The organism is Agrococcus carbonis (assembly GCF_900104705.1).
Lineage (GTDB): Bacteria > Actinomycetota > Actinomycetes > Actinomycetales > Microbacteriaceae > Agrococcus > Agrococcus carbonis.
Genome location: NZ_LT629734.1, coordinates 725,847 through 781,150, shown reverse-complemented (window position 1 = coordinate 781,150; position 55,304 = coordinate 725,847). Strand labels below are relative to the sequence as shown.

General features: G+C 73.5%; 53 protein-coding genes and 2 tRNA genes (2 of these 55 cut by a window edge). 28 read left to right on the top strand and 27 right to left on the bottom strand.

All coding sequences use genetic code 11. The features are described 5' to 3' along the window. A protein-coding gene (locus BLT67_RS03815; protein ID WP_197674431.1) for an alpha/beta hydrolase crosses the window boundary here: on the top strand, window positions 1-811 show its 3' portion. The gene continues 107 nt to the left of window position 1, outside the view; only the last 811 of its 918 coding nucleotides appear in the window; the start codon falls outside the window, past its left edge; the stop codon is at window positions 809-811. Between the two features lie 10 nt (window positions 812-821). Further along, entirely contained in the window at window positions 822-1,529 is a 708-nt protein-coding gene (locus BLT67_RS03810) for an alpha/beta fold hydrolase (RefSeq protein ID WP_092665791.1), read from the top strand. Window positions 1,530-1,562: 33 nt separating this feature from the next. Here the strand turns inward: BLT67_RS03810 and BLT67_RS03805 are convergent, their stop codons facing one another. Both BLT67_RS03805 and BLT67_RS03800 read right to left on the bottom strand, forming a co-directional pair. After that, complete coding sequence (locus BLT67_RS03805) at window positions 1,563-3,482, bottom strand: amidase (RefSeq protein WP_092665790.1); 1,920 nt, start codon at window positions 3,480-3,482, stop codon at window positions 1,563-1,565. After that, window positions 3,479-4,504 (bottom strand): agmatine deiminase family protein, encoded by a 1,026-nt coding sequence (locus BLT67_RS03800; protein WP_092665789.1) that lies wholly within the window; start codon window positions 4,502-4,504, stop codon window positions 3,479-3,481. Before BLT67_RS03800 ends, BLT67_RS03805 begins: the two co-directional genes overlap by 4 nt. 86 nt (window positions 4,505-4,590) lie before the next feature. Between BLT67_RS03800 and BLT67_RS03795 the strand changes: the two genes are divergently transcribed. From BLT67_RS03795 to BLT67_RS03785, 3 genes are all read left to right on the top strand, one after another. After that, complete coding sequence (locus BLT67_RS03795; RefSeq protein WP_092665788.1) at window positions 4,591-5,214, top strand: TetR/AcrR family transcriptional regulator; 624 nt, start codon at window positions 4,591-4,593, stop codon at window positions 5,212-5,214. Between the two features lie 73 nt (window positions 5,215-5,287). Beyond that, window positions 5,288-6,646: a flavin monoamine oxidase family protein gene (locus BLT67_RS03790; protein WP_092665787.1), complete on the top strand. Its 1,359-nt coding sequence runs from the start codon at window positions 5,288-5,290 to the stop codon at window positions 6,644-6,646. Between the two features lie 31 nt (window positions 6,647-6,677). Beyond that, window positions 6,678-8,219 (top strand): APC family permease, encoded by a 1,542-nt coding sequence (locus BLT67_RS03785; protein WP_092665786.1) that lies wholly within the window; start codon window positions 6,678-6,680, stop codon window positions 8,217-8,219. A 15-nt stretch (window positions 8,220-8,234) separates the two neighbouring features. Here the strand turns inward: BLT67_RS03785 and BLT67_RS03780 are convergent, their stop codons facing one another. Continuing rightward, on the bottom strand, window positions 8,235-9,407 hold the full coding sequence (locus BLT67_RS03780) for a sensor histidine kinase (RefSeq protein WP_092665785.1): 1,173 nt from the start codon (window positions 9,405-9,407) through the stop codon (window positions 8,235-8,237). A gap of 76 nt (window positions 9,408-9,483) precedes the next feature. Beyond that, window positions 9,484-9,753 (bottom strand): DUF6458 family protein, encoded by a 270-nt coding sequence (locus BLT67_RS03775; RefSeq protein WP_231945575.1) that lies wholly within the window; start codon window positions 9,751-9,753, stop codon window positions 9,484-9,486. A 181-nt stretch (window positions 9,754-9,934) separates the two neighbouring features. On the opposite strand from BLT67_RS03775, the gene BLT67_RS03770 reads away from it, so the two are divergent. The 5 genes from BLT67_RS03770 to BLT67_RS03750 all read left to right on the top strand — a co-directional run bounded on the left by BLT67_RS03770 (window position 9,935) and on the right by BLT67_RS03750 (window position 14,081). Continuing rightward, a complete protein-coding gene (locus BLT67_RS03770; RefSeq protein ID WP_092665784.1) occupies window positions 9,935-10,978 on the top strand; it encodes a 3-isopropylmalate dehydrogenase in 1,044 nt (347 codons plus the stop codon). Between the two features lie 9 nt (window positions 10,979-10,987). After that, the gene (locus BLT67_RS03765) at window positions 10,988-12,076 is read left to right on the top strand and encodes a branched-chain amino acid aminotransferase (protein WP_092665783.1); all 1,089 of its coding nucleotides are present in this window, start codon (window positions 10,988-10,990) and stop codon (window positions 12,074-12,076) included. Next, the gene (locus tag BLT67_RS03760; protein WP_092665782.1) at window positions 12,076-12,849 is read left to right on the top strand and encodes a fumarylacetoacetate hydrolase family protein; all 774 of its coding nucleotides are present in this window, start codon (window positions 12,076-12,078) and stop codon (window positions 12,847-12,849) included. Before BLT67_RS03765 ends, BLT67_RS03760 begins: the two co-directional genes overlap by 1 nt. Before the next feature lie 133 nt (window positions 12,850-12,982). Next, a complete protein-coding gene (locus tag BLT67_RS03755) occupies window positions 12,983-13,696 on the top strand; it encodes a DUF937 domain-containing protein (RefSeq protein ID WP_092665781.1) in 714 nt (237 codons plus the stop codon). Window positions 13,697-13,754: 58 nt separating this feature from the next. Beyond that, a complete protein-coding gene (locus BLT67_RS03750) occupies window positions 13,755-14,081 on the top strand; it encodes a helix-turn-helix transcriptional regulator (RefSeq protein ID WP_092665780.1) in 327 nt (108 codons plus the stop codon). Here BLT67_RS03750 and BLT67_RS03745 read toward each other — a convergent pair. Then, window positions 14,050-14,739: a permease prefix domain 1-containing protein gene (locus BLT67_RS03745; protein WP_092665779.1), complete on the bottom strand. Its 690-nt coding sequence runs from the start codon at window positions 14,737-14,739 to the stop codon at window positions 14,050-14,052. The two genes, BLT67_RS03750 and BLT67_RS03745, sit on opposite strands and share 32 nt — an antisense overlap. Window positions 14,740-14,774: 35 nt before the next feature. Here BLT67_RS03745 and gltX point away from each other — a divergent pair, with 35 nt between their 5' ends. The 4 genes from gltX (at window position 14,775) to BLT67_RS03725 (ending at window position 18,538) form a co-directional block, all read left to right on the top strand. Further along, window positions 14,775-16,265: a glutamate--tRNA ligase gene (gene gltX, locus BLT67_RS03740; protein WP_231945574.1), complete on the top strand. Its 1,491-nt coding sequence runs from the start codon at window positions 14,775-14,777 to the stop codon at window positions 16,263-16,265. Further along, a complete protein-coding gene (locus BLT67_RS03735) occupies window positions 16,265-17,179 on the top strand; it encodes an NAD(P)/FAD-dependent oxidoreductase (protein WP_092665777.1) in 915 nt (304 codons plus the stop codon). Before gltX ends, BLT67_RS03735 begins: the two co-directional genes overlap by 1 nt. A 420-nt stretch (window positions 17,180-17,599) precedes the next feature. Next, complete coding sequence (locus tag BLT67_RS03730) at window positions 17,600-18,373, top strand: ABC transporter permease (protein WP_092665776.1); 774 nt, start codon at window positions 17,600-17,602, stop codon at window positions 18,371-18,373. Window positions 18,374-18,466: 93 nt separating this feature from the next. Then, window positions 18,467-18,538 (top strand) — tRNA-Gln (locus BLT67_RS03725). Window positions 18,539-18,743: 205 nt separating this feature from the next. On the opposite strand, the gene BLT67_RS03720 is transcribed toward BLT67_RS03725, so the two are convergent. Then, window positions 18,744-20,501 carry an FAD-binding protein gene (locus BLT67_RS03720; RefSeq protein WP_092665775.1) on the bottom strand — a complete coding sequence of 586 codons (1,758 nt, stop codon included), beginning with the start codon at window positions 20,499-20,501 and terminating at the stop codon, window positions 18,744-18,746. Between the two features lie 78 nt (window positions 20,502-20,579). Between BLT67_RS03720 and BLT67_RS03715 the strand changes: the two genes are divergently transcribed. Continuing rightward, on the top strand, window positions 20,580-21,527 hold the full coding sequence (locus BLT67_RS03715) for a LysR family transcriptional regulator (RefSeq protein WP_092665774.1): 948 nt from the start codon (window positions 20,580-20,582) through the stop codon (window positions 21,525-21,527). A gap of 18 nt (window positions 21,528-21,545) precedes the next feature. On the opposite strand, the gene BLT67_RS03710 is transcribed toward BLT67_RS03715, so the two are convergent. The 3 genes from BLT67_RS03710 to trxA form a co-directional block, all read right to left on the bottom strand. Then, complete coding sequence (locus tag BLT67_RS03710) at window positions 21,546-22,493, bottom strand: PLP-dependent cysteine synthase family protein (protein WP_092665773.1); 948 nt, start codon at window positions 22,491-22,493, stop codon at window positions 21,546-21,548. A 121-nt stretch (window positions 22,494-22,614) separates the two neighbouring features. After that, window positions 22,615-22,884: a metal-sensitive transcriptional regulator gene (locus tag BLT67_RS03705; RefSeq protein ID WP_092665772.1), complete on the bottom strand. Its 270-nt coding sequence runs from the start codon at window positions 22,882-22,884 to the stop codon at window positions 22,615-22,617. 10 nt (window positions 22,885-22,894) lie between these two features. Further along, on the bottom strand, window positions 22,895-23,281 hold the full coding sequence (trxA, locus tag BLT67_RS03700) for a thioredoxin (protein WP_092665771.1): 387 nt from the start codon (window positions 23,279-23,281) through the stop codon (window positions 22,895-22,897). A 60-nt stretch (window positions 23,282-23,341) separates the two neighbouring features. Here trxA and BLT67_RS03695 point away from each other — a divergent pair, with 60 nt between their 5' ends. Continuing rightward, window positions 23,342-23,728 (top strand): DUF1304 domain-containing protein, encoded by a 387-nt coding sequence (locus BLT67_RS03695; protein WP_092665770.1) that lies wholly within the window; start codon window positions 23,342-23,344, stop codon window positions 23,726-23,728. Window positions 23,729-23,740: 12 nt separating this feature from the next. On the opposite strand, the gene BLT67_RS03690 is transcribed toward BLT67_RS03695, so the two are convergent. From BLT67_RS03690 to BLT67_RS03655, 8 genes are all read right to left on the bottom strand, one after another. Next, entirely contained in the window at window positions 23,741-24,319 is a 579-nt protein-coding gene (locus BLT67_RS03690) for a TetR/AcrR family transcriptional regulator (RefSeq protein WP_092665769.1), read from the bottom strand. Beyond that, entirely contained in the window at window positions 24,312-25,145 is an 834-nt protein-coding gene (locus BLT67_RS03685; protein WP_092665768.1) for an alpha/beta fold hydrolase, read from the bottom strand. The genes BLT67_RS03690 and BLT67_RS03685 overlap by 8 nt, the downstream gene beginning before the upstream one ends. 225 nt (window positions 25,146-25,370) lie before the next feature. Then, window positions 25,371-26,168, bottom strand: coding sequence for an HpcH/HpaI aldolase family protein (locus BLT67_RS03680; protein ID WP_092665767.1), 798 nt, complete (start codon window positions 26,166-26,168; stop codon window positions 25,371-25,373). After that, window positions 26,165-27,001: a 2-keto-4-pentenoate hydratase gene (locus BLT67_RS03675; RefSeq protein ID WP_172801975.1), complete on the bottom strand. Its 837-nt coding sequence runs from the start codon at window positions 26,999-27,001 to the stop codon at window positions 26,165-26,167. Before BLT67_RS03675 ends, BLT67_RS03680 begins: the two co-directional genes overlap by 4 nt. Continuing rightward, window positions 26,998-28,107: a 3,4-dihydroxyphenylacetate 2,3-dioxygenase gene (gene hpaD, locus BLT67_RS03670; protein WP_092665766.1), complete on the bottom strand. Its 1,110-nt coding sequence runs from the start codon at window positions 28,105-28,107 to the stop codon at window positions 26,998-27,000. Before hpaD ends, BLT67_RS03675 begins: the two co-directional genes overlap by 4 nt. A gap of 28 nt (window positions 28,108-28,135) precedes the next feature. After that, the gene (gene hpaE / locus BLT67_RS03665; protein ID WP_092665765.1) at window positions 28,136-29,629 is read right to left on the bottom strand and encodes a 5-carboxymethyl-2-hydroxymuconate semialdehyde dehydrogenase; all 1,494 of its coding nucleotides are present in this window, start codon (window positions 29,627-29,629) and stop codon (window positions 28,136-28,138) included. 73 nt (window positions 29,630-29,702) lie between these two features. Further along, window positions 29,703-30,401 carry a GntR family transcriptional regulator gene (locus tag BLT67_RS03660; RefSeq protein WP_092665764.1) on the bottom strand — a complete coding sequence of 233 codons (699 nt, stop codon included), beginning with the start codon at window positions 30,399-30,401 and terminating at the stop codon, window positions 29,703-29,705. Continuing rightward, window positions 30,401-31,930: a fumarylacetoacetate hydrolase family protein gene (locus BLT67_RS03655; protein WP_092665763.1), complete on the bottom strand. Its 1,530-nt coding sequence runs from the start codon at window positions 31,928-31,930 to the stop codon at window positions 30,401-30,403. Before BLT67_RS03655 ends, BLT67_RS03660 begins: the two co-directional genes overlap by 1 nt. A gap of 163 nt (window positions 31,931-32,093) precedes the next feature. Here BLT67_RS03655 and BLT67_RS03650 point away from each other — a divergent pair, with 163 nt between their 5' ends. After that, window positions 32,094-33,503 (top strand): MFS transporter, encoded by a 1,410-nt coding sequence (locus BLT67_RS03650; RefSeq protein WP_231945573.1) that lies wholly within the window; start codon window positions 32,094-32,096, stop codon window positions 33,501-33,503. Window positions 33,504-33,565: 62 nt separating this feature from the next. Here BLT67_RS03650 and BLT67_RS03645 read toward each other — a convergent pair whose 3' ends face one another. Then, window positions 33,566-33,994: an HtaA domain-containing protein gene (locus BLT67_RS03645; protein ID WP_092665761.1), complete on the bottom strand. Its 429-nt coding sequence runs from the start codon at window positions 33,992-33,994 to the stop codon at window positions 33,566-33,568. Next, a complete protein-coding gene (locus tag BLT67_RS03640; RefSeq protein WP_092665760.1) occupies window positions 33,991-34,917 on the bottom strand; it encodes a LysR family transcriptional regulator in 927 nt (308 codons plus the stop codon). The genes BLT67_RS03645 and BLT67_RS03640 overlap by 4 nt, the downstream gene beginning before the upstream one ends. 102 nt (window positions 34,918-35,019) lie before the next feature. On the opposite strand from BLT67_RS03640, the gene BLT67_RS03635 reads away from it, so the two are divergent. Further along, window positions 35,020-38,097 (top strand): cytochrome P450, encoded by a 3,078-nt coding sequence (locus BLT67_RS03635; protein ID WP_092665759.1) that lies wholly within the window; start codon window positions 35,020-35,022, stop codon window positions 38,095-38,097. 40 nt (window positions 38,098-38,137) lie between these two features. On the opposite strand, the gene BLT67_RS03630 is transcribed toward BLT67_RS03635, so the two are convergent. Next, entirely contained in the window at window positions 38,138-39,337 is a 1,200-nt protein-coding gene (locus tag BLT67_RS03630) for a RimK family alpha-L-glutamate ligase (RefSeq protein WP_092665758.1), read from the bottom strand. Window positions 39,338-39,372: 35 nt separating this feature from the next. On the opposite strand from BLT67_RS03630, the gene BLT67_RS03625 reads away from it, so the two are divergent. Together BLT67_RS03625 and BLT67_RS03620 are read left to right on the top strand one after the other, a co-directional pair. Continuing rightward, window positions 39,373-39,870 carry an ATP-dependent zinc protease family protein gene (locus BLT67_RS03625; protein ID WP_092665757.1) on the top strand — a complete coding sequence of 166 codons (498 nt, stop codon included), beginning with the start codon at window positions 39,373-39,375 and terminating at the stop codon, window positions 39,868-39,870. Next, entirely contained in the window at window positions 39,870-40,895 is a 1,026-nt protein-coding gene (locus BLT67_RS03620) for a succinylglutamate desuccinylase/aspartoacylase family protein (RefSeq protein ID WP_092665756.1), read from the top strand. The genes BLT67_RS03625 and BLT67_RS03620 overlap by 1 nt, the downstream gene beginning before the upstream one ends. Here BLT67_RS03620 and BLT67_RS03615 read toward each other — a convergent pair. The 4 genes from BLT67_RS03615 to BLT67_RS03600 form a co-directional block, all read right to left on the bottom strand. Then, window positions 40,888-41,640: a sulfite exporter TauE/SafE family protein gene (locus BLT67_RS03615; protein WP_092665755.1), complete on the bottom strand. Its 753-nt coding sequence runs from the start codon at window positions 41,638-41,640 to the stop codon at window positions 40,888-40,890. The genes BLT67_RS03620 and BLT67_RS03615 overlap by 8 nt on opposite strands. 3 nt (window positions 41,641-41,643) lie before the next feature. After that, window positions 41,644-42,378 (bottom strand): IclR family transcriptional regulator, encoded by a 735-nt coding sequence (locus tag BLT67_RS03610; RefSeq protein ID WP_092667511.1) that lies wholly within the window; start codon window positions 42,376-42,378, stop codon window positions 41,644-41,646. Window positions 42,379-42,469: 91 nt separating this feature from the next. Then, window positions 42,470-43,210 (bottom strand): sulfite exporter TauE/SafE family protein, encoded by a 741-nt coding sequence (locus BLT67_RS03605; RefSeq protein WP_269456979.1) that lies wholly within the window; start codon window positions 43,208-43,210, stop codon window positions 42,470-42,472. Window positions 43,211-43,227: 17 nt separating this feature from the next. After that, the gene (locus tag BLT67_RS03600; protein WP_092665754.1) at window positions 43,228-43,860 is read right to left on the bottom strand and encodes an MBL fold metallo-hydrolase; all 633 of its coding nucleotides are present in this window, start codon (window positions 43,858-43,860) and stop codon (window positions 43,228-43,230) included. Between the two features lie 63 nt (window positions 43,861-43,923). Here BLT67_RS03600 and BLT67_RS03595 point away from each other — a divergent pair, with 63 nt between their 5' ends. Both BLT67_RS03595 and BLT67_RS03590 read left to right on the top strand, forming a co-directional pair. Then, complete coding sequence (locus BLT67_RS03595; RefSeq protein ID WP_092665753.1) at window positions 43,924-44,814, top strand: diacylglycerol/lipid kinase family protein; 891 nt, start codon at window positions 43,924-43,926, stop codon at window positions 44,812-44,814. A gap of 83 nt (window positions 44,815-44,897) precedes the next feature. Beyond that, window positions 44,898-44,970, top strand: a tRNA-Glu gene (locus BLT67_RS03590). A 173-nt stretch (window positions 44,971-45,143) separates the two neighbouring features. Here BLT67_RS03590 and BLT67_RS03585 read toward each other — a convergent pair. The 3 genes from BLT67_RS03585 to BLT67_RS03575 form a co-directional block, all read right to left on the bottom strand. Beyond that, window positions 45,144-47,036: an FAD-binding monooxygenase gene (locus BLT67_RS03585; protein WP_092665752.1), complete on the bottom strand. Its 1,893-nt coding sequence runs from the start codon at window positions 47,034-47,036 to the stop codon at window positions 45,144-45,146. 343 nt (window positions 47,037-47,379) lie between these two features. Continuing rightward, window positions 47,380-48,366: a malate dehydrogenase gene (locus BLT67_RS03580; RefSeq protein WP_092665751.1), complete on the bottom strand. Its 987-nt coding sequence runs from the start codon at window positions 48,364-48,366 to the stop codon at window positions 47,380-47,382. Between the two features lie 33 nt (window positions 48,367-48,399). Further along, complete coding sequence (locus BLT67_RS03575) at window positions 48,400-49,401, bottom strand: magnesium and cobalt transport protein CorA (protein ID WP_092665750.1); 1,002 nt, start codon at window positions 49,399-49,401, stop codon at window positions 48,400-48,402. Between the two features lie 112 nt (window positions 49,402-49,513). On the opposite strand from BLT67_RS03575, the gene leuC reads away from it, so the two are divergent. The 6 genes in view from leuC to BLT67_RS03545 are tightly spaced (at most 41 nt apart) and all read left to right on the top strand, a layout consistent with a single transcriptional unit that may run on beyond the window. Continuing rightward, on the top strand, window positions 49,514-50,995 hold the full coding sequence (leuC, locus tag BLT67_RS03570) for a 3-isopropylmalate dehydratase large subunit (RefSeq protein ID WP_092665749.1): 1,482 nt from the start codon (window positions 49,514-49,516) through the stop codon (window positions 50,993-50,995). Between the two features lies 1 nt (window position 50,996). Beyond that, window positions 50,997-51,605 (top strand): 3-isopropylmalate dehydratase small subunit, encoded by a 609-nt coding sequence (gene leuD, locus BLT67_RS03565; protein ID WP_092665748.1) that lies wholly within the window; start codon window positions 50,997-50,999, stop codon window positions 51,603-51,605. A gap of 41 nt (window positions 51,606-51,646) precedes the next feature. Next, complete coding sequence (murA, locus tag BLT67_RS03560; RefSeq protein ID WP_092667509.1) at window positions 51,647-52,963, top strand: UDP-N-acetylglucosamine 1-carboxyvinyltransferase; 1,317 nt, start codon at window positions 51,647-51,649, stop codon at window positions 52,961-52,963. Continuing rightward, the gene (locus BLT67_RS03555; protein WP_092665747.1) at window positions 52,963-53,844 is read left to right on the top strand and encodes a lysophospholipid acyltransferase family protein; all 882 of its coding nucleotides are present in this window, start codon (window positions 52,963-52,965) and stop codon (window positions 53,842-53,844) included. The genes murA and BLT67_RS03555 overlap by 1 nt, the downstream gene beginning before the upstream one ends. Further along, window positions 53,837-54,835 (top strand): NAD(P)H-dependent glycerol-3-phosphate dehydrogenase, encoded by a 999-nt coding sequence (locus tag BLT67_RS03550; protein WP_092667507.1) that lies wholly within the window; start codon window positions 53,837-53,839, stop codon window positions 54,833-54,835. The genes BLT67_RS03555 and BLT67_RS03550 overlap by 8 nt, the downstream gene beginning before the upstream one ends. Before the next feature lie 2 nt (window positions 54,836-54,837). Beyond that, on the top strand, window positions 54,838-55,304 hold the start of the coding sequence (locus tag BLT67_RS03545) for a D-alanine--D-alanine ligase family protein (RefSeq protein WP_231945572.1). 652 nt of this gene lie beyond the right edge of the window; the window shows 467 of its 1,119 coding nt (coding positions 1-467); the start codon lies at window positions 54,838-54,840; the stop codon falls past the right edge of the window.

The window sequence follows — 55,304 nt, the reverse complement described above, 5'->3', positions numbered from 1 at the left end:
CATCGCCGAGGCGCTCGCGCCCGCCTCGCCCGCGCGGCTGCTCGTCGTGCACGGCGCCGGAGCGCACAGCGGCGCGCTCTGGCCGATCGCCTCGCTGCTGCACGGCCGCGGCCTCGAGGTGCTGGCGGTCGACCTGCCGCTCTACGGCGGCACGCGCACCCACGACCCCGCGGGCGTGCGGTACGACGACTGGGTCGCGCTGCTCGTCGACCTCGTCGCCGCCGAGCGCGAGCGGGATCCCCGGCCGCTCGTGCTGCTCGGCGCGAGCATCGGCGGCATGCTCGTGCTCGAGGTCGCGGGCCGCACCTCAGGTGTCGACGCGGTGCTCGCGACGTGCCTGCTCGATCCGCGGGATGCCCGCGCTCGGGCGCGGATGACCCGCTTCGGCCCGCTCGCCGCGCTCGCGCCGCTGCTGCTGCCGGCCGTCCGGGGGCGGCTCGCGCGGCTGCGCATCCCGATGTCGGCGGTCGCCGACCTGCGGCGGATGAGCCGCAGCGCCGCGCTCTCGCGCCAGTGCGCGGCCGACCCGCGCGGCGGCGGTGCGCGGGTGCCGCTGGGGTTCCTCGCCTCCTACCTCGCCTACCGCCACACCGGGCCGCGCACCGCGACGGTGCCCGTCTCGCTCGTGCACCCCGACCACGACAGCTGGACGCCCATGGAGCTCAGCGCGCGAGTGCTGCGCCGCCTGCGCGCGCCGAGCCGGCTCGTGCCGCTGCGCGGCTGCGGGCACTTCCCGGTCGAGGAGCCGGGCCTCGGCGACCTGCTCGACGAGGTCGGGTCGGTGATGGCGGATGTCGGCGGCCGCCGCTAGCGTCGCCCGCATGACGACCGACACCGCACGCATCATCCTCGTCCCCGGCTTCTGGCTCGGCGCGTGGGCCTGGGACGATGTGGCCGCGCGGCTGCGCGAGGTCGGCCACGACGTCGAGGCGCTCACCCTGCCGGGACTCGAGCCCGGCGACGACCCCGCGGCGGTGACGCTCGAGCAGCAGGTCGGCGCCGTCGAGGCCGCGATGGGCGGCGAGGGGCAGGTCGTGCTCGTCGCGCACTCCGGCGGAGCGATCCCGGCGACCGCCGCCCTCGATCGCCACGTCGACCGCGTCGCGCGCACGGTGTGGGTCGACACCGCGCCCGTCGTCGACGGCTTCGCGATGGACGCGTCCTTCCAGGGCGACGCGCTGCCGCTCGAGGCCAACTGGGACGACGAGCTCGAGGCCGGCTCGATGCGCGACCTCACCGATGCGCAGCTCGCCGAGTTCCGTCGCCGCGCGGTGCCGCAGCCGGGCGCCACCGTCCGGGACGCCGTGGCGCTCACCGACGATCGCCGGCGCGACGTGCCGGCGACCATCCTCTGCACCGCCTACTCGGCGGACGAGTACCGCGCCTACGCCGAGCAGGGCGCGGCGTTCCTCGCCGGCGTGCTCGAGCACCGCGCGCTCACCATGGTCGACCTGCCCACGGGCCACTGGCCGATGTGGTCGAAGCCGGCCGAGCTCGCCGCCGCGATCGACGCGGCCGCCCACAGCTGATCCCTGCAGCTGGCCGATGCGCCGGGCGAGCGCTCAGGCGAGCGCGAACGCCCCCGCGTCGCCGCGAGCGGCGCGCACGAGCGCGACCGCGAGCGTGCCCCGCCCGCGCGCGGTGAACGCATCCGCCTCGACCTCGACGTCGACCTGCTCGCCGTCGATCCACACCGCGATCGCGTCGCCCGTCGCCCGCCCGCGCACGACGACCTCGTCGCCGACCCGCTCGGCGGCGAGCGACACGCGCGCCTCGGGCGCGCCGGCGAGCGGCGTCCACGCGGTCGCGGGGAGCGCGGGCGTGCGCGGCGGCTCGGTGCGCCGCGGCCGCAGCGCCTCGATCGCGAGCCCGAGCCGCAGCATCCGCTCGTCCTCGTAGGGTCGCCCGGCGATCGTGAGGCCGACCGGCATGCCGATGTCGGCCATCGTGCCCATCGGCACGGTCACGGTGGGGATGCCGAAGTGCCGCCAGACGAGGTTGCCGTTCGCGACCCACGTGCCGTTGCGCCACGCGAGCGCGGCTGCCGCCGGCTCGACGTCGGCGTCGGCCGGGCCTACGTCGGCGAGCGTCGGCATGACGACCGCGTCGATGCCGTGCGCGTCGAGCCACTGATCCCAGTCGAGCTCCCGCGTGCGCTCGAGCCCCGCGAGCCCCTCGGCCATCGCCGGGATCTCCTCGAGCGGCAGCACGGGCTCGTCCGGCAGCGCGGCGAGGTCGACCTCGGCGGCGAGCTCGAGCGCCGGCGGCCGCGCGTCGTAGCGGTCGGTGAGGGCCCCCGGCGGGTGCGGGAAGATGCGCTCGCCGTCGACGTCGGCGAGCCGCGCGAGCGCGGCGTCGCCGTTGCGGCGCAGGAAGCCGTCCCAGCCCCACACCGTCAGCTCGACGAGCTCGCTGCGCAGGAACCTCGGCGGCACGATGCCCCGGCTGACGATCTCGGGCGCGCCGTCGCGGTCGCCCTCGTAGTGCGACACGGGCGGCAGGTCGGTCTCGATCACGGTGGCGCCCGCCGCGCGCAGGTCGTCGGCCATCTGCCGCCACAGAGCGAGCACGCTCTCACGAGTCGCGATCGGGGTGCGGATGCCGGGGTCGGCGCCGATGTACATGCGCGGCACGGCGAGCGTGAGTCCCGCGAGCGGCGCGGGTTCGAGCGCGGCGTAGCTCGTCGGTCGCACGTCGTCGACCGGCGGGATCGGCAGCCAGGGCTGCTCGCGCCAGAAGTCGCCGTCGGTGCGGGCGTCCGGCGCGACGAGCGCGTCGAGCGCAGCGAGCAGGTCGGCCATCGAGCGCGCGTGCGGCACGACGACGTCCATCGTCGGCACGAGCGGCCAGCTGCCGCGCATCGAGATGACGCCGCGGGAGGGGGTGTAGGCGACGAGCGCGTTGCAGCTCGCCGGCGCCCGCCCCGACGACCAGGTCTCCTCGCCGAGCCCGATCACGCCGATCGAGGCGCCGGTCGCCGAGCCCGAGCCGTTCGACGAGCCGGAGCCGAACGCGCTCGTGAGGAATGCCCCGTTGTACGGGCTCTCGGCGCGCCCGCGGACGCCCCGCTGCATGCCGCCGTTGGCCATCGGCGGCATGGTCGTGAGCCCGATGAGCACGGCGCCCGCCTCGCGCATCCGCTCGATCGCGAATGCGTCCTCGCCCGCGACGAGGTGCTCGAACGCCGGGCTGCCGGCCGCGACCGTCATGCCGCGCACCGAGTAGCTCTCCTTCGCGGTGTACGGGATGCCGTCGAGCGGGCTCGCGGGCCGGCCGGCGCGGATGCGCGCGTCGGCGGCCGCCGCGTCGTCGAAGACGGCGGGGGAGAGCACGGGCACCGCGTTGAGCCTCGGGCCCGCGACGTCGTAGCGACCGACTCGCGCGAGCGTGCGGGCGGCGAGCTCGACCGCGGTCGTCTCGCCCGCGTCGAGCGCGGCGCGCAGCGCGGCGGCGCTCGCCTCGAAGACGCGGTCGTCGCTCACGCGCGGGCCTTCGGCTGCTGCTGCGTGATGCAGTGGATCCCGCCGCCGCGAGCGTAGAGCTCGCGCGCGTCGACGGTCACGGCGCGGCGGCCGGGGTAGGCGGCCTCGAGCGCCTCGCGCGCGGCCGCGTCGGCGGCGGGCTCGTCGAAGCCGCACGCGATGATGCCGCCGTTCACGAGCACGTGGTTGACGTACGACCAGTCGACCCAGCCCTCGTCGTCGCGGAGCGTCGCAGGTGCGGGCAGCGGCAGCACCTCGAGGCGGCGGCCGGCGGCATCCGTCGCCTCGCCGAGCACGCGCATCGCCTCGCGCGAGACGGCGTGGTCCGGATGCGCGGGGTCGCCCTGCGCGTGCACGAGCACGCGGCCCTCACCGACGAGCGTCGCGACGATGTCGACGTGGCCGCGGGTGCCGTAGCGCTCGTAGTCGCGCGTGAGCCCGCGCGGCAGCCAGATCGGATGCGTCGCACCGATCGTGCGCTCGAGCTCGGCCTCGACGGCCTCCCGGCCGATGCCGGGGTTGCGGTGCGGGTCGCGCTGCACCGTCTCGGTGAGCAGCACCGTGCCCTCGCCGTCGACGTGGATCGCGCCGCCCTCGTTCACGAGCGGCGACGGGATCAGCTCGGCGCCGGCGAGCTCGGCGACGAGGGCGCCGATCTTCGCGTCGTGCTCCCAGCTCGCCCAGTCCTGGGCGCCCCAGCCGTTGAAGATCCAGTCGACGGCGCCGAGTCGGCCGTGCTCGTCGAGGACGAACGACGGACCGATGTCGCGCATCCACGCGTCGTCGAGGGGCGCCTCGACCACGTCGACGGCGCTCGAGAGCAGCCGCCGCGCGGCGTCGCGCTCGGCGGGGTCGACGACCATCGTGACCGGCTCGAACTCGCTCGCGGCGTTGGCGACCGCAGCCCATGCCTCGTGCGCAGCGGCGACCTCGCCGGCGTCGCCGCCGGCGTTCTCGCCGTGCGGGAACGCCATCCACAGCCGCTCGTGCTCGTCGCCCTCTGCCGGCATCCTCCAGCTCACGGCCGCTCCACTTCGTCGTCGTTTATTGATCGCATGATCAATACAGCGTGCGGTCGAGACAATACTGTGGGGGGCGTGAGGATGCAATGACCGCAGGCAGGCGCACCCGGAAGACCCCCGCAGTGCGGCGGGACGAGATCCGGACGGCGGCGCGGACGATCGCGCTCGAGAGCGGGCTGAGCGCGGTCACGCAGCGCGCCGTGGCCGAGCAGGTGGGCATCGCGCCCGGGCTCATCACGCACTACGTCGACCGCATGGACCTGCTCGTGGCCGAGATCTTCCGCGACATCGCGAGGGAGGAGCTCGAGCAGGTGCGCGCCGCCGTCGATGCGGTCTCCGGCGACGTCGATCGGGTGCTCGTGCTGCTGCGCGAGCTGATCGGCGACTACCGGCGCGACGTCGCGCTCGTCTGGGTCGACGGCTGGAGCCTCTCGCGCCGCAGCGACGACCTCGCAGCCGTGCTCACCGGCGAGGCGCGCGCGTGGGAGGCGTTCGTCGGCGAGGTGCTCGAGCGCGGCCACCGCGCCGGCGCGCTCCACGCCCCCGATCCGCTCGCGCTCGCGCGCTTCGTCGTGGGTGCCACGGACGGCCTGAGCGCGCAGGCCGCGGTCTGGGCCGGCTACGAGCGCGAGACCCTCGGCACGGTCGTGCGCACGGTCGCGGGGCTCTTGCGCATCCCCGCCGAGGAGCTGCGCGCACGCGGTTATTGATCGACTGCCCAATAGTGTGCGACACTCTTCGCCAGCGACGGCGCTCGGCCGTCGGGAGGCGAGGGAGCGCACCATGGCGGAGACCTGCGACGTAGTCATCATCGGCGCCGGGGCCGCGGGCCTCAGCGCCGCGACGCGACTGGCACGAGCCGGGGTGAGCGTGCGGGTGCTCGAGGCGCGCGACCGCGTCGGCGGCCGCACCTGGACGCGCGAGATCGACGGCGCGATGCTCGAGATCGGCGGCCAGTGGGTCTCGCCCGACCAGACGGCCCTGCTGCAGACGCTCGAGGAGCTCGGCCTCGAGACCTACCCGCGCTACCGCGACGGCGAGAGCCTCTACGTCGACCGCGACGGCGTCGCGCACCGCTACACCGGCGAGATCTTCCCCGCCGGGCCCGAGACCGAGGCGGAGATCGAGCGCCTCGTCGCCCTCCTGCACGGCATGAGCCTCGAGGTCGGCGCGGACGAGCCGTGGGCGCACCCGCGCGCGGCGGAGTACGACGCCATCTCCTGGCGCGAGTGGCTGCGCCGCCAGTCCGACGACGAGACCGCGACCGACGTCGTCTCGCTCTACGTCGCCGAGGCGATGCTCACGAAGCCGGCCCACTCGATCAGCCTGCTCCAGGCCCTGCTCATGGCCGCATCCGCCGGCGGCTTCGAGCACCTCGTCGACGAGGGGTTCATCCTCGACCGCCGCGTGGTCGGCGGCATGCAGCAGGTCTCCGAGCGGCTCGCGGCCGAGCTCGGCGACGCCGTGCGCCTGAACGCGCCCGTGCGCCGGCTCGAGCGCGGCGACGACGGCGTGGTCGCCTACGCCGACGGCGGCATCGAAGTGCGCGCGAAGCGCGCCGTCGTCGCGGTGCCCCCCAACCTCTACAGCCGCATCGACTTCCAGCCGCCGCTGCCGCGCATGCGCCACCAGGCGCACCAGCACGTCTCGCTCGGCCTCGTCATCAAGGTGCACGCCGTCTACGACACGCCGTTCTGGCGCGAGGACGGCCTCTCGGGCACGGTCTTCGCCCCCTTCGAGACCATCACCGAGGTCTACGACAACACGAACCACGACGACCCTCGCGGCACGCTCGTCGGCTTCGTCTCCGACCTCGCGGCGGATGCGTCGTTCGGCCTCGGCGAGGAGGCCCAGCGGCAGCAGATCCTCGAGGGGCTCGCGCGCTACTTCGGGCCGAAGGCGCTCGAGCCGCGCGTGTTCTACCTCTCGGACTGGGGCTCGGAGGAGTGGACGCGCGGCGCCTACGCCGCGAGCTTCGACCTCGGCGGGCTCTCCCGCTACGGCGCCCTGCAGACGCAGCCCGAGGGCGCCATCCACTGGGCCTGCAGCGACATCGCCGCTGCCGGCTACCAGCACGTCGACGGCGCGATCCGCCGCGGCTGGGCCGCTGCCGACGAAGTGCTCGAGCAGCTCCGCGCCTAGCCCGGCGCACCCTCTCAACCAGGAGTCAACGATGACCACCACCATCGACCCGGATACCGGCATCTCGCCGAAGGGTCTCTCGAAGGGCACCGTCACGGTGCTCGGCGCCGTCGTGATCGGCGTCTCGACGATCGCGCCCGCCTACACCTTCACCGCGGCGATCGGGCCGACCGTCAGCGCCGTGGGCCTGCAGGTGCCGGCGATCATCATCATCGGCTTCATCCCGATGCTGCTCGTCGCCTTCGGCTACCGCGAGCTCAACAAGGCGATCCCCGACGCGGGCACGTCGTTCACGTGGGGCACCCGCGCGTTCGGGCCGTACCTCGGCTGGATGACGGGCTGGGGGCTCGTCATCGCGACCGTGCTCGTGCTGTCGAACCTCGCGGGCATCGCGGTCGACTTCCTCTACCTGCTCATCGCCCAGATCACGGGCGATGCGAGCATCGCCGAGCTCGCGGCGGATCCGTTCATCAACGTCGCCACGTGCCTCGCGTTCATGGCGCTCGCGACCTGGGTCTCGTGCCGCGACATCACGACCGCGCAGCGCGTGCAGGCGTTCCTCGTCGGCTTCCAGGTGCTCGTGCTCGTCGGCTTCGGCGCCGTCGCGCTCTTCCGCGCCAACGGCGGCGACGCGCTCGACCACACGCCGATCGACGCATCCTGGTTCAACGTCTTCGACGCGCCGTCGCTCAGCGCGGTCGTCGCGGGCCTGTCGCTGTCGATCTTCATCTTCTGGGGCTGGGACGTCGTGCTCACGATGAACGAGGAGGCGAAGGATCCGAAGCGCACGCCAGCCCGGGCCGCCGCCATCACGATCGTCGTCGTGCTCGGCCTCTACCTGCTGCTCGCGATCGCGCTGCTGTCGTTCGCCGGCAACGGCGACACCGGGCTCGGCATGGGCAACCCCGACATCCAGGACAACGTGCTCTTCCACCTGTCGAACCCGATCATGGGGCCCCTCGGCTGGCTGATCTCGCTCGCGGTGCTGTCGTCGTCGGCGGCCTCGCTGCAGTCGACCGCCATCTCGCCCGCCCGCACGCTGCTCGCGATGGGCCACTACCGCGCCGTGCCGAAGCGCTTCGCGTCGGTGCACCCGCGCTTCCTCACGCCCGTGTTCGGCACGATCGTCTCGGCGCTCGTCGCGAGCACCTTCTACGCGGTGATGCGGTTCGTGAGCGAGAACGTGCTGTGGGACACCATCACGGCGCTCGGCATGATGGTCTGCTTCTACTACGGCCTCACGGCGCTCAGCGCCGTCTGGTACTTCCGCAAGACCGCGTTCGGCAGCGCGAAGACCGCCTTCACGCAGTGCATCGCGCCGCTCGTCGGCGGCGTGGTGCTCGTGGCGCTGTTCGTGCAGACGCTCATCGACAGCTTCGACCCGGAGTACGGCTCGGGCTCCGAGATCGGCGGCGTCGGCCTCGTCGGCATCCTGGGTGTCGGGATGCTGGTGCTCGGCCTCGTGCTCATGCTCGTGATGCGCGTCCGCGAGCCGGCGTTCTTCCGCGGCGAGGTGCTGCCCAAGGGCGTCAACAAGGGCGGGCTCGACACCGCCGCGCACTTCGTGCGGTAGCCGCGACTGCGCGCGTCAGCCGTCGGCGGGGAGGAGCACCCACACGCTCGCCCCGCCGGCGGCTGCGTCGTCGATGCCGATGCTGCCGCCGTGCGCCTCGACGATGCGGCGGCAGGTCGACAGGCCGATGCCGCTGCCCTCGACGTCGCCGCTGCCGCCGCGCGCGAGGAGCCCGAAGACGCGCTCGCGCTCGTGCGGGGGGATGCCCGGGCCGTCGTCGTCCACGGCGATCCGCCAGCTGGAGCCGACGTCGTGCGCGCGCACCGACACGCGCGGCCGCCCTCGCTCGGCGCCGGCGAACTTCACAGCGTTCGCGAGCAGGTTCTGCATGAGCGCGCGCAGCAGCGTCGCGTCGCCGGTCACGTGCGGCAGCGGCTCGACCTCGACGACGGCGCCGGCCGCGGCGACGGATGCGTCGAGGTCGTCGAGGGCGTCGGCGACGACCGCGCCGAGGTCGACGCGCGAGCGGCGCAGGCTGCCGCCGACGCGCGCGTAGTCGAGCAGGTCCTCGACCATCGCGCTCATGCGCTCGGCAGCGCCCTCCGCGCGCGCGAGCGCGCCGCTCGCGGTCGGGGCGTCGGCGAGCTCCGGGCTGTCGGCAGCGAGCTCGAGGAACCCGCGCAGCGCCGTGAGCGGGTTGCGCAGGTCGTGGCTGACCTGACCGGCGAACTCGGCGAGCTGGGCGTTCGAGCGCGACAGCTCGCGCGTCATCCGCCGCAGCTCGAGCACGTCGACCACCTGATGCGCGAGGAGCGCGAGCGAGCGGCTGCGCTGCTCGCTGAGGTCGCCGACGACGTCGTCGAAGACGCACAGCGTGCCGATCGGCACGCCCTTCGGCGTGATGAGGGGGCTGGATGCGTAGAAGCGGATGCTCGCGATGTCACCCGTGACGAACGGGTTGTCGCGGAAGCGCGCGTCCTCGCGCGCATCGGGGACCACGACGTGGCCGGGCTCCTGGAAGACCGCGTTGCACATCGAGTCCTCGCGGCTGCAGACGCTCGGCTCGAACCCGATCGCCGCGATCTGGTGCTGCGCGCGGTCGTCGATGATGTTGATGACCGCGGTCGGCACGCCGCACACCGTGGCCGCGAGGTCGACGAGCCCCTGCAGATCGGGCTCCGGGGGAGCGCCGATCAGGGCGTACTCGGCGATCGCCTCGCGGCGCACGATGTCTGCGGCTGTGCTCATCCCGGTCCTCTCGTGACGGCCGTCGCCGCCAGCCTAGGGAACCGGGTGCTGCAGGCGCCTCGTGCGCGCCGAGGTGTCAGACGACGTCGTCGCGGCGCTCCGTGCGCTCGACCCGCGTGCCGAGCGCGGGGTCGACCGTGGAGCGCGAGACCTCGGTCGAGCGGCGGCGCGAGGCCAGCATCACGATGCCGATGATGGTGATGAGCGCGCCGGCGCCCAGCAGGATGTAGCCGATGAGGGTCCAGTTGGCACCATCCACCTGCCACAGTGCCGGGACCGCCCACGCGACGATCGCGCCGACGGCCATCAGGAAGATTCCGAAGCCGATGCTCAAGGTGCTCTCCATTCGTCGAGGCGACCGGGACTGGACCGCCGTTGGCGTGCACGGTACTGCCGCTGCCTGAGCGGCAACCCGGAGTCTGCGCGCGCGGCCGGGCCGGCGCGCGCCGCTAGGCTGGATCCCACGGTGCGCGGGAGCGCGGGCCGACCGGACGAGTGGGCGCGCCGCAGCGCCGCTAGGAGGAAGTGTGGAGCAGCTGCGCCTCGCGGTCATCGCAGGAGACGGCATCGGCCCGGAGGTCACGCTCCAGGCGAGGCGGGCCATGCGCGCCGCCCTCTCCGACGTCGAGCTGGTCGAGACCGAGTACGAGCTCGGCGCGGCGCACTACCTCGAGACCGGGGAGATCGTCTCCGACGAGACGCTCGCGAGCCTCGCGCAGCACGACGCGATCCTGCTGGGCGCCGTCGGCGGGGACCCCGCCGACCCGAGGCTCGCCGGCGGCATCATCGAGCGCGGGCTGCTGCTGCGGCTCCGCTTCGCCTTCGACCACCACGTCAACCTGCGGCCCACGAAGCTGCACCCCAAGGTCGCGAGCCCCCTGCGGGAGCCGGGCGAGATCGACTTCGTCGTCGTGCGCGAGGGCACCGAGGGGCCGTACGTCGGCAACGGCGGCGCGCTCCGCAAGGGCACCGCGCACGAGGTCGCGAACGAGACGAGCGTCAACACCGCGTTCGGCGTCGAGCGCGTCGTGCGCTTCGCGTTCGAGCTCGCCGAGCAGCGTCGCAAGCACGTCACGCTCGTGCACAAGAAGAACGTGCTCGTGCACGCGGGCGAGCTGTGGCAGCGCATCGTCGACTCGGTCGCCGCCGAGCACCCCGGCGTGTCCGTCGACTACCTGCACGTCGACGCCGCCACGATCTTCCTCGTCGACCGGCCGAGCCGCTTCGACGTCATCGTCACCGACAACCTCTTCGGCGACATCCTCACCGACCTCGCCGGCGCCGTCGGGGGCGGCATCGGCCTCGCCGCATCCGGCAACCTCAACCCCGCAGGCGACTTCCCGAGCATGTTCGAGCCGGTCCACGGCTCGGCGCCCGACATCGCCGGCCGCGGCATCGCCGACCCGACTGCCGCGATCCTCTCCGCCGCCCTGCTGCTCGAGCACTCCGGTCACCCCGAAGCGGGCAAGCGCATCCGCGACGCCGTCGACGCCGACATCGATGCGCGCGACGGCGCGAACCGCACCACCAGCCAGATCGGCGACGCCATCGTCGCCTCGCTCACCGCCTGAGGAGCACGCATGACGCTCGAGTTCACCCTCACCCGCAACCCCAGCCCCGTCGCCGACGACGCCCGCGAGCGCGTGCTCGCGGCACCGGGGTTCGGCCGCCACTTCACCGACCACATGGTCTCGATCGACTGGACGGTCGACGAGGGCTGGCACGACGCGCGCGTCGAGCCGTACGGGCCGCTGCAGATGGACCCGGCGTCGGCGGTGCTGCACTACGGCCAGGAGATCTTCGAGGGCATGAAGGCGTACCGCCGCGCCGACGGCTCGGTGTGGACCTTCCGGCCCGACCAGAACGCGCGCCGCATGCAGCGCTCCGCCGCGCGCCTCGCGCTGCCGCAGCTGCCCGAGGAGGACTTCATCGAGGCCGTGCGCCGCCTCGTCGAGGTCGACGAGGCGTGGGTGCCCTCCGGCGGCGAGGACTCGCTCTACCTCCGCCCCTTCATGATCGCCAACGAGGTGTTCCTCGGCGTGCGCGCGGCCGAGACCGTGCGCTTCATGGTGATCGCGAGCCCCGCTGGCCCCTACTTCGCCGGCGGCGTCAAGCCGGTCTCGATCTGGCTCTCGCGCGAGTACAACCGCGCCGGCCGCGGCGGCACGGGCGCCGCGAAGTGCGGCGGCAACTACGCCGCGAGCCTCCTGCCCACGCAGCTCGCCGCGGCGCAGGGCTGCGCGCAGGTGCTGTTCCTGGACGAGGACGGCACCGACCTCGAGGAGCTCGGCGGCATGAACGTCGTGCTCGTCAAGGCCGACGGCACGCTCATCACGCCCGACTCCGACTCGATCCTCGACGGCGTCACCCGCAACTCGCTCCTGCAGCTCGCCGAGGATGCGGGCCACAAGGTCGAGCGGCGGCCGGTCACGCTCGCCGAGTGGCGCGACGGCGTCGCCGACGGCTCGATCACCGAGGCGTTCGCGTGCGGCACCGCCGCGGTGCTGACGCCCATCGCGGCGCTCAAGTCGACCGAGGAGGTCATCGGCGACCCCGACGCCCCGGCCGGTCCGGTCTCGACCGCGCTGCGCCAGCAGCTCACCGACATCCAGTACGGCCGCGCCGAGGACCCGCACGGCTGGATGGTGCAGCTCACCGGAGCGCGCTGATGCGCGTCACCCGCTTCGCGCACGCCGACCGCATCGGCTACGGGATCGTCGACGACGATGCGCTCGTCGAGCTCGTCGGCGACCCGATCGTCGCGGGCTTCGACACCTCCGGCCACCGCCTGCCGCTGAGCGACGTGCGGCTGCTCGCTCCTGTGATCCCGCGCTCCAAGGTCGTCGCGGTCGGCCGCAACTATGCGAAGCACGCGGCCGAGCTGGGCAACGACGTGCCCACCGAGCCGCTCGTGTTCCTCAAGCCCAACACCTCGGTCATCGGGCCCGGCGATGCGATCGTGCTGCCCCCGGAGTCGGAGGACGTGCACTTCGAGGGCGAGGTCGCGCTCGTCATCGGCCGGGTCGCGCGGCGCCTCACGCCCGAGAACGCGCTGGGCGCGGTCTTCGGCGTCACCGTCGCGAACGACGTCACCGCGCGCGACCTGCAGCGGCGCGAGCCGCAGTGGGCGCGGGCGAAGGGCTTCGACACCTTCTGCCCGCTCGGGCCCGCGGTCGAGACCGAGCCCGACTGGGACGCGCTGCGCGTCATCACGCGCGTCGACGGCGAGGTGAAGCAGGACGGCGTCTCGGCCGACTGGATCTTCGACGCGCCCACCGTGCTCAGCTGGATCACGGCATCCATGACCCTGCTGCCGGGCGATGTCGTGCTCATGGGGACGCCCGAGGGCGTGGGGCCGATCACCGCGGGCCAGACGGTCGAGGTCGAGATTCCGGGCGTCGGCACGCTGCGGAACCCCGTGGTCGCCCAGCAGGCCGACTGACCAACAGGCCGACTGACCAGCAGGCCGACTGACCAACAGGCCGACTGACGAGCAGGCCGACTGACGAGCAGGCCGACTGACTAGCATGCGGGCAGCGCCGGCACACCGCCGGTGCACGACTCGAGGAGGAGTCATGTCCGAGATCCAGCAGCTGATCGGGCGGATGCCGGTGCAGCAGATCGCGCAGCAGGCCGGCGTCGACGAGGCGGAGGCGAGGCAGGCGATCGAGGCGATCGTGCCGGCGCTCGTCGGCGGCATGCAGGCGAACGCGCACGACCCCGCCGGTGCCCGCTCGCTCGCGGGCGCGCTCGGCGGCCACCAGGGCAACCTGGACGCGCGGCTTGGCGGCGACATCGATGCCGACGACGGCCAGCGCATCGTGCGCAACATCTTCGGCGACAACACCGACCAGATCGCGCGCGCCGCGGGCGGCGGCTCGGCGCTCGGCGGCATCATCCAGAAGATCCTGCCGATCGTCGCGCCGATCGTGCTCGCGTGGATCGCGAACAAGTTCTTCGGCCAGCGTGGCCAGGAGCAGTCCGGCCAGCAGCCGGACGGCCAGCAGTCGGACGGCCACGCGGCACCGCAGCAGCCGCCGGCGGGCGGCGGCGCGGCGTCGCCGTTCGACAAGGGGTCGCCTGGCGCCGAGCGCCCGATGCACGTGCCGTCGCCCGAGCAGCAGAGCGAGCCGGGGGAGCCGCAGGCGCAGCCGAAGGCCGACGACGGCTTCGGCCTCGATGACCTGCTGGGCGGGATCCTCGGGGGCGGCGGCGGGAAGCAGGGCGGCGGGCTCGGCCCGCTCGGCGACGTATTGGGCGGACTGCTCGGCGGCGGCCGACGCGGCTGACCCGGAGCGACCTGCAGGCTGTCTGCATATGCAGGCAGGCTCCCGCTAGACTGCCCGCATGGCTTCTCCTGATGCGCTCCGCGGTCACGTCGACGCGATGCTGCTCGCGGTGCTCGCCGACGGTCCCGTGCACGGCTACGGCGCCGTCGAGCGCATCCGCGAGCGCTCGGGCGGCGCGCTCGACTTCCCGAGCGGCACCATCTACCCGGCCCTGAAGCGCCTCGAGCGCCGCGGCCTCATCGAGGGGGAGTGGGAGGCGACGGGGCGCTCGAAGCGCGTCTACCGGCTGACGGATGCCGGCACGCGCGCGCTCGCCGACGAGCGCGCCGAGTGGGCGACGACGTCGTCGATCATCACGAGCGTGCTCGGCGCGGCGCGAGGCTGATCGCGCCCCAGCGCAGCAGCACCGCGCTCGATGCCGCGAGCATGCCGCAGCCGAGCACGAGCGTCACCGCCACGAGCGCCACGAGCACGCCAGCGCCCTCCGGCGGCACCGCGACGCCGAGCGCGAGCGCGATGGTGCCGCCGACGAGCGCGAGCGCGAAGCCGAGCTGCAGCGCTGCGACCGTCGCGAGCGCGGGCAGCGCGCCCGATCGACACATGACGAGCCAGCCGGCGGCCGCGGCGGCCGCGACGAGCGGGCCCGCGACGTCGAGCGCCTGCGAGACCTGCAGCATCCAGCCGTCCTCCGCGCGCACCCGCAGGCCCAGCCCCACGAGCGCCGTCATCGCGACCGACCAGGTCGCGAGGAGCGCGACGATGCCGGCTCCGGCGAGCGCGGCGAAGCGGCGGCCCTGCGCCCTGAGCAGCTCGACCGAGAGCTCCGCCGCCACGGTGCCGACGTCGCCGAACTCGGCGACGACAGCGAGGCGGGCGTCGCGCTCGGGCACGCCCGCGGCCGCGCGCGCGGCGGCGTCCTCGCGCAGGTCGCCCTCGATCTCGCGGGCGAGCTCGCGCCGGCGCCTGCCGGTGGCGACGACGCTGCGCTCGAGCCGGTCGACGAGCTCGGCGATCGGGTCGGTCGGGGGATGGGTGCGGGGCATCGGGACCCATTCTCCCACCTAGGATGGGAGCCATCATGAGCGTCCCCTTCTCGACGGCGACGGGCAGTGATGTCGTCGTCCGCTTCTGCCCCTCTCCGACCGGCACCCCGCACGTCGGCCTCATCCGCACGGCCCTGTTCAACTGGGCCTACGCGCGCCACCACGGCGGCAAGATGGTCTTCCGCATCGAGGACACCGACGCCGCCCGCGACAGCCAGGAGTCCTACGAGCAGCTGCTCGAGGCGATGCGCTGGCTCGGCATCGACTGGGACGAGGGCGTCGAGACCGGCGGCCCGCACGAGCCCTACCGGCAGTCGCAGCGCGGCGAGATCTACGCCGAGATCATCGAGCGGCTGAAGGCCTCGGGGCACCTCTACGAGTCGTTCGCGACCGCAGAGGAGATCGAGGCGCGCAACATCGCGAACGGCCGCGACCCGCGGCAGGGCTACGACAACTTCGAGCGCGACCTCACCGACGCGGAGCGCGAGGCGCACCGCGCCGAGGGCCGCCAGCCGAGCCTGCGCCTGCGCGTGCCGGATGAGGACCTCTCGTTCGACGACCTCGTGCGGGGCGAGATCACCTTCCCCGCTGACTCGTTCAGCGACTTCGTCGTCGTGCGGCCGAACGGCGCCCCGCTCTACACGTTCGTCAACCCCGTCGACGACGCGCTCATGGGCGTCACGCATGTGCTGCGCGGCGAGGACCTGCTCGCGTCGACGCCGCGCCAGATCGCGCTCTACCGCGCGCTCGCCGAGATCGGCGTCGTGAGCGCGATCCCGCGCTTCGGCCACCTGCCCTACGTCATGGGCGAGGGCAACAAGAAGCTCTCGAAGCGCGACCCGCAGTCCAACCTGTTCCTGCTGCGCGAGGCGGGCTTCATCCCCGAGGGGCTGCTGAACTACCTGTCGCTCCTGGGCTGGTCGATCGCGCCCGATCGCGACGTGTTCACGCGCGACGAGCTCATCGCCGCGTTCGACGTCGCCGACGTCAACCCCAACCCGAGCCGCTTCGACGCCAAGAAGGCCGAGTCGATCAACGGCGACCACGTGCGCATGCTCGCGCCCGACGACTTCGCCGCGCGCCTCGAGCCCTACCTCGGCCAGGTCTTCGGCGGGAAGCCGTCCGACGACGAGCGCGCGCTGCTCGCGAAGGCCGCGCCGCTCGTGCAGGAGCGCATGCAGCTCATCGGCCAGGCCGAGGACATGCTGGGCTTCCTCTTCCTCGACGACGAGGACATCCACCACGACCCGGATGCGGTCGACAAGCTGGGCGACGACGCGCACGCGGCGCTCGAGGCCTCCCGCCGCGCGCTCGCCGAGCTCGAGACCTTCGACACCGCCTCGATCGAGCAGGTGCTGCGCGAGGTGCTCGTCGAGGGCCTCGGCATCAAGCCGCGCTTCGCCTTCACGCCGCTGCGCGTCGCGGTGACGGGCCGTCGCGTGTCGCCGCCGCTGTTCGAGTCGATGGAGCTGCTCGGCCGCGAGTCGGTGCTCGCCCGCATCGACCGGCTAGCCGCGAGCGTCTGATGGACGTCGACGTCGTCGTCATCGGCGCAGGCCCCGCGGGCCTCGCCGCGACGCTCAACCTCGCGCGCGCCCAGCGCACGGTGGCGATGCTCGACTCCAACCGCCCCCGCCACGCGGCGACGCTGCAGTCGCACGGCTTCATCACGCGCGACGGCATCTCGCCGCTCGAGCTCCGCACGATGGGCCGCGAAGAGGTGCTGCGCTACCCGACGGTCAGCTACGAGCGCACGCTCGTGCGGCAGATCGCCGCGGTCGACGGCGGCTTCGCGGTGCAGGCCGAGCAGCCCGGATCCCGCGCCGAGAGCGAGACCCGCGCATCCGCCGTGCTCATCGCGACGGGGCTCAGCGAGACGCTGCCGGTCTCGCAGCACGTGCGCCCCTGGTACGGCACGAGCCTGCACTCGTGCATGGACTGCGACGGCTACGACAAGCGCGGGCAGGCGCTCGCCCTCATCGGCGAGACCGACGACCTCGTCGACCGCGCCATGGTGATCCGCCGCCACACCGACGACCTCGCGGTCTTCACGAACGGGGCGGCGGATGCGGTGTCCGAGGCCGGCGAGGCGAGGCTCGCCGAGCACGGCGTCGCCCTCGTGCGCACGCCGATCGCGGCGATCGAGGGCGACCGGGAGGGCATGCAGGCGATCGTGCTCGAGGACGGCTCGCGCAGCGTCCGCACCGGCGGCTTCGTGCGGCCGTGGTGGCACCCGCAGCTCGAGTTCGCCGACTCGCTCGGGCTCGAGACCGACGAGGAGGGGCTCGTGATCGTCGACCGCACGCAGCGCGCGTCGGCCCCGGGCATCTACGCCGCCGGCGACATCACGCCCGGCTTCCGCCAGCTCGCGGTCGCGGCGGGCGCCGGCACGATCGCCGCCTCGGTCATCAACCGCGACCTCATCGCTCGCGGCCTCTAGCACCCCCGCCGGTCGAGGAGCGGGCGCCGCAGGCGCTCGCGTCACGAGACCCGCGGCGAGTGGCTCCAGGTCTCGATACGCGGGCTGCGCCCGCTACTCGACCAGCGTGGCTGGCCTCCCCCGCCGGTCGAGGAGCGCCGGCCGCAGGCCCCCACGGTCGTCGAGTAGGGCCGCAGGCCCGTATCGAGACGAACCTCGCCCGCGCGGGACGGTCCCCTCGCCGGTCGAGGAGCGGGCGCCGTAGGCGCTCGCGTCACGAGACCCGCGGCGAGTGGCTCCAGGTCTCGATACGCGGGCTGCGCCCGCTACTCGACCAGCGTGGCTGGCGTCCCCCGCCGGTCGAGGAGCGCCGGCCGCAGGCCGACGCGTCACGAGACCCCGCCCGTACCGCCCGCCGCCACGGAATGGAACACTGCCCTCATGGACCCCGAGCTCTGGCTCCGCACCGCCGCCGCCATCGCGCTGCTCGCGGCGATCGCGGTGGTCGGCATGCGGATGCTGCGCGTCGAGGCGCCGTGGGATGCGGCGATCGCGGTCGCGCGCGCGGCGGTGCAGCTCGCGCTCCTGAGCGTCGTGCTCGCGGGGCTCATCCAGGACGTCAGGTGGGTGGCGCTCGGGCTCGTCGTCATGCTCGTCGCGGCGATCCTCACCGCCGCGCATCGGGGCCGCGCGCACTCGGCGCCCCTGCCGCTCCTCGCCGCCGCGATCGTCGCGGGCCCCGCCGCCGCGATGCTCGTCGTCTTCGGCACCGGTGCCCTCGAGCTCACCGCGCAGTACCTGCTCGCGATCGGGGGCATCGTGATCGGCAACGCGATGACGATGGCGATCCTCGTGCAGCGCGTGCTGCACGGGTCGATCCGCGACCGCTGGGGCGAGGTCGAGGGCTGGCTCGCGCTCGGCGCGACCCCGCGGCAGTCGATCGCGACGCTCGCACGGGCCGCGGTGCGCACGACGCTCCTGCCGGCGATCGACCAGACCCGCACGACCGGCATCGTGGTGCTGCCGGGCGCCTTCGTCGGGGCGGTGTTCGCGGGCCTCTCGCCCGTCGAGGCCGGCCGCTTCCAGCTGCTCGTGCTCGCCGGCATCCTGGCCGCGGGCGTGATCACGACCGCCATCCTGGCCTTCGGCCCCGAGCGCCGCGCTCCCGCCGCCCCGCTCCCGCGGGCGACCGAGCGGTCCGCCGACGCGTCCTGACGCACGACCCGCGGGCGCCCTGCGCGATTGGCGCTCGCCCGCGGGAGCCGCTATGCTTGACTCTTGGTTCGCTCCGCTTCGGCGCGCGGCCATTGGGGTATGGTGTAATTGGCAACACGGAGGTTTCTGGTACCTTTGTTCTTGGTTCGAGTCCAGGTACCCCAGCACTTCGAAGCCCCCGCGACGCGGGGGCTTCTTCCGTCTCAGCGCCGCCTGCCCTCCTCGAGTGCGCCGAGCATCTCGCGGCACTGATCCACCGCCTCCGGAGCGCTCGGGCGGCGGCCTGCTCCAGCGAAGCGCGGCGGCGTCCGCGCGAGCGGGTCGAAGGGCCCGCGACGCGTCCGCCGCGCGCAGCGCGCAGGCCCGCTCGCTACTCGACGAGCTTGCCCGCGACCGACGTGTCGATCGGCGCGTGCGCGAGTGCGCGCCACGACTCGGGCGCCTCGGCGACCGGCTCGAAGCCGACCCCGCCGTCGAGCGACCACACGAACGAGCCGCGCAGCGCCTCGTCCTGCTCGGGGAAGTCCGAGCGGTTGTGGCAGCCGCGCGTCTCGCGTCGCTCGAGCGCGCACTCGAGCGTCGCGCGCGCCGCGAGCAGCGAGCCCGCGAGGTCGAAGGCGTGGGCGAGGTCGTCGAAGCCGGCGATGTCGGGGTGCACGCCGACGTCCTCGGCGCGGCGCTCGAGCTCGCCGAGCTGCTCGAGCCCGGCGAGCAGCCCCGCTTCGCTGCGCACGACGCCCGCGTGCTCGGTCATGACGTCCCGCAGCGCCCGCTGCAGCATCCGGGGCGTCTCCGCGCCGCGGCTGGCGAGCAGGCCGTCGAGCTCCGCACGCGCCTCGGCGACGGCCTCGGGGTCGCGGCGGATGCTCGTGAGCCCCATCGCGTACTCGGCGGCCTCGCCGCCGGTGATGCGCCCGTAGACGAGCAGCTCGATGAGCGAGTTGCCGCCCAGCCGGTTGGCGCCGTGCAGGCCGCTCGACGCCTCGCCGATGGCGTAGAGCCCGTCGACGCCCGTGCCGTGGTCGGAGGCTGCCACCCACACGCCGCCCATCGAGTAGTGCGCCGTGGGGGCGATCTCGATCGGTCGCTCGGTGATGTCGAGCATCTGCAAGTCGATGAGGGTGCGGTACACCCGCGGCAGCTTCTCGAAGATCGTCTCGCGCGGCAGGTGCGAGACGTCGAGCAGCACGCCGCCGTTCGGCGTGCCGCGCCCCTCGGCGATCTCGGTGTAGCTCGCGAGCGCGACCCGGTCGCGGGTCGAGAGCTCCATGCGCTCGGGGTCGTAGCGCTCCATGTAGCGCTCGCCGAGGGCGTTGCGGAGGATGCCGCCCTCGCCGCGGGCGGCCTCCGAGACGAGCGTGCCCGCCGCATCCGCCGGTTCGAGGATGCCCGAGGGGTGGAACTGCACGAGCTCGGCATCGCGCAGCCGGGCGCCGGCGAGAGCCGCGAGCCGGAAGGCGTCGCCGGTGTTCTCGTCGCGGCGCGACGAGGTGTTGCGCCAGATGCGCGTGTGGCCGCCCGCGGCGAGGATGACTGCGTCGGCATGGATGACGGTCGGGGTGCCGTCGACGACGTCGAAGCCGTAGGCGCCGAAGACGCGGCCGTCGCTCACGAGCAGGCGCGTGATGTAGACGGTGTCGATGACGGGCACCTCGAGCTCGCGCGCGCGCCGCAGGAGGGTGCGCTGGATCTCGAGGCCGGTGTAGTCGCCCGCGTAGGCCGTGCGGCGGTAGCGGTGGGCGCCGAAGAAGCGCTGGCTGATGCGGCCGTCCGCCTCGCGGGCGAAGGGCATGCCCCAGCGCACGAGGTCGTCGATGCCGCGCGCCGCGTGCTTCGCGACGGTCTCGACGATCGCGGGATCGGCGAGGAAGTACGACTCGCGCAGCGTGTCGGCCGCGTGCTGCTGCCAGCTGTCCTCGGGGTCCATCGTGCCGAGCGCGGCGTTGATGCCGCCCGCGGCGAGGGTCGTGTGGGCGTCGTGCTTGCGGCGCTTGCCGACGGCGAGCACCTGCACGCCGCGCTCGGCGAGCTCGATGGCGGCGCGGAGCCCCGCACCACCGGTGCCGATGACGAGCACGGAGGTCGCGAGCAGGCGCTCGGGGCGGGCGGGGGCGGATGCGGTGGTCATGGCGTCGACGCTACGGAGGCCGCCGCCATCCGTCCAATGCATAGTCCTGGTCGTGACGATGCGAGTACGCTATCGCTCATGAACCTCGAGCAGCTGCGCGCCTTCACCGCCGTGGCGGCGCTCGCGCACTTCACCCGTGCCGCCGAACGGCTGCACGTCGCGCAGCCGACGCTGAGCCGCCAGGTCTCGACGCTCGAGCGCGAGCTCGGCGTGGAGCTCTTCCACCGCATCCGCGGCGGGGCGGCGCTCACGGGCGCGGGCGAGCGGCTGCTGCCGATCGCGCGCCGCATGCTCGCCGACGCCGACGCCGCGCGCACCGAGATGGCCGAGCTCGCGGGGCTGAGCCGCGGACGCATCCGGCTCGGCGCGACGCCGACGCTGTGCACGAGCCTCGTCGTCGACGTCGTCGCCGAGTTCCACGCGCAGCACCCCGGCATCGAGGTCGAGATCCTCGAGCGCGGCTCGCGGTCGCTCATCGCAGCACTGCTGGACGGCGCCCTCGATCTCGCCCTCATCGTGACGACCGTCGCCTCGGGGGCGGCCCGGGCGGCGCTCGAGCTCGAGCCGATCATCACCGAGCGGCTCGTCGTCGTCTCGTCGGCGGCGGCGCCCGACCCCTTCGCGACCTCGGGCGGCGCCGTCGCGCTCGCCGAGCTCGCCCGCGCGCCGCAGGTCGTCTTTCCCGAGAGCTACGACCTGCGGGTGGCGATGGACGCGGCCTTCGGCGGCGCGGGCCTGACCCCGCGCGTCGTCGTCGAGGGCGTCGAGATGGATGCGGCGCTGCGGTTCGCGGAGCGGGGGATCGGCGTCGCCGTCGTGCCGGCGATGGTCGCGGCGCTGCGCCCGGGGCTGCGCTCGGCGCCGCTCGCCGACGTCGCGCTCACGCGCACGGTGAGCATCGCCCGGCGCGCCGACATGGCGCCCGCGCTCGCCGGCGCGGCGATGCAGGAGCGCATCCGCGCGGTCGCCGACCGGTTCGCGGCGCCCGGCGCCGAGACCGCCGGGGTCGTCGCGCGCGTGCGCTGACGAGCGCCGCGGCCCCGCTCAGTCGCGGAAGAGGCCGCCGGCGAGGTACTTGAGCCCGGTGTCGGTCGCGACCGTCACGGTCGTTGACCCCGGGCCGAGCTCGGCCGCAAGCTGCAGCGCCGCCGCGACGTTGAGGGCCGCCGAGGTGCCGGCGAAGATGCCCTCCTCGCGCGCGAGCCTGCGCGCGAGCACCCGCGCCTCGGCCTCGTCGATCGCGCGCGCCTCGTCGTGCGCGTCGCCGAGCAGCGGCGGGATGCGCCCGGTCGCGATGCCCTCGACGTGATGCGGCCCCGTGGTGCCGCGGGTGAGGAGCGGCGACTCGGTCGGCTCGAGGGCGACGACCCGCACGCGGTGCGGCAGGGCGCGCAGCGCCGACGCGACGCCCGCGAGCATGCCGGCGGTGCCGACGCCCGCGCAGAAGGCGTCGATCCGGAGTCCCGCGGCGTCGGTCTGGGCGATGATCTCGCGCCCCATCTCGGCGTAGCCGAGCAGCGCATCCCGGTTCTCGAACTGGTCGACCCACCAGCTGCCGCGGGCCGCGACGATCCGGTCGACGGCCTCGCGCATCCGCCGGAACAGGTCGGGCGTGATCGCACCGCCGTCGCTCGCGACGACCGTGAGGTCGGCGCCGAGCGCGCGCATCGTGTCGAGCTTCTCCTGCGCGAAGGCGTCGGAGGAGACGATCGAGAGCGGATGGCCGAGCACGGCGCACACGAACGCGAGCGACGAGCCGGTGCTGCCGCCCGAGTACTCGACGACGCGCTGGCCGGGGGAGAGATCGCCGCGCTCCCGCGCGCCCTCGACGATCGCGCGCGCCATGCGGTCCTTGTAGCTGCCCGTCGGGTTGCCGCCCTCGAGCTTGACGAGCACGTCGCCCGAGCCCGGCGGCAGGAGGGTGCGCAGGCGCACGAGCGGGGTGCCGCCGATGGCCGCCAGTGCCGATGCGTCGACGCCCGGTGCGCGCATGCCCGCCTCGCTCCCGCGGGCGCTCGCGCCGGCACCGCGCCGGCGGCGTCGCCGCGCTCGTCGCGAATCTACACCCGGCGCCGCCCGCCGCCGAGGGGGCGACGGGCAGCAGGCGGGTGGTTCACGCGAGCGCGAGGAAGAGCTTCTCGAGCTCCTGGGTCGTCATGCCGTCGCGCGGGCTCTCGGGGTTGGCGACGCAGTCCTCCATGGCGGTCGCCACGACGACGAAGCCGGCGCGGTTGAGCGCGTGCGTGACCGCGGAGAGCTGCGTCACGACGTCGCGGCACGGGTCGCCGTCCTCGACCGCCGCGATCACCGCATCCAGCTGGCCCCTGGCCCGCTTGAGGCGGTTCACGATGCGGCGCTGCTGCGCCTCCCGCTCGTCGACCACGGCGCGGCCCTCAGGCCTGGCCGGAACCGGCGCGCGCGGCCTCCTGCTCGGCGATCTTCGCGCGCACCTCGTCCATGTCGAGGTCGCGCACCGCGCCGATCAGCTGCTCGAGCTGCGGGCCGGGCAGGGCGCCGGCCTGGTTGAAGACCATGACGCCGTCGCGGAACGCCATGAGCGTGGGGATCGAGGTGATCTGGAAGCCGGCCGCGAGCTCCTGCTCGGCCTCGGTGTCGACCTTGCCGAAGGTGATGTCGGTGTGCTGCTCGGACGCCTGCTCGAAGATGGGGCCGAACATGCGGCACGGACCGCACCACGCCGCCCAGAAGTCGAGCAGCACGATGCCCTCCTGGCCGATCGTCTGCTCGAGGGTGTCCTTGGTGATCTCGGTGGTAGCCATCCCACGATTGTATACCCCTAGGGGTATCGTGTCGAGGGTTCGCCGGTCTAGGCTCCCGCCATGCTCATCGTCGCCTGCCTCGCCGCGGTGCTCGCGGCCGCCGTGCACGGGTGGATCTTCGTGCTCGAGACGCTGCGCTGGGAGGCCGACGCGACGAGGCGCATCTTCGGCACGAGCCGGGAGCAGGCCGCCGCGTCCAGGCAGCTCGCCGCCAACCAGGGCGTCTACAACCTGCTGCTCGGCGTCGCCGCGCTCGTTGGGGTCGCGGTCGTGCTCGCGGGGTCGACGGATGCGGGCCTCGCGGTCGCGCTCACGGCGTGCGCCGTGATGCTCGGCGCGGCCGCGTACCTCGTGGGGAGCGATCGCCGCAAGCTCCGCCCGGCGCTCGTACAGGGCGTCCCGCCGCTCGTCGCGCTCGTCACGGGGGCGGCGGCGCTCGCAGCCTGAGCCCGCCGGAGGCTACGCCCGCCGGATCATGCGCGCGACGAGGCGCTCGAACGACGCGTCGACGTCGGTCGGCAGCCCGAAGCCGCCGGCCGCCTCGAGGGTCGCGAAGCCGTGCGCGACGGCGCGCAGGCCGCGCAGCTCGTGGATCGCGGCATCGTCGAGCTCACCGAGCTCCACCGGCTCGCCCTGCACGCCCGCGTCGCCCGCGACCGCGCGAGCGGCGATCGTCAGCACGCGGTCTGCCGCCCGGGTGAGCGCGGGGTGCTCACCGGCCCGGACGGGCAGCCAGCGGTAGCGCGCGGGGTGCCGCACCGCGAACGACCGGTAGGCGCGCAGGAACGCGACCACGGCATCCGCCCCCTGCCGACCCTCGATCGCCGCCTCGACGGCATCGCCGAGCTCGTCGTAGACGCGCGCGGCGACGAGCGCCTCGAGCTCGGGCAGGCCCGCGACGTGCTTGTAGAGCGAGGGCGGCTTGACCCCGGCGCGGGCCGCGACGGCGCCGAGCGAGAGCGGGGCGCCGCCGGTCGCATCGAGCTCGGCGAGCGCGAGGTCGACGACCGCTGCGGGCGAGAGGCCGGCCCTAGGCACGGTCGCCCACCGGCCAGCCGACCTGCCGCGCGAGCGCGAGCACGGCGTCGGCCACGTCGCGCGGCCGCTCGCTGTGCGGGTAGTGGCCCGCGCCGGGCACCATGCGCACCGCGACGGAGGCACCCGCCGCTGCTGCCGCATCCGCGTAGGCCTGCGCCTCGGCTGCGGGATCGCGGAAGTCGGGATCGCGCTCGCCCATCACGACGACGACCGGCGCGCTCTGGCGGCGGCGGGCGCCGGTCGCGTCCTTCGTCGAGCCGTCGGCCATCGCGACGATCGCCTCGGTGCCGCGCGGGCGGCGGAGCGCGTCGACGATGCGCCGACGGTGCTCGGCGAGGTCGGCCGGCGGCGTGCGGTGCAGCGATCGGTAGAAGAGCGACCACAGCAGCGGCGTGCCCGCGACGAGCCTCGTGAGGGCGCGCATCAGCGGGCCCTGCTGCGGCGCGGTGGCCCACGGTCCGATCGCGACGGCGCCGACGACCTGCTGCGGCGCGAGCTGGGTGGCGAGCAGCGCGCTGTCGGGGGTGAAGGAGTGGCCGACGACGATCGCCGGGCCGCCGAGCCGCTCGACGAGCGCGACGGCCGCATCGGCGATCCCGCGCTGCCCGACGGGCTCGGGGGAGATCCCGGAGTCGCCGTGGCCCGGCAGGTCGAGCGCGGCGACCCGCAGGCCGTGCTCGACGAGCAGCGGCGCGAGGTGGCGGTAGGCGCTGCGTACGTCGCCCATGCCCGGCAGGCAGACGACGAGCGGGGCGCCCGCGGGGCCGGCGACGTCGTACGCGAGCTCGACGCCGTCGACGACGAGTCGGTCAGATGCGGTGATCATGCTCCGAGGCTAACGGCGTTAGCCGTGTCGCGTCAAGGAGGGGGGGGGCTCGCGACGCATCCGTCCCCCCAACGCATCCGCCATTGCGCCGGCCGAGGGTGGTCACGACGCGCCGTGCGACGGTGCGGCCGCCCGGCGTGTCGTGACCACCCCAGCGGTCGCGGGCGGCGTGTCGTGACCACCTGAGGGGTGCGCTGGCGACCGGCCGCCGCTGGCGGCCGGCGCTCAGTAGGAGTCGGTGTCGGCGCGCGTCGCCTTCAGCCGCGCGACGGCCTCCTCCGAGCCGCGCGCCATCAGCGTCACGTCGGCCGAGACGAAGACGAAGGATGCGCCGCGCGCGATGCAGCGGTCGGCGTCCGCGGGCGCGAAGGCGTTGACGCCGACGGGCTTGCCGGCCGAGCGCACGGCGTCGATCGTCGCGTCGACGACGTCGATCACGGCCTGCTCCGACGGGCGGCCCGGGAAGCCCATCGATCCGGCGAGGTCGGCCGGCCCGATGAAGACCGCGTCCACGCCGTCGACGGCGGCGATCTCCGCGGCGTTCGCCGCCGCATCCGCCGTCTCGATCTGCACCGTCACCGACACGTGGGCATCGGCGCCCTGCACGTAGCCGGCGATGCGGCCCCAGCGCGACGAGCGGGCGAGCGCCGAGCCGATGCCGCGGCCGCCCTCGCGCTCGCCGGGTCCGCCGGGGTAGCGGGCGGCGCGCACGGCGGCGCGGGCCTCCTCGGCGTCCGAGATCATCGGCACGAGCACGTTCTCGGCGCCCAGGTCGAGCACCTGCTTGATCACGACGGGGTCGTTCCACGGCACCCGCACGATCGTCGTCACGGGGTAGGCGGCCGCGGCCTGCAGGATGGGCAGCATCTCCGACAGCGAGATGGGCCCGTGCTCGCCGTCGACGAGCAGCAGGTCGGCGCCCGAGCCCGCCATGATCTCGGCGGCGACGGCGCTGCCGGATGCGTTCCACAGCCCCACGAGCGGGGCGTCGGCCGCGGCGAGCGCCTCGCGGAGGGTCGTCATCGGAACGTCACCTCGACCGTGCCCATGTCCTGGTACTCGGCGCGCACGACGTCGCCCGGCCGCACCCACACCGGGCGCGTGAACGAGCCGGCGAGGATGAGCTCGCCCGCCTCGAGGCGGTCGCCGTGCTGCGCGAGCTTGCCCGCGAGCCACGCGACGCCGTGCGCGGGGTTGCCGAGCACGCCGCCCGAGACGCCCGTCTCGATGATCTCGTCGTTGACGAGGCACATCGCGCCGATCCACGACAGGTCGCGGTCGCGCGGCCCGATCTCGACATCGCCGACCACGACGGCGCCGAGCGCGGCGTTGTCGCTGATCGTGTCGACGATCGTGCGGCCCTCGAGCTCGATGTGCGAGTCGAGGATCTCGAGCGCCGGCACGACGGTCTCGGTCGCGTCGAGCACCTGCTCGACCGTCAGCCCATCGCCCTCGAGCGGTGCCTTCAGCACGAACGCGAGCTCGACCTCGACGCGCACGTTCGACCACTGCGCGTGCTCGACCGTCTCGCCCGAGCGGTACGCCTGGTCGGCGAAGATCACGCCGTAGTCGGGCTCGGTGATGCCGGTGGCGAACTGCATCGCCTTGCTCGTCAGCCCGATCTTGCGGCCCACGAGTCGTGCGCCGGCCTCCTCGCGGCGCGTGCGCCAGATCCGCTGCACCGCGTACGAGTCCTCGATCGTCGCCGCCGGGAAGCGGGTCGAGATGCGCTCGATCGTGCCGCGCGAGCGGGTCGCCTCGGCGAGCTCGTCGGCGATGCGCGTCACGGTCGCGTCGTCGAGGCCCCGCCCCGGCCGGGCGGCCGGAGCGGGGCGCGTGCCGGTGGGCTCCGTCACAGCTGGTGGCCGATCTTGAACCCCTTCGCCGCCTCGCCGCGGTACGTGCCGTCCTCGTCGCCCGCGCGGGTGTACGAGAAGCCGTCGGCGCCGATCGTCACCTCCATCTCGCTCGAGTCGGTGCGCTCGACGACCTCCTTCGGGTTGCCGTCGAGGTCGAGCACGAGCGACGCCTCGGTGTACCAGGACGGCACGACGGGGTTGCCCCACCAGTCGCGGCGCTGGTTGTCGTGCACGTCCCACGTGATGACGGGGTTGTCGGGGTCGCCGGTCCAGTAGTCCTGGGTGTAGATCTCGACGCGGTGGCCGTCGGGGTCGGTGATGTAGAGGTAGAACGCGTTGGAGACGCCGTGACGGCCCGGTCCGCGCTCGATGTGGTCCGACATCCGCAGCGCGCCGAGCTTGTCGCAGATCTGGATGATGTTGTGCTTCTCGTGCGTCGAGAAGGCGATGTGGTGCATGCGCGGGCCGTTGCCGCCGGTGAGCGCCGTGTCGTGCACGGTGCCCTTGCGGTGCATCCACGCCGCGTAGGTGACGCCCTGGTCGTCCTGGATGTCCTCGGTGACGCGGAAGCCGAGGTCCTCGAGGTACTTGCGGCCGCGCGGCACGTCGGGTGTGACCTGGTTGAAGTGGTCGAGGCGCACGAGCTCGCCCGCCGAGTAGAGGTCGTAGCGCTGGTGCAGCCGCTCGACGTGCTCGGTCGCGTAGAAGAACTCGTAGGGGAAGCCGAGCGGGTCCTCGACGCGCACGCTGTCGCCGAAGCCCTTCTGGAAGCCGTCCTTCCGGCGCTCGGTGCGGCAGCCGAGCTCCTGGTAGTAGGCCTCGGCGCGGTCGACGTCCTCGGGGGTGCGCACGCGGTAGGCGAACGCGGCGACGGCGGCGATCGGGCCCTTCCGCAGCACGAGGTTGTGGTGGATGAACTCCTCGAACGACCGCAGGTAGATCGCCTCGTCGTCCTCCTCGGTCACGTGCATGCCGAGCACGTCGACGTAGAACGCGCGGCTCGCGGCCAGGTCGGTGACCACGAGGTCCATGGCCGCGCAGCGGATGATGTCGGGCGCGGGCACCGTGGGCTTCGGGATCTCGGACGTGGGGATCTCGTTCATGATGGCTTCTCCTTCGAAGGTCGTAGGGTCAGGCGGATGCGCCGAACCGGGCGGTGTGGACGTCGCCGAGCGTGATGTGCACGGCCTGCTGGTCGCTGTAGAAGTCGAGCGAGCGGTAGCCGCCCTCGTGGCCGAGGCCGGAGGCCTTCACACCGCCGAACGGGCTGCGCAGGTCGCGCACGTTGTGGCTGTTGAGCCACACCATGCCGGCTTCGACGCTCTGCGCGAAGAGGTGGGCGCGCTGCAGGTCGCGCGTCCAGATGTAGGCGGCGAGGCCGTAGCGCGTGTTGTTCGCGAGCTCGAGCGCCTCGTCGTCGGAGTCGAACGGGGTGATGGCGACGACTGGGCCGAAGATCTCCTCCTGGAAGATCCGCGCATCCGGTGCGACGTCGGCGAAGACCGTGGGCGCGACGTAGTTGCCCTCCGGCAGCCCCTCGGGGCGGCCGCCGCCGGCGAGCAGGCGGCCCTCCTGCTTGCCGATCTCGACGTAGGACATGACCTTCTCGAAGTGCTCGGGGTGCACGAGCGCGCCGACCTCGGTCTTCGGGTCGTGCGGGTCGCCCACGACGATGTTCTTCGCGCGCTCGGCGTAGCGCTCGACGAACTCGTCGTAGATCGAGCGCTCGACGAGGATGCGGCTGCCGGCGGTGCAGCGCTCGCCGTTGAGCGAGAAGACGCCGAAGAGCGTCGAGTCGATCGCGGCGTCGAGGTCGGCGTCGGCGAAGACGACCGCGGGGCTCTTGCCGCCGAGCTCCATCGAGAGCGCCTTGAGGTGCGGGGCGGCGTTGCCGAAGATGAGCTTGCCCGTCGACGACTCGCCCGTGAACGAGATGAGCGGCACGTCGGGGTGCTTCACGAGCGCGTCGCCCGCGGTCTCGCCGAAGCCGTTGACGAGGTTGAACACGCCCTTGGGCAGTTCGGCCTCCTCGAAGATGCCGGCCCAGAGCGAGGCCGAGAGCGGCGTGAACTCGGCGGGCTTGAGCACGACGGTGCAGCCGGAGGCGAGCGCGGGGCCCAGCTTCCACGACTCGAGCATGAAGGGCGTGTTCCAGGGGGTGATGAGGCCCGCGACGCCCTTCGGCTTGCGGTTGACGTAGTTCACCTGGCTGCCGGGCACCTTGTACGTGTCGTCGCGGCCGGCGACGATGAGGTCGGCGAAGAAGCGGAAGTTCTCGGCCGCGCGCTGCGCCTGGCCGCGCGCCTGCGTGATCGGCAGGCCCGAGTCCCACGACTCGAACTGCGCGAGCTCTTGGTCGCGCGACTCGACGATGTCGGCGATGCGGCTGAGGATGCGCGCGCGCTCGCGGTTCTTCATCCGCGGCCACGGGCCCTCCTCGAACGCGCGCGTCGCGGCGGCAACGGCGAGGTCGATGTCGGCCTGCTTGCCCGACGCCGCGACGGTGTAGTCCTCGTTCGTGACCGGGTTCAGCACGCCGAAGGTGTCGCCGTCGACCGACGGCACGCGCTCGCCGTCGATGTAGTGGGGGATGAGCTCGGGGATGCCTGCGGGCTGCTCGGCCATGGTGGCTCCTTCTGTCGGGTCTGGGTGGCTGTCGGGTCTTGGGTGTCGGCCTGGGTGGCCGGGCCGGGTCTGGTCAGTGCTGGGGATGCGTGCGGTGCAGGAACGCGTCGGGCGTCGCGAGCCGGTGCGCGCGCACGGCGAGCTCGATGCGCCGAGGGTCGGCCCCCTCCTCGATGAGGCCGAGGATCGCGTCGTGCTCGTCGACGGATGCGGTGGCCCGGCCGGGCACGAAGGAGAACGTCGACTGCCGCAGCCGCCCGATGCGCTTCCAGCAGGTGTCGACGATCTCGCGCACGGTCTCGTTCGGGCACACGTCGCTCAAGCGCCGGTGGAACGCCTCGTTGAGCGCCGTGAACTGCATGGGGTCGAACGCGGCGAGCGAGTCGCGCATCCGGCCGTTGATCGCGCGGGCGTCGTCGAGGTCGGACTTCGAGTACAGGCCTGCCGCGAGCGAGATGGCGGCGCCCTCGGCGAACGAGAGGGCCTCCATCGTGTCGTGGTACTGCAGCTCGTCGATCTCGGCGACCTTCGCGCCGACGTTGCGCTCGAAGGTCACGAGCCCCTCGGCCTCGAGGCGGCGGATGGCCTCGCGCACCGGCACGACGCTCATGTCGAGCTCGCGGCCGATCGCGTCGAGCACGAGCCGGAAGCCGGGGGAGTAGGTGCCGTCGACGATGCGGTCGTGCAGCAGGTCGTAGGCGCGCTGCGACTTCGACGGCGCGACGGCGCCGCCGGTCTCGACGACCGCGGCCGCGCGTCTGCGGGCGGGCATCAGGCGCCCGCCTGCTCCTGCGACGCGGCGTACTTCGCGCGCCACTCGGCGTTCATGGGGAAGAGCCCGTCGATGCGCTCGCCGGCGTCGACCTGTGCGGCGATGAACTCCTCGGCGCGCTCCTGCTCGATCGACTCCTCGACGAGCTCGCGCACGAGCGCCGGCGGGATCACGAGCACGCCGTCGCCGTCGGCGACGATGATGTCGCCGGGCTGCACGGTGGCGCCGCCGCACGCGACGGTCTCGTCGTAGCTCCACGGCACGTGCAGCCGCCCGAGCACCGCCGGGTGGCCGCCCGCGTGATAGGTCGGCACCCCGATCTCGGTGACGACGTCGAGGTCGCGCACGCCGCCGTCGGTGACGATGCCGGCCGCGCCGAGGTGACGGGCGCGCAGCGCCAGGATGTCGCCGAGCGTGCCCGAGCGGTTGTCGCCGCGCGCCTCGATGACGACGACGTCGCCCTCGTGCAGGTCGTCGAAGAGCCGCTTCTGGGCGTTGTAGCCGCCGCCGTGGCTCGTGAAGAGGTCTTCGCGGTTGGGCACGTAGCGCAGGGTGCGGGCGGTGCCGACGATGCGCTTGCCGGGCTGCGTGGAGCGCAGGCCGTCGATCGAGACGTTGTTGAGGCCGCGCTTGCGCAGGCCCGACGAGAGGGTCGCGAGCGCGATCGTCGAGAGCTGCGCGCGCAGCTCGTCGTCGAGCACCGGCGCGGACTCGGCGCGGAACTCGTCGATCGGGCGGCCGGATGCGTCGGCCCACTGCTCGGGCGTCGGCTTCGGCTGGGCGGAGTAGGGCGGCAGCTGCTGGTCGCCGACGCGCACGGTGGAGGCGAGGCGGCCGGTGGAGAGGCGCTCGCCGTCGAGGTCCGTCGCGCTCACCTCGACCTCGACCCTCTGGCCGGGACCGAAGGTCGACGCGTTCGCGGGCGTGCCGGTGAGGATGACGTCGCCGGGCTCGAGCGTGACGAGCTGCGACAGGTCGCTCACGATCTGCGCGAGCGAGAAGAGGAGGGTCGAGCTCGAGTCCTCCTGCACGAGCTCGCCGTCGAGCCAGGTGCGCACCTCGATCGACGCCGGGTCGAGGCGCTCGGCGGGCAGCAGCGCGGGGCCGATCGCGGTGAAGCCGTCGCCGCCCTTCGAGCGGATGTTGGAGCCCTTGTCGGCCCAGCGGAGGTCGAAGACCCCGAGGTCGTTCGAGGCCGTGACGTGCGCGACGTGGCCCCACGCATCCGCCTCGTCGATCGCGCGACCGCCCCGGCCGATGACGATCGCGATCTCGCCCTCGAACCCGAAGATCTCGGTGCCTGCGGGCGCGACGACCTCGCCGCCGGTCGTGAGGGAGGTCGCGGGCTTGAGAAAGTAGCCGGGCGCCTCGGGCGTGCGGCCCTTCTGCGCGGCGCGCGCGGCGTAGCCGATGTGCATCGCGAAGACCTTCGGCGGTCGCGCGCCGAGCAGCTGCCAGGCCGCCGTCGCGGCGGCGGGGGCGGTGTCGGTCGTGCTGGCGGCCGTCGAGGGCTGCGTCGATGCATCCATGCGGGCATCGTATACGATTCCGAATCTGGTCTGCAAGGACGTCGACCGGGCCCGTCGACCGGGCTCCCGAACGACCGTCTTGACCGTCGTGCACGAAATCGTATATGTTGCACGGCGAACCAGGATCCATCCCTCGGGTCCCCCTTCTGACAAAGGAGTCAGCGTGTCCCACAGCACGCCAAGCACCACGGCGCGCGAGCGCAACAAGGTGCTCGCAGCCGTCGTCGTCGGCACCACGATCGAGTGGTACGACTTCTTCATCTACGCGTTCATGGCGAACCTCGTGTTCGCCGCGCTGTTCTTCGAGCCGGCCGGCCCCGGGCTCGGCCAGATCTTCTCGCTGCTCACGATCGGCATCTCGTTCCTGTTCCGACCCCTCGGGGCGTTCCTCGCCGGCCACTACGGCGACAAGCTCGGCCGGCGACCGATGCTCGTCATCACGCTGCTCCTCATGGGCGGCGCCACGACGCTCGTCGGCGCGCTGCCCACGTTCGACACCATCGGCGTCATGGCGCCGGTGCTGCTGATCCTGCTGCGCATCCTGCAGGGCCTCTCCGCCGGCGGCGAGTGGGGCGGCGCGGTGCTCATGGCGATCGAGCACGCCCCGGCCAACCGCCGCGGCCTCTACGGCTCGTTCGTGCAGGCCGGCGTGCCGATCGGCATGCTGCTCGCGACCGGCATCCTCGCGGCGATCCGCGCCATCTTCCCCGGCGACGCGTTCCTCGAGGTCGGCTGGCGCATCCCCTTCTTCATCTCGATCATCCTCGTGCTGGTCGGCTTCATCGTGCGCCGCTCGGTCGACGAGTCGCCGGTGTTCCAGGAGATCAAGGAGACCGCGCAGGAGTCGTCGGCGCCGATCGCGCTCGTGTTCAAGAAGTACGGCCTCGTGGTGCTCTTCGCCGCGATGGTCTTCATGGCCAACAACGCCACCGGCTACATGACGACCGGCGGCTACATCCAGGGCCTCGCCTCGCGGCCCGTCGACGGCACGCCTCCCGGGCTGGGCTTCGACCCCGTCGGCGTGCAGCTCGCCGCCTTCGCGGGCTCGCTCTCGTGGCTCGTGTTCACCTTCGTCGCCGGCTGGCTCTCCGACCGCATCGGCCGCAAGCCGCTCTACCTCATCGGGTGGCTCGCGCTCGCGATCGGCATCGTGCCGCTGTTCGTGCTCGTCGAGACCGGTGTCGCGGGCGTCGCGTGGGCGACGATCATCCTGGGTGCGGGCCTCGGCCTCACCTACGGCGCGCAGGCCGCCTGGTACGCCGAGTCCTTCCCGGCGTCGGTGCGCTACTCGGGCGTCTCGATCGCCTACGCGATCGGCGCGGTCATCGGTGGCGCCTTCGCGCCGACCATCGCGCAGGCGCTGCTGCAGGCGACCGGCACGACGTGGGCGATCGTCGGCTACCTGCTCGCGACGGTCGTGATCTCCGTCATCGGCACGCTGCTGATGAAGGACCGCACCGGCGTGCCGCTCTCGATCGAGTTCGAGAAGTCGGGCAAGTGGGACGGCTGGCGTCGCGGCGACGCGTACGAGGAGCTCTCGACGGTCGACGCCGAGGCGAACGCCCGCCGCTGATCGCTCGAGCGCGCTCGCACAGGACGGCCCCCGCTGCGGCGGGGGCCGTCCTCATGCCTGGGCTACGCGACCACCCGGGGGTCGTCGATCGCCGTGCCGCGCTCGTACGGGCCGAAGAACAGGTCGGCGCCGTCCTCGGTGAGCGCGGCGCCCGTCGCCCGCTCGCCGTCGAAGCCGGCGAGCGTCGCGAAGGGCAGGCGGATGCCGGGGTCGTCCGGGTCCGCGATCTCGAGCACCCAGCCGTCGCCGGTGTCGACGAGCGCCGGATCGGCGATCGTCACGCGCAGCATGCCGCCGTGGCCCGTGAGCGTCACCGAGCCGCGGAACGCGAGCGGCGCATCCGCACCCGTCTGCCCCGCCGCATCCGCCGCCGGGAACCGGAAGCCGCCGTCGAGCTCCTCGGCGCCCCCGGCGAGGGTCACCGACCCGTCGGCCATGCCGCGGACGTAGCCGAGCAGCGACGCCTTGATGCCCCACGCGAGCGCGCTCATCGAGCGGCCTCGGGCCAGGGGAGCGAGCGGGCGAAGTCGATGAGGGCCCGCGTGCGCTCGGCGGGCTCGCGCGTGGCGGGCCAGATGACGTCGACGCCGACGGGCGGCACCGCTGGCGCGATCTCGAGCATGACCACACGGTAGCCCTCGTAGCTCGCGTCGTTCGCGGGACGCTGCACGAGGATCCCGTAGCCGAGCCCGCGGCCGACGAGCGTGCGCACGGCCTCGTAGCTCTGCACACGGTGGCGGATGCGGGGCGTGAGCCCGCGCGCGGCGAAGAGCGAGAGCGTGTGCTCGCTCGAGGGCGGCGCGTCGAGCAGGATCAGGTCGCGCTCGGCGAGCTCCTCGAGCCGCACGGATCCGTCGTCCGCGAGCGGGTCGTCGGCCGCGACGACGACGTGCGCGGGGAGGGAGAAGAGCCGCGCGCGCCGCGGCTGGCCCGGCACGAGCGTGTCGTAGACGAACGCGACGTCGACCTGGCCCGACTCGAGCCGGCCCTCGAGGCGGTCGTGCGTCGCCTCAAGGATGTCGAGCTCGACGCGCGGGTGCGCGCGGCCGAAGCGCTGCAGCAGCGGCGGCAGCACGGTCGGCGCGAGCGTGGGGTAGCAGCCGATCGTGATCGGGCCGACGAGCTCGCCCGGCTCGCCCCGCAGCGAGGCCTCGAGCTCGCGCGCATCCGCGAGCAGAGCGCGGGCGCGGGCGACGACCTCGGCGCCGGTGGTCGTGAGCGTGAGGCCGCGTGCGCGCCGGCGCACGGTGAGCTGCGCGTCGAGCGCGCGCTCGAGCTCGCTCAGCGCGTCGGAGACCGCGGACGACGAGACGTGCAGGCGCGCGGCGGCGCCGGCGACCGTGCCCTCGTCGGCGGCGCACACGAGGAACGAGAGCTGCCGGAGGGTGAATCCCGGCGCGTCGAGCGCATCCATCCGCTTCTCCGGTTCTGTCGACGAACTTCTCGCGAGCAATCCGCTTATCCAGCGTAAGCGGATGCGGGACGATCAGGGGACTGCCGACCACGAGGAAGTGCCATGCAGCGCAACGAAGCACCCGTCGCCGACTGGGTCACCATCCCCGACCTCTACCGTGATCCCTTCCCGATCTACGAGCGCCTGCGCGCCGAGGGCGGCGTGCACTGGGTGCCGCAGGTGGGGCGCTACCTCATCACCTCGTACGCGGCCGTGCACGAGACCGAGCTCGACCAGCAGACGTTCTCGGCCAACGAGCAGGGGTCGCTCCAGATCCGCGCGATGGGGCACTCGATGCTCCGGCGCGACGACCCCGAGCACTACCTCGAGCGCAAGGCGTGGCAGCCGGCGCTCCGCCCCGGCGTCGTCAAGCGCGTCTGGCGCGGCATGTTCGAGCGGAACGCCGAGCGGTACCTCGCCGAGCTCATCGAGCGCGGCCCGGAGGCCGACCTCATCTGGGACTTCGCGGCGCCCTACGCCGCCGAGAGCCTGCGCGAGATCCTCGGCCTGCACAACGTCACGCAGCAGCAGATGCAGCGCTGGTCGCAGACGATGATCGACGCGACCGGGAACTACGCCGACGACCCCGAGGTGTGGGCGAAGGGCAAGCGGTCGTTCGACGAGGTCGACGAGGCGCTCGCCGAGATGCTGCCGTGGCACGCCGCGAACCCGAACGAGTCGCTGCTGTCGCAGCTGTTGCGCATCCCCGACTACGAGATGCCGATCGAGCGCATCCGCGCCAACGTGAAGATGACGATCGGCGGCGGCCTCAACGAGCCGCGCGACGCGCTCGGCGTCGCAGCGTGGGGGCTGCTGACGCACCCCGAGCAGCGGCGCGCGGTCGAGGCCGACCCGAGCCTGTGGCACGCCGCCTTCGACGAGACGCTCCGCTGGGTCGCGCCGATCGGGCTCTACTCGCGGCAGACGACGCGCGAGGTCGAGCTGACCGGCGTGCGGCTGCCGGCCGGAGCCAAGCTCGGCATCTGCATCCTCTCGGCGAACCGCGACGAGCGGGTCTGGGAGGACGCGCACCGCTTCGACGTGCGCCGCGCCGTCAAGCCGCACCTCGCGTTCAGCAAGGGCGTGCACGTGTGCCTCGGCGCGTGGGTCGCCCGCTCGGAGGTCGCCGAGGTCGCGCTGCCGATGCTCTTCGACCGGCTGCAGGGGCTCGAGCTCGACCCCGACCGCGAGACCGAGGTGGGCGGATGGGTCTTCCGCGGCATGCTGCGGATGCCCGTGCGGTGGCAGTCGGTGCGCGCGGGCGCGGCGGCTGCGGCCGCCCCGGCGGCCGGCAGCGCGGCTCCGGGCGCGGCCGGCGCGGCCCTCGCCGCCGGCGGCGGCCCCGAGGCCGCGCTCGCCCCGCGGATCGGCATTGCCGGCTCCGGCCCCGCCGGCTGCTTCACGGCGCAGGCGCTGCGCCGCCGCCTGCCCGGCGCCCACATCGACGTGCTCGACGCGCTGCCGGTGCCCTACGGCCTCGTGCGCTCCGGCGTCGCGGCCGACCACCACGGCACGAAGTCGGTCGCGCGGCAGTTCGACCGCCTCTTCCTGCACGAGGCTGTGCGCTTCCGCGGCAGCCTGCGCATCGGCGACGACGTCGCGCTCGACGAGCTCCGCGCCGCCTACGACGTCGTCGTGCTCGCGACGGGCATGCACGCCGACCGCTCGCTCGGCGTGCCGGGCGACGACCTCGAGGGCGTGCACGGCGCCGGCCGCATCACGCGCCTGCTCAACGCGCATCCCGACGAGGGGGAGGCGCCGTCGCTCGGCGAGCGGGTCGCGATCATCGGCCACGGCAACGTCGCGATGGATGTCGCGCGACTCCTCGCGCGGGACGCCGAGGGGCTCGAGGGCAGCGATGTCGACGACGACGCCCACGCGCGCCTCGCCTCGCGCGTGCGCACGATCCACCTCGTCGGGCGCAGCGGCCCGTCGCAGGCGAAGTTCGACCCCGTCATGGTGCGCGAGCTCGCCGGGCTGCCGGGCGTCGCGCACCGCGTGCACGGCGCCGAGCTCGACGGCGTCGAGCCGGGCAAGGACGCCCGCGCCGACGCCGTGCGCCTCCTGACCGAGCGGGAGGCGCCGGGCGCGCGCGTCGAGGTGCACTGGTGGTTCGGCCACGCGCCCGTGCGGCTCGAGGGCGACGGCGCGGGCGGCGACGGCCCGGGCGGTGACGGTACAGGCGGCGACGGGCCGGGCACGGGCGCCCGCGCCGTCGCGCGCGTCGTGCTGAGGGGCACGGCCGGGGATGCGGTCCTCGACGTCGACGCGGTCGTCACGGCCGTCGGCTTCGCCCCCGACGCCGACAGCCCGAGCACACCCGGCGCGCACCCCGACGGTCGCGTCGAGCCCGGCCTCTACACGGCAGGCTGGCTGCGGCGCGGCCCGCGCGGCACGATCCCCGACCAGCGCACCGACGCTCGCGAGCTCGCGCGCGCGATCGCCGAGGACGTCGAGACCGGCGCCGTCCGCATCGGCGCGCCGGGCCTGCCGGAGCGCGCGGGCGAGACCGACTTCGACGGCTGGCGCCGCATCGAGCTGCGCGAGCAGCTCGGCGCCGCGCCCGGCCGCTCCCGCGCCAAGCTGCGCACCGTCGCCGAGCTGCTCGCCGCGGCCGCCGACGACGGCATCGCGCTGCCCGAGGTGCCTGCCGAGAGCGCCGCGACTGACGGCGGAGTGCCCGTCACGATCCTCTTCGGGACCGAGTCGGGCGGCGCCGAGCTCGTCGCCGAGGAGCTCGCGCGTAGCCTCGGCGATCGCGCCGACGTCGTGGTGCGCGACCTCGCCGATGCGGCCCCGGGCGACCTCGACGCATCCCGCCTGCACCTCATCGTGTGCGCGACCTACGGCGACGGCGAGGTGCCGACGTCGGCGAGGCCGTTCCACGAGGCGCTGCTCGCGGAGCGGCCCGACCTCGCGGGGCTGCGGTACGCCGTGTTCGGCATGGGCGACCGAAGCTACACGAAGACGTACTCGCGCGGCTCGGAGCTCATCGACGAGGCGCTCGCGGCCGCGGGCGCCGAGCGGCTGGGCGAGTACGGCCGGCACGACGCCGGCGGCCCGGTGCCGGCGACGGAGGCCGCCGCGGACTGGGCGGCAGCCGTCCTCGCCGACGCGGCGGCGCCCATCCCGACCCCCTGACGCGCCGCCCGGCTAGCCCGCGAAGCCGGGCCGGGCGGTCTCAGGCCTGCTCCGCCTCCTCGATCGCGCGCTTCGTGAGGCGCTTGACGCGGGCCCGGCGCTTCGGGCGGTCGGGGATCATCGAGCGCATCTCCTCGAGGCGCCCGAAGCACAGCAGGCGATCCTCGGCCTCGAGCACCTCGCTGCCCTTCGGGTTCGGGATGACGGCGGTGCCGCGGTGCAGCGTGAGCACGGTGATGTCGCGCTCGCGCAGGCCCGACTGGCGCAGCGTGCGGCCGACGAGGTCGGCGTCGCCGTGCACGACGAGCTCGGCGACGCCGAAGCCGGTCGAGACGCTCAGCCGCTCGCGCACGTCGATCTCGGGGAACGCGACCTGGCCCGCGATGTGGTCGATGATCGCGCCCGCGACGTCGAGGCGCGTCGCCGTCTCGATGCCCTCGAGGCCGGGGGAGGAGTTGACCTCCATCACGAGCGGGCCGTCGTTGCCCTCGAGCATGTCGACGCCCGCGACCTTGAGACCCATGATCTGCGCGGAGCGCACCGCGACGCGCTCGAACTCGGGGTCGAGCGTGACCGGCTCGACGCTGCCGCCGCGGTGCACGTTCGAGCGGAACTCGTCGCCGCTCGCGACGCGGCGCATCGCGGCGACGACGCGGTCGCCGACGACGAGCGCGCGGATGTCGCGGCCCTTGCTCTCGGCGACGAAGCGCTGGATGAGCACCTGCTGCCTGGTCGACTGCAGCGTCTCGATGATCGCCTCGGCCACCTTGATCGTGGGCGCGAGGATGACGCCGATGCCCTGCGTGCCCTCGAGGAGCTTGAGCACGACGGGGGCGCCGCCGACCCGCTCGATCGCGGGGATCACGTCGGCGCGGTCGCGCACGAACGTCGTCGCGGGCATGCCGATGTCGTGCCGGGCGAGGATCTGCGTCGCCCGCAGCTTGTCGCGCGAGTTCGCGATGCCGTTCGCGGTGTTGGGCGTGTAGACGTCCATCTGCTCGAACTGCCGCACGACGGCCGTGCCGAAGTACGTGATCGAGTTGCCGATGCGCGGCAGGATCGCGTCGTAGTCGCGCAGCTGCCGCCCGCGGAACTGCAGATCCGGGGCATCGCCCGAGAGGTCGATCGCGAACCGCAGGGTGTTGAGCACCTTGACGTCGTGGCCGCGCTCGACGGCCGCGGCGCGCAGGCGGCGCGTGCTGTACGCGCGCGGAGCACGCGAGAGGATGGCGAGCCTCATCGGGCTGCACCTGCCTTTCCTGGTTGGATGGCCGCATGGGCGGAGACCATCCTGGCAGGCCGGAGGTGGCGGGCTGGCGCGAGTGGGTCGGTCTGCCCGACCTCGGCATCGCGCACGTGAAGGCCAAGCTCGACACCGGCGCGCGGTCGAGCGCGCTCCACGCGTTCGCGATCGAGGAGTTCGCGCGCGACGGCGCCGATTGGGTGCGCTTCTCGGTGCACCCGTGGCAGCGCTCCGACGACGACGCCGTGCCCGTCGAGTGGCCCGTGCACGACCGGCGCCTCATCCGCTCGTCGACCGGCCACGAGCAGGAGCGCATCGTCATCCGCACCGCCATCGCCCTGCTCGGGCGCCCGATCACGACCGAGGTGACCCTCGCGCGGCGCGACGAGATGGGGTTCCGGATGCTCGTGGGCCGTGAGGCGCTGCGCCAGGGCTTCGTGGTCGACTCGGCCCGCTCCTACCGGGGCGGCCGGCCCGAGCGCTCGGTGCGCCTGCGCAACCGGGGGCGCCACGCAGGTCACGAGCGCTGATGCGGGAGTCCTTCGCGATCGGCGGGGTGCGGGTGCGCGCCGGCCAGTCGAAGAGCGTCGAGCTGCCGATCGCGCGGCTCGTGACGGGCGGCGACGTCTCGCTGCCGGTGCGCGTCGTGCACGGCCGCGAGCCGGGGCCCGTCGTCTGGCTCGACGCCGCGGTGCACGGCGACGAGGTCGTCGGCGTCGAGGTCATCCGGCAGGTGCTCGCCGCGGTGTCGCCGAAGGCCCTGCGCGGCACGCTGCTCGCGGTGCCGGTCGTCAACGTGCTCGGCTTCATGACGGGCGATCGCTACCTGCCCGACCGCCGCGACCTCAACCGCTCGTTCCCGGGCTCGGCGCGCGGCTCGCTCGCGAGCCGCATCGCCCACCTGCTCATGACCGAGGTCGTCGCGCGCTGCGACGTCGGGATCGACCTCCACACCGGCTCCGACCGCCGCGACAACCTGCCCCAGATCCGCGCCGACCTCGATCACCCCGAGACCCGCAGGCTCGCGGCCGCGTTCGGCGCGCCGGTCATGCTGCACGCACGGCTGCGCGACGGGTCGCTCCGGCAGGCGGCGAACGAGGCGGGCGCCATCGCGCTGCTGTACGAGGCGGGCGAGGCGCTGCGCCTCGAGGAGGAGCCGATCGACGCGGGCGTCACCGGAGCCCTCCGCGTGCTCGCCGCGCTCGACATGCTCGACGAGCGGCCGCACGACGACCCGCCGCCCGTCGAGTGCCGCACGAGCGGCTGGGTGCGCTCGCGCGGCTCGGGCATCCTGCACCTCGAGGTGCAGCTCGGCGACCGCGTCGTCGCCGGCGCGCGCCTCGGCCGGGTCGCCGACGCGCTCGGCACCGGCGGCCGCATCGTGCGCGCCGACCGCGACGGCATCGTCATCGGGCTCACGCGCGCGCCGATCGTGCACGCGGGGGATGCGGTGGCGCACATCGCCGAGCCGGTGGCCGCGGCGGCGGCCGGTGCCGTCGGGGACGGCGTCGACGACGCACCCGAGCCCGGGTCGGAGCCCGCACCGATCAGCTGACGAGCGCGATCCCGCCCGTCACGATGAGCGCGATCCCGCCCGCGATCGAGAGCCCGATGATCGCCCACCGCACGACCTCGCGGTTCACGAGGTGCGCGAGCCGGTCGCCGAGCAGCACGCCGGCGACGACGGGCACGGCGACGACGAGCCACGCCCACAGCGGCCAGTCGGGGGCGCCCTCCGGCGCGACGAACGGCCGCACGGCGACGATGATGCCGCTCACGAGCGCCCAGAACGGCTGCATCGTGGCGACGAACGTGCGGTCGTGCCAGTGCGAGACGAGCGAGTAGAGGCCGACGATCGGCGCGCCCATGCCGACGCTCGCGTTGAGCACCCCGATCGCCGACCCAGCCGCGATCCGCACGCCCGGGCCGTCGACGCGCCGCGCGCTGCGGGTGATGAGCATCGTCACGAGCACTCCCGCGACGGCGATGACGCCCACGACCACGCGCAGCAGGTCGGTGTCGAGCGCCTTCGCGAGCAGCAGCCCAGGGATCATGAGCGCGACCGCCGGCACGAGCAGCCACAGCAGCCGCCGCCAGTCGATGTCGTGCCACACGCGCGGCAGGATGACGAGGCACGCGATCGCGCCGTAGAGGTTGACCACGAGCACCGCGGCGAGGGGGCCCGCGACGAGCGCGACCGCGGGCGTCACGACGAGCCCCCAGCCCATGCCGATCATCCGCTGGCCCGCGGCGCCGATGAGCACCGCGACGAGCGCGACGACGAACGAGAGCAGGTCCACGGGTCAGCGCAGGTCGGCCTCGATGGCCCGGGCGCTCCGCTGCACCGCGGCGCCGAGCGCCTCGGTGTCGGGCTCGCCGACCGTGACCACGGCGACCGACGCATCCGTCGTGCCGCGCGCGCTGATCGGCGCCGCGACCGAGGTGAGGCCCTGGATCACCTCGTTCGCGCTCACCGCGAAGCCCCGCTCGCGCAGCCGCGCGACCTCGGGGTGCATCGGGCCGTCGTGGCCGAGCTCGCGCCACGCCGCCTCGCTCAGCAGCGCCTGCAGCGCGATGCCGGCGGCGCCGAGCGCGATGGGGTGGCGGTGCCCGGGGTGCTGGGCGACGGATGCGTTGACGCCGCGGGGCACGGCCGTCACGAGGGTGACGGCGTCGTCGCCGTCGCGCACCGCGAGGAACGCCGTGGCGCCCACGTCGTCGGCGAGCCGCTGCAGGTGCGGCATCGCGGCGGACTGCAGGTCGTGCTCGACGTCGCGCGCGAGGATGACGAGCTGCGGCCCGAGCGAGAGCCGGCCGCCGCCGTCGCGCACGACGAGCCGGTGCTCCTCGAGCGTGCGCACGAGGCGGTAGGCGACCGAGCGGTGCACGCCGAGCAGGTCGGCGAGCGACTGGATCGTCTGGCTGCCGTGGTCGGCGAGCAGCGCGAGCGCGGTGAGGCCGCGCGAGAGCGTCTGCGAGCCGGCAGCCTCCGGGCGCGGGACCGGTTCGCGCGCCTCGGCGCCCTGGGTCGTCGGCATCGTCGCTCGCTCTCCCCGCATCCGCTCGGACGCGTCAGCGCCAGCATAGTGAACGCCGCGTTCAGCTATCGGATGCGCGGCTCATGCCCCCTCACGCCGGCGCGAGCAGCCCCGCGACGCCCGTGCCGATGACGGCGACGCCGCCCGCGACCGAGAGCACGACGATCGCGGCGCGGGCCGCACGCGCGGGCACGCGGTGCGCGATGCGGTGCGCGAGCACCGTGCCGAACGCCGCTGCGAGCGACGCGCCGCCCCACGCCCACCAGGGCCAGTCGGGGAAGCCGTCGGGCACGAGCAGCTGCCGCTCGGCGAGCGTCACGAGGTTCAGCACGACCCAGAACGGCTGCATCGTCGCGGCGAGCACGCGCGGATCCCAGCGGCTCACGAGCGCGTAGACGCCCACGAGCGGCGCGCCGACGCCGACCGCCGCGTTGAAGCCGCCGATCGCGAGCCCCGAGGCGACGCGCGTGGCCGGGCCGTCGAGCGTGTGCGCGGTGCGGGTGAAGGCGACCGAGACCAGCACGCCCGCGATCGTGACGACCCCGACCGCGATGCGCAGCGCATCCGCCGGCACCGCAGGCGCGAGCAGCAGCCCCGCGATGCTCGCGGGGACCGCGGGCACGAGCAGCCACAGCATGCGGCGCCAGTCGACGTCGCGCCACACCCCCGGCAGCATGAGCCCGCACGCGACGACCGCGAAGATGCAGTTGAGCGGCACCGCGGCGATCGGCCCCGCGACGATCGCCGACACCGGCCCCATGACGAGGCCGAAGCCGAGCCCGATGACGCGCTGCGCGACGGTCGCGACGAAGAGTGCCGCTGCGTAGAGCAGCAGCGTGACGGGATCGATCAGAACTCGATCGCGTCGCCGGGGGAGAGGCGGTGGTGCTCGCCGCCGACCGCCTCGACCGACGCCTGGATGCGCGCGTGCGCGAGGTTCAGGCCCATCGGCGACAGCGGCGCGTCGTGCACCGCGAAGGTCATCTTCGGCGCGACGACGGTCACGAAGTCCATGACCTCGCCGATCTTGAGCCAGGGCGCGCCCGCGGGCACCGCGAGCAGCTCGACGGGCACGTCGGGCGTCGCGTACGAGTCGCCCGGGTAGTAGATGCGCTCGTTGACGAGCACGCCGAGGTTGTCGACGCGCGGGATCGAGCGGTGGATCTCGGCGTGCTCGCCGCCGAAGAAGCGCAGGCGGAAGGGGCCGGCGGTCACCCGCTCGCCGGCCGCGACGACGGTGATGTCGAAGTCCTCGGCGGCAGCGGCGACGCCGGCGGGCCCGTAGATCGGCACGGTGGGGTTCGCCGCGCGCAGCGTCGCGAGGTGCTCGGCGTCCCAGTGGTCGGCGTGCTCGTGCGTGATGACGATCGCGACGAGGCCCGGCGCCGAGACGGGGCCGGTCTGGTTGCCCGGGTCGATGACGAGCTGCTGCCCCTCGTCGTCGAGGATCAGGCACGCGTGCTCTCGCTTCGTCACTCGCATGCGCTCCACGATAGGCGAGGCCGGTCGGTCGGGGCGAGTCCTGCCGAGCCGTAGGCTCGCTCCGTGCACGTCGTGGTCGCCTCGAACCCCACCGCGCGCTTCGGGCGCTCCCAGGCGATCGGGGCGCTCGTCGCCGCGCGCATCGCCGACCTCGGGCACGTCGTGCAGCACATCGTCGCCGCCGACTACGCCGGCCTGCTCGAGCAGACGCGCTTCGCGATGATCCAGGCGGATGCGCTCGTGGTCGTCGGCGGGGACGGGATGGTGCACCTGGGCGTCAACATCGTCGGCGGCACGTCGAAGCGCCTGCTCGTCGTGCCCGCCGGCAGCGGCAACGACTTCGCGGCCGGCCTCGGGCTCGGGTCGACCGACGAGGTGCTCGCCGGGCTCGAGGCGATGCTCGCGAGCGAGCCCGACCGCGTCGACCTCATCCGCATCGAGCACCCCGACGGCGTGGCGCTCGCGGCCGGCATCGTGTCGGTCGGCTTCGACGCCGACGTCAACGTGCGCTCCTTCTCGCTCGCGCGCGTGCCGGCGCGGCTGCGCTACCAGGCGGCGATCGCGGCGACCCTGCTGCGGCCGAAGCACCGCACGTTCCGCGTGCGGCTCGACGGCGGGCCCGAGCGCACCTGGCGCACCCTCATCGCGGCGATCGCCAACCACCGCACGTTCGGCGGCGGCATCCCCATCGCCCCCGGCGCCGACAACCGCGACGGCCGGCTGACGGCCGTCTTCGCCGACGAGCTCTCCTACCCGCGGTTCCTCTGGCTGCTCGGCAAGGCGCTCCGCGGCCGTCACGTCGGCGACCGGCGCGTGCACGTCGCGGAGTGCCAGGTGGCGGAGATCGCGAGCGACGAGACGGTCATCGTGTGCGCCGACGGCGAGATCGTCGGGCGGCTGCCGGTGCGCTGCAGCGTCATGCCCGGCGCCCTGCAGGTGCTCCGGATGCCCTGATCCGGCGGGTGCCCCGGCTCGATTTGGCGCACGGCCCGAGCGTGTGTCAGAATATCCAGGTTGCAAACGCAAGGATGCGACAAGGCCCCATCGTATAGCGGCCTAGTACGCCGCCCTCTCACGGCGGTAACGCGGGTTCGAATCCCGCTGGGGTCACGACAGAGCCCCCGGTCCCAGGACCGGGGGCTCTTCGCGTTCCCGCGCGCGCCGCGGCCGCGCCTGGTGTCGCGCGGACGGCGGGCCAGGCACGCCCCGGCGCCTCGCGCATCCGCGCGCGTGCATGAGGGCCGGCGCCCCGACAGGGAGGCCCCGGCCCTCGCTCGCGGTCGTCAGGCCGCGGGCAGCAGCGCACCGCGGAAGTACGCGGCGAGCTCGTCGGTCGCCGTGAGCGGCAGGATCGCGGCGACGTACTGGTCGGGGCGCACCACGACGATCGCGCCGTCGCGCGCGATGCCGCGCGCCTCGAAGATGTCGTCGTCGGGGAGCGCCGCGAAGACGTTCTCGAGGTCGACGAGCCCGAACGGTCCCACGGTCGGCTTGAACGCATCTGGCACGTCGTTCAGGTCGATCTCGCGGTACGGGCGCTGGTAGACCACCTTGATGTCGAGCAGCGCGTTCGCGTCGCGGCCGGCGGGCGTGTGCACGGCGATCGGCGAGTCGGGCGCGTGCTGCAGCCACTCGGCGAGGGCGCGCGTGGGGGATGGCTCAGCCGGCGCCGCGGGATCGGCGAAGACGTAGACGCGGTAGCGGCCGTCGGCGACGTGGCGGTGCCCCAGGTGCAGGTGGTTGGTGTCGGCGACCCGCGCGACGCGCGCCGACTTGAAGCGCTTGCCGATCGGGAACCCGGTCGCGAGCGACTGGTGGGCCGCGTCGCCGACGATCTGCGAGGCGGCGTACTCGGTCATGAAGCCGGCCGAGAACTCCATCGTGCGGGTGTAGAAGTCGGCGACGGCCTGCGGGTCGTCGAGCTCGCTCGCGGGCTTCGCCATGAGCGTCGACCACTCCTTGTCGAAGTCGATGAGGTTCTGCGCGACGACCTGCCGCTCGAGCGAGTACGTGTCGAGCAGGCTCTCGGGCGCTCGGCCGTCGAGCACGTGCCCGAGCTTCCAGCCGATGTTGTAGCCGTCCTGCATCGAGACGTTCATGCCCTGGCCCGCCTTCGCGCTGTGGGTGTGGCAGGCGTCGCCGGTGATGAACACCCGCGGCGAGCGGGTGCCGCGCTCGCCGGGCAGCACGTCGTCGAAGCGGTCGGTGATGCGGTGGCCGACCTCGTAGACGCTGCTCCACGCGACGCTCTTCACGTCGATCGTGTAGGGCGAGACGATCTCGTTCGCCTTGCGGATGATCTCCTCGATCGGCGTCTGCCGCACCGAGTGGTCGCTGTCCTCGGGCACCTCGCCGAGGTCGACGTACATGCGGAAGAGGAAGCCGCCCTCCCGGGGGATGAGCAGGATGTTGCCGCCGGAGGCCGACTGGATGGCGCTCTTCACGCGGATGTCGGGGAAGTCGGAGTTCGCGAGCACGTCCATGACGCCCCACGCGTGGTTGGCCGACTGGCCGGCGAGCGTGCAGCCGATCGCGCGGCGCACGCCGCTGCGCGCGCCGTCGGCGCCGACGACGTACTTCGCGCGGATGGTGCGACGCCGGCCCTCCTGCTCGTGGGCGGTGCCGAGCAGGTGCACCGTCACGGGGTGCTCGCCTTCGCCCGTCACCTCGAGGCCCTCGAACTCCCAGCCGTAGTCCGGCACGACGCGGCCGGGGGCGTTGCGCGCCGCCTCGGCGAAGTAGTCGAGCACGCGCGCCTGGTTGACGACGAGGTGCGGGAACTCACTGAGCCCCTCCGGGTCGTCGAGCGGGCTCGCGGTGCGCACGAGCCGCGAAGGATCCTTCGGGTCCGGCCCCCAGAACGCCATCTCGGTGATCTCGTACGCCTCGGCGGTGATCGCCTCGGCGAAGCCGAACGCCTGGAAGGTCTCCACCGTGCGGCACTGGATGCCGTCGGCCTGGCCGATCTCGAGGCGCCCGGGCCGGCGCTCGATGATGCGGACGTGCACGTCGGGGAACTGGGCGAGCTGCGCCGCGGTGATCATGCCGGCGGGGCCGGTGCCGACGATGAGCACGTCGACCTCGTCCGTGAGCGTCGCGGGCCGGTCGAGCCCGACGCCTGCCGCGGGCTGCACCCGCGGGTCGGTCGAGACGTAGCCGTGGTGGTGGAACTGCACGGGTGCTTCCTCACTCCTGTGTGGGGATGACGGACGCCATCGTCGCGGTGCGGTGTTCTCTATCTGAACACTCGCTTCGATTATTGACACGAGCATACGGCAGGGCTCGCGCCCGCGACAAGCGTTCGCGCGTGCGACCGACGCTGACCTTGGGCGCTGCACAGGCGCGGACGCGACCGACGACCGGGGCTGAGGGCAGGGCCCCTCACCCGCCTCGGGCGCAGAGTGTCGGCGAACTGCACCGTGTGGCGCTGGACGTCGCAGTTCGCCGACACGCTGCGGCGCTGAGGCGCGCAGGGCGAGCGGCGCGGCCCGCCCGGACCGCCGCCAGCCTGCCCGGGCCTCAGTCGAGCAGGCCGAGCGCGCGCACCTGCTCGCCCTCGTCGGCGAGCTCGGCGATCGAGCGGTCGAGCTGCGCCCGCACGTCCGGGTCGAGCTCGAGCCCCTCCACCAGGGACCACTCGCCGTCCGCGCACGTCACCGGGAACGACGAGACGAGGCCCTCGGGCACGCCGTACTCGCCGCTCGACAGCACCGACATCGAGGTCCAGTCGCCCTCCGGCGTGCCGAGCGCCCACGAGCGCACGTGGTCGATCGTCGCCGACGCCGCCGAGGCCGCCGACGACGCGCCGCGCGCCTCGATGATCGCGGCTCCGCGGTTCGCGACGGTCGGCACGAACGCCTCGCGCACCCACGAGCGCTCGACGAGCTCGACCGCCGGCCGCCCGGCGACGACCGCGTGCGTCACGTCGGGCACCTGCGTCGCCGAGTGGTTGCCCCAGACGATCATGCGGCGGATGTCGGCGACCGCGACCCCCGTCTTCGCCGAGAGCTGCGCGATCGCCCGGTTGTGGTCGAGGCGCGTGAGCGCCGAGAAGCGCTCGCGCGGGATGTCGGGCGCGGCCGCGGCGGCGATGAGCGCGTTGGTGTTCGCCGGGTTGCCGGTGACGGTGATCCGGATGCGGTCGCTCGCGCGCTCCTGGATCGCGCGTCCCTGCGCGGCGAAGATCGCGCCGTTCGCGGCGAGCAGGTCGCCGCGCTCCATGCCCGGCCCGCGCGGCCGGGCGCCCACGAGCAGGGCGTGGTCGGCGCCCTCGAAGGCGACCGACGCATCCGCCGTCGTGTCGACCGACGCGAGCAGCGGGAACGCCGCGTCGTGCAGCTCCATCACGACGCCCTCGAGCGCCGGCATCGCCTGCTCGACCTCGAGGATGCGCAGCCGCACGGGCTGCCCGGGGCCGAGCATGTCGCCCGCGGCGATGCGGAACAGCAGCTGGTAGCCGATCTGGCCGGCGCCGCCGGTGACGGCGATGGTGACGGGAGCGCGCATGCCACCCATCGTGGCGTGCGCCCCGGCGGCGGTCTAGAGCCAGTGCCGCCGCTTGAACACGACGTAGAGGACCCCCGCGAACAGCAGCATGAGCACGATCGCGAAGGGGTAGCCGAGCAACCAGTGCAGCTCGGGCATGTGCCGGAAGTTCATGCCGTAGATGCCGGCGACGAGCGTCGGAGCGAAGAGGATCGCCGCCCAGGACGTGACCTTCTTCGTCTGGTCGTTCTGCACGATCTGCTGCTCGGTCATCGCACGGATCTCCTCGTTCTGCCGTTCGGCCACGCGCGCCGCGGCGAGCTGCAGCAGGCCCGTGAGCAGCCGCTGCGCGCCCTGCAGCCGGGCGGACGTGCGGCGGGCATGGTCGTCGACGTCGCGCAGGTGCCGCCTCAGCTCGAGCTCGGCGTCCGGGAGCCGGGCCAGCAGGCGCTCGACGATCGGGCTCATCGGTTCGGCGGCGCGGGAGATGGCGAGCACCTCGCGCATCGTGCGGTAGACCTCGACCGTCTGCGGGTCGCCCTCGCCGAAGAAGGCCTCCTCGAGCTGCGCGATGCGCTCGCGCGCTGCGTCGGTGCGGTCGGCGTGCCCGTCGGCGGCCTCGTCGAGCAGGGCGTGCAGCACAGCGATCGGCGTGCGCGGCAGGCGCTCCTGCGCCTCCTCGACGCGCCGCCGCACCTCGCCCAAGCCCGCAGCGTCGCCCCACGACACCGTTACGACGCTCGAGGGGCCGACGATCGCGTGCACCTCCTCGGTCGAGGATTCGTCGCTCCCGGGACGGATGCGGTGCACGACGCAGTAGACCGTGCGGTCGTACGGCTCGAGCTTGGGCCGCTGGCCGCGCTGCGCGATGTCCTCGACGACGAGGCTGTGCAGCTCGAGCTCGGCCGCAGCCGCGCGCAGCTCGTCTTCGGTGGGGTCGACGAGGTCGAACCAGGCGAAGCCGCCGCGCTCCGCGGCCGTCTCGTGCAGCAGGTCGACCGGCACGTGCGCCACGCGCGCGCCGTCTGCCCAGACGCTGGCGTCGGCGAGCGGCATCCTGGCCTCCTTCGGTCGCTGCTCACCCTATGCGGCTGCGGTGCGGCGGGGGCGTTCGCGGCGCAGCACGGAGCCGGCGCGTAGAATCGACAGACGGCCATGAGGGGGAGAGATGGGCAAGACGCTCGCGGAGAAGGTGTGGGACGACCACGTCGTCGTCAAGGGTGAGGACGGCAAGCCCGACCTCATCTACATCGACCTCCACCTCGTGCACGAGGTGACGAGCCCGCAGGCCTTCGACGGCCTGCGCCAGGCGGGTCGCCGGCTGCGCCGCACCGATCTGACGGTCGCGACCGAGGACCACAACACCCCGACGCTCGAGATCGACAAGCCGATCCAGGACCCGACGAGCCGCAAGCAGATCGAGACGCTGCGCGCCAACGCCGAGGAGTTCGGCGTGCGCATCCACTCGCTCGGCGACAAGGAGCAGGGCATCGTGCACCTCGTGGGCCCGCAGCTGGGCCTGACGCTCCCGGGCGTCACCGTCGTGTGCGGCGACTCGCACACCTCGACGCACGGCGCGTTCGGCGCGATGGCGTTCGGCATCGGCACGAGCGAGGTCGAGCACGTCATGGCGACGCAGACGCTGCCGCTCAAGCCGTTCAAGACGATGGCGGTCAACGTCGAGGGCGAGCTGCGCCCGGGTGTCACGGCGAAGGACATCATCCTCGCGGTCATCGCCCAGATCGGCACCGGCGGCGGCGCCGGCTACGTCTTCGAGTACCGCGGCAGCGCGATCCGCTCGCTCTCGGTCGAGGGCCGCATGACGATCTGCAACATGTCGATCGAGGCGGGCGCCCGCGCCGGCATGGTCGCGCCCGATGAGACGACGTTCGCCTACGTCAAGGACAAGCCGCACGCACCCAAGGGCGCCGACTGGGATGCCGCGCTCGAGTACTGGAAGACGCTGCCGACCGACGACGACGCCGTCTTCGACAAGGAGATCTTCCTCGACGCATCCGAGCTCGAGCCCTTCGTCACGTGGGGCACGAACCCGGGCCAGGGCGTCTCGCTCTCGGGCGAGGTGCCGGCGCCCGAGTCGTTCGACGACCCCACCGACCGCGCCGCCGCCGAGCGCGCGCTCGAGTACATGGACCTGCGGCCGGGCACGAAGCTCAAGGAGATCCCGGTCGACACCGTCTTCATCGGCTCGTGCACCAACTCGCGCGTCGAGGACCTCACGGCGGCGGCCGAGATCATCCGCGGCCGCAAGAAGGCGGATGGGGTGAAGGTCATGGTCGTGCCGGGCTCGGCCCGCGTGCGCCTCGAGGCCGAGGCGCTCGGGCTCGACAAGGTCTTCAAGGACTTCGGCGCCGAGTGGCGCTTCGCCGGCTGCTCGATGTGCCTCGGCATGAACCCCGACCAGCTCGCGCCGGGGGAGCGCTGCGCCTCCACGTCGAACCGCAACTTCGAGGGGCGCCAGGGCAAGGGCGGTCGCACGCACCTCGTCTCGCCGCTCGTCGCCGCGGCGACCGCGATCCGCGGCACGCTCTCGAGCCCGTGGGACCTGCTGCCGCAGGACCCCGAGACGCAGAACACGACGGCCGAGGAGATGCAGATCGCCGAGCTGCCGCAGACGGAGGAGGACGCCTGAGATGGAGAAGATCAGCACCCTGACCGGCCCGATCGTGCCGCTCGAGCGCTCCAACGTCGACACCGACCAGATCATCCCGGCCGTCTTCCTGAAGCGCGTGACGAAGACCGGCTACGACGATGCCCTGTTCCACTCGTGGCGGCAGGATCCCGACTTCGTGCTCAACCAGGAGCCGTACCAGCACGGCGGCATCCTCGTCGTCGGGCACGACTTCGGCACCGGCTCGAGCCGCGAGCACGCGGTGTGGGCGCTGCGCGACTTCGGCATCACCGCCGTGCTCGGGCCGCGCTTCGGCGAGATCTTCCGCGGCAACGCCGGCAAGCAGGGCCTGCTCGTCGGGCAGATCTCGGAGGAGTCGATGGAGGCGCTGTGGGCCGTCGCCCGCGCCACGCCCGGTGCCGAGATCACGGTCGACCTCGAGTCGCGCACCGCGACGGCGGGCGGCGTCGAGCACGCCTTCCAGATCGACGACTACACTCGCTGGCGCCTGCTCGAGGGGCTGGACGACATCGCCCTGACGCTGCGGGACGAAGCAGCAATCACCGCATTCGAGGCCAACCGCCCCTCGTGGATGCCCAAGACGCAGCCCGTCAGGGAAGGAACCCAGTGAACCTGACCGAGTTCAGCAAGAGCGCCGGCGCGGCCGTCGGCATGGACGTCGACACCATCACGGTGCGCGGCGGCAAGCCGCTGGGCGGCCGCATCCAGATGAAGGGGGCCAAGAACCTCGTCACCAAGGCGATGGTCGCGGCCCTCCTCGGCGACACGGCGTCCGAGCTGCGCTCGGTCCCCGAGATCAGCGACGTGCGCGTCGTGCAGGGGCTCCTCGAGCTCCACGGCGTGACCGTCGAGCGCGACGGCGACACGCTGCGCCTCGACCCGGCCAACGTGCGCACCGCGCACGAGACGTCGATCAACGCGCACGCGGGCTCGAGCCGCATCCCGATCCTGTTCTGCGGCCCGCTGCTGCACCAGCTCGGCGAGGCGTTCATCCCCGACCTCGGCGGCTGCCACATCGGCGACCGCCCCATCGACTTCCACCTCGAGGTGCTGCGCAACTTCGGCGCCGTGGTCGAGAAGCTGCCGAGCGGCATCCGCATGACGGCGCCCGGCGGCCTCCACGGCGCGAAGATCCACCTGCCCTACCCGTCGGTCGGGGCGACCGAGCAGGTGCTGCTCGGCGCCGTGCGCGCGAAGGGCCGCACCGAGCTCACCGGCGCGGCCGTCGAGCCCGAGATCATGGACCTCATCGCGATCCTGCAGAAGATGGGCGCCGAGATCCAGGTCGACACCGACCGCACGATCCGCATCGAGGGCGTCGACAAGCTCGTCGGCTACCGCCACACGGCGCTGTTCGACCGCAACGAGGCGGCCTCGTGGGCGTGCGCGGCGCTCGCGACCGGCGGCGACGTCTTCCTCGAGGGCGCGACGCAGCCCGAGATGACGACGTTCCTCAACGTCTACCGCAAGGCCGGCGGCGCCTTCGAGATCGAGGACGACGGCATCCGGTTCTGGCACCCCGGCGGCGACCTCAAGCCCGTCGTGGTCGAGACGGATGTGCACCCGGGGTTCATGACCGACTGGCAGCAGCCGCTCGTCGTGGCGCTCGCGAAGGCGAACGGCATCTCGATCGTGCACGAGACCGTGTACGAGCAGCGCTTCGGCTTCACCGAGGCGCTCGTCGAGATGGGCGCGCGCATCCAGATCCACACCGATTGCCTCGGCAGCCACGCGTGCCGCTTCGGGCAGCGCAACTACCAGCACTCCGCGGTCATCGCCGGCCCGGTCGAGCTGCACGGCGCCGACGTCGAGGTGCCCGACCTGCGCGGCGGGTTCAGCCACCTCGTGGCGGCGCTCACCGCCGAGGGCACGAGCCGCATCTCGAACGTCGGGATCATCGCGCGCGGGTACGAGCGCTTCATCGAGAAGCTCGAGACGCTCGGCGCAGACTTCGACGTGGAGCGCTGATGGCGCTGCCCGGCCACCCGCCGAAGGCAGAGCGCAGGCCCGTCTACCTCGGGCTCGCCGCAGCCGTGCTGCCCGCGATGGCGGCGATGACGAAGCTGCACATCCGCGGGCACGAGCACCTGCCCGCGAAGGGCGCCTTCGTGCTCTCGCCGAACCACTACAGCGAGATCGACCCGATCGTGATGGCCGTGGCCGTGTGGAAGTCGGGCCGCGTGCCGCGCTTCATGGCGAAGGCGAGCCTCTTCCGGGTGCCGATCGTCGGCCGCATCCTGCGCGCCGCCGGGCAGATCCCCGTCGAGCGCAGCGGCCGGCAGAGCGGCGGCGCGCCGATGGAGGCCGCGCGCACGCTCGTGCGCGACGAGCTCGGCGTCATCATCTACCCCGAGGGCTCGCTCACGCGCGATCCCGACCTGTGGCCCATGCGCGGCAAGACCGGCGCCGTGCGCATGGCCCTCGAGGCCGGCGTGCCGCTCATCCCCGCGGCGCACTGGGGCACCCAGCACCTCCTGCCGCGCTACGGCAAGGCCATCCGGCCCTTCCCGCGCAAGCACATCCAGATCCTGTTCGGCCCGCCCGTCGACCTGTCGGAGTTCGCCGGGAAGACGGATCAGCGCTCGATGACGGCAGCCACCGACAAGGTCATGGCCGCGATCGCCGGGCTGCTCGGCGAGCTGCGCGGCGAGCAGCCGCCCGCCGAGCGCTTCGATCCCGCCGCGCACGGCGTCGCCGAGACCGGCCGCTTCGAGCAGCGCGGGCCCCGGGCGGATGCGTCCGGCGACGCCGGCGGCGCCGGTCACCGCGGCGACACGGGGCGCCGCGACGCCACCGGCGGCGCCTCCGACGACACCGCCGACGGCGGCAGCGGGGGTGGCGATGCCTGACGCCGTCGTCCTCGGCGCCGGCAGCTGGGGCACCACGTTCGCGAAGGTGCTCGCCGACGGGGGTGCGCGCACGGTGCTGTGGGCGCGGCGCCCCGAGGCCGCGCGCGAGATCGACGAGTCGCGCCGCAACACCCGCTACCTGCCGGGCATCACCCTGCCGGCGAGCCTGCACGCCACGAGCGACGTCCGCGCGGCCCTGGCCGACGCATCCCAGGTGTACCTCGCCGTGCCGAGCCAGCAGCTGCGCCAGCTGCTGCGCGAGCACGGCGACGCGATCGCGCCCGACGCGCCCATCGTGAGCCTCATGAAGGGCGTCGAGGCGGATTCCCGGTTGCGCATGAGCGCCGTCATCGAGCAGGAGCTCGGCATCGATCCCGGTCGCATCGCGGTCGTCTCCGGCCCCAACCTCGCGCTCGAGATCGCCCAGGAGCACCCGACCGCCGCGGTGGTGTCGTCGACGAGCGACGAGACGGCGCGCGCCGTCGCCAAGCGCGCGCGCAACGACTACTTCCACTCGTTCATCAACCACGACGTCATCGGCACGGAGTTCGGCGGGGTGCTGAAGAACCTCGTGGCGCTCGCGATCGGCGTCGTCGACGGCGTCGGCTACGGCGAGAACACGAAGGCGTCGATCATGACGCGCGGCCTCGCCGAGGTGACCGACTTCGCCGTCGCGCACGGCGCCGAGCGCGAGACGATGCGAGGGCTCGCGGGCCTCGGCGACCTCATCGCGACGTGCGGCTCGCCCCTCTCGCGCAACTTCACCGCCGGCCGCCTGCTCGGCATGGGCTACTCGCGCACCGACGTCATCGCCCGCATGGAGCAGGTCGCCGAGGGGCTCGCATCCGTCGACCCCGTCGCGCAGCTCGCCGCCGCGAAGGGCGTGCGCATGCCGATCCTCGAGCAGGTCAAGCTCGTGCTCGACGGCGCGATGGACCCCAAGGACATCGCGCCCCACCTGACGACCGACGACGAGCCGATCAAGGAGTGACCGTGCCCGAGCGCATCGAGCCATCCACCGCGCCCGCCCGCAAGACCCGCGTCGCCCTGCTCTTCGGCGGGCGATCGAGCGAGCACACGATCTCGTGCGCGACCGCCGGGAGCGTGCTCGCGCACATCGACCGTGACCGCTACGAGGTCGTGCCGATCGGCATCACCCGCGACGGGCGCTTCGTGCTGCAGGCCGACGACCCGGCGCCGCTCGCGCTCGATCGCGTGCCCGAGGTCACCGGCGGCGACGCCGTGCAGCTGCCCGAGTCGAGCAGCTCGCGTGCCCTCGTGGCGACGGATGCGTCGGGTGCGGTGCGCGAGCTCGGCGACGTCGACATCGTCTTCCCGATCCTGCACGGCCGCTTCGGCGAGGACGGCACGGTGCAGGGCCTGCTCGAGCTCATCGACGTGCCGTACGTCGGCAACGGCGTGCTCTCGAGCGCCGTCGCGATGGACAAGCACTTCGCGAA

Excerpts from the sequence above, each read along its gene's own strand:
- BLT67_RS03780 (WP_092665785.1), bottom strand. The coding sequence starts at position 9,407 with ATGAGCACAGCCGCAGACATCGTGCGCCGCGAGGCGATCGCCGAGTAC.
- BLT67_RS03745 (WP_092665779.1), bottom strand. The coding sequence starts at position 14,739 with ATGCCCCGCACCCATCCCCCGACCGACCCGATCGCCGAGCTCGTCGAC.
- BLT67_RS03695 (WP_092665770.1), top strand. The coding sequence starts at position 23,342 with ATGCTCATCGTCGCCTGCCTCGCCGCGGTGCTCGCGGCCGCCGTGCAC.
- BLT67_RS03765 (WP_092665783.1), top strand. The coding sequence starts at position 10,988 with ATGACGCTCGAGTTCACCCTCACCCGCAACCCCAGCCCCGTCGCCGAC.
- BLT67_RS03710 (WP_092665773.1), bottom strand. The coding sequence starts at position 22,493 with ATGCGCGCACCGGGCGTCGACGCATCGGCACTGGCGGCCATCGGCGGC.
- BLT67_RS03760 (WP_092665782.1), top strand. The coding sequence starts at position 12,076 with ATGCGCGTCACCCGCTTCGCGCACGCCGACCGCATCGGCTACGGGATC.
- BLT67_RS03555 (WP_092665747.1), top strand. The coding sequence starts at position 52,963 with ATGGCGCTGCCCGGCCACCCGCCGAAGGCAGAGCGCAGGCCCGTCTAC.
- hpaD (WP_092665766.1), bottom strand. The coding sequence starts at position 28,107 with ATGAACGAGATCCCCACGTCCGAGATCCCGAAGCCCACGGTGCCCGCG.
- BLT67_RS03630 (WP_092665758.1), bottom strand. The coding sequence starts at position 39,337 with ATGAGGCTCGCCATCCTCTCGCGTGCTCCGCGCGCGTACAGCACGCGC.
- leuC (WP_092665749.1), top strand. The coding sequence starts at position 49,514 with ATGGGCAAGACGCTCGCGGAGAAGGTGTGGGACGACCACGTCGTCGTC.
- BLT67_RS03575 (WP_092665750.1), bottom strand. The coding sequence starts at position 49,401 with ATGCCGCTCGCCGACGCCAGCGTCTGGGCAGACGGCGCGCGCGTGGCG.
- BLT67_RS03750 (WP_092665780.1), top strand. The coding sequence starts at position 13,755 with ATGGCTTCTCCTGATGCGCTCCGCGGTCACGTCGACGCGATGCTGCTC.
- gltX (WP_231945574.1), top strand. The coding sequence starts at position 14,775 with ATGAGCGTCCCCTTCTCGACGGCGACGGGCAGTGATGTCGTCGTCCGC.
- BLT67_RS03735 (WP_092665777.1), top strand. The coding sequence starts at position 16,265 with ATGGACGTCGACGTCGTCGTCATCGGCGCAGGCCCCGCGGGCCTCGCC.
- trxA (WP_092665771.1), bottom strand. The coding sequence starts at position 23,281 with ATGGCTACCACCGAGATCACCAAGGACACCCTCGAGCAGACGATCGGC.
- BLT67_RS03655 (WP_092665763.1), bottom strand. The coding sequence starts at position 31,930 with ATGGATGCATCGACGCAGCCCTCGACGGCCGCCAGCACGACCGACACC.
- BLT67_RS03610 (WP_092667511.1), bottom strand. The coding sequence starts at position 42,378 with ATGCCGACGACCCAGGGCGCCGAGGCGCGCGAACCGGTCCCGCGCCCG.
- BLT67_RS03550 (WP_092667507.1), top strand. The coding sequence starts at position 53,837 with ATGCCTGACGCCGTCGTCCTCGGCGCCGGCAGCTGGGGCACCACGTTC.
- leuD (WP_092665748.1), top strand. The coding sequence starts at position 50,997 with ATGGAGAAGATCAGCACCCTGACCGGCCCGATCGTGCCGCTCGAGCGC.
- BLT67_RS03625 (WP_092665757.1), top strand. The coding sequence starts at position 39,373 with ATGGGCGGAGACCATCCTGGCAGGCCGGAGGTGGCGGGCTGGCGCGAG.
- BLT67_RS03685 (WP_092665768.1), bottom strand. The coding sequence starts at position 25,145 with ATGATCACCGCATCTGACCGACTCGTCGTCGACGGCGTCGAGCTCGCG.
- BLT67_RS03795 (WP_092665788.1), top strand. The coding sequence starts at position 4,591 with ATGACCGCAGGCAGGCGCACCCGGAAGACCCCCGCAGTGCGGCGGGAC.
- BLT67_RS03715 (WP_092665774.1), top strand. The coding sequence starts at position 20,580 with ATGAACCTCGAGCAGCTGCGCGCCTTCACCGCCGTGGCGGCGCTCGCG.
- BLT67_RS03580 (WP_092665751.1), bottom strand. The coding sequence starts at position 48,366 with ATGCGCGCTCCCGTCACCATCGCCGTCACCGGCGGCGCCGGCCAGATC.
- BLT67_RS03620 (WP_092665756.1), top strand. The coding sequence starts at position 39,870 with ATGCGGGAGTCCTTCGCGATCGGCGGGGTGCGGGTGCGCGCCGGCCAG.
- BLT67_RS03600 (WP_092665754.1), bottom strand. The coding sequence starts at position 43,860 with ATGCGAGTGACGAAGCGAGAGCACGCGTGCCTGATCCTCGACGACGAG.
- BLT67_RS03730 (WP_092665776.1), top strand. The coding sequence starts at position 17,600 with ATGGACCCCGAGCTCTGGCTCCGCACCGCCGCCGCCATCGCGCTGCTC.
- hpaE (WP_092665765.1), bottom strand. The coding sequence starts at position 29,629 with ATGGCCGAGCAGCCCGCAGGCATCCCCGAGCTCATCCCCCACTACATC.
- murA (WP_092667509.1), top strand. The coding sequence starts at position 51,647 with ATGGACGTCGACACCATCACGGTGCGCGGCGGCAAGCCGCTGGGCGGC.
- BLT67_RS03635 (WP_092665759.1), top strand. The coding sequence starts at position 35,020 with ATGCAGCGCAACGAAGCACCCGTCGCCGACTGGGTCACCATCCCCGAC.
- BLT67_RS03785 (WP_092665786.1), top strand. The coding sequence starts at position 6,678 with ATGACCACCACCATCGACCCGGATACCGGCATCTCGCCGAAGGGTCTC.
- BLT67_RS03640 (WP_092665760.1), bottom strand. The coding sequence starts at position 34,917 with ATGGATGCGCTCGACGCGCCGGGATTCACCCTCCGGCAGCTCTCGTTC.
- BLT67_RS03755 (WP_092665781.1), top strand. The coding sequence starts at position 12,983 with ATGTCCGAGATCCAGCAGCTGATCGGGCGGATGCCGGTGCAGCAGATC.
- BLT67_RS03775 (WP_231945575.1), bottom strand. The coding sequence starts at position 9,753 with ATGGAGAGCACCTTGAGCATCGGCTTCGGAATCTTCCTGATGGCCGTC.
- BLT67_RS03660 (WP_092665764.1), bottom strand. The coding sequence starts at position 30,401 with ATGCCCGCCCGCAGACGCGCGGCCGCGGTCGTCGAGACCGGCGGCGCC.
- BLT67_RS03720 (WP_092665775.1), bottom strand. The coding sequence starts at position 20,501 with ATGACCACCGCATCCGCCCCCGCCCGCCCCGAGCGCCTGCTCGCGACC.
- BLT67_RS03645 (WP_092665761.1), bottom strand. The coding sequence starts at position 33,994 with ATGAGCGCGCTCGCGTGGGGCATCAAGGCGTCGCTGCTCGGCTACGTC.
- BLT67_RS03790 (WP_092665787.1), top strand. The coding sequence starts at position 5,288 with ATGGCGGAGACCTGCGACGTAGTCATCATCGGCGCCGGGGCCGCGGGC.
- BLT67_RS03810 (WP_092665791.1), top strand. The coding sequence starts at position 822 with ATGACGACCGACACCGCACGCATCATCCTCGTCCCCGGCTTCTGGCTC.
- BLT67_RS03680 (WP_092665767.1), bottom strand. The coding sequence starts at position 26,168 with ATGACGACCCTCCGCGAGGCGCTCGCCGCGGCCGACGCCCCGCTCGTG.